Origin of the sequence: Pseudoalteromonas luteoviolacea NCIMB 1944 (assembly GCF_001625565.1) — a bacterium.
GTDB lineage: Bacteria > Pseudomonadota > Gammaproteobacteria > Enterobacterales > Alteromonadaceae > Pseudoalteromonas > Pseudoalteromonas luteoviolacea_F.
Genome location: NZ_AUXS01000056.1, coordinates 1 through 57,671, shown reverse-complemented (window position 1 = coordinate 57,671; position 57,671 = coordinate 1). Strand labels below are relative to the sequence as shown.

43 protein-coding genes, 1 tRNA gene and 1 riboswitch (1 of these 45 running past the window's edge) are annotated in these 57,671 nt (G+C 41.3%); of the genes, 12 read left to right on the top strand and 32 right to left on the bottom strand.

Annotated elements, in window-relative coordinates:
* Positions 1-2,030, bottom strand: the start of a protein-coding gene (locus N483_RS20510) for a beta strand repeat-containing protein (RefSeq protein WP_155250735.1). It extends 3,166 nt beyond the left edge of the window; 2,030 of the gene's 5,196 nt are visible here — the first part of the coding sequence; it begins with the start codon at positions 2,028-2,030; its stop codon lies off the left edge, out of view.
* Between the two features lie 185 nt (positions 2,031-2,215).
* Here N483_RS20510 and N483_RS20505 point away from each other — a divergent pair, with 185 nt between their 5' ends.
* From N483_RS20505 to N483_RS20490, 4 genes are all read left to right on the top strand, one after another.
* Positions 2,216-3,550: a dicarboxylate/amino acid:cation symporter gene (locus N483_RS20505; RefSeq protein WP_023398364.1), complete on the top strand. Its 1,335-nt coding sequence runs from the start codon at positions 2,216-2,218 to the stop codon at positions 3,548-3,550.
* Between the two features lie 155 nt (positions 3,551-3,705).
* Positions 3,706-4,581, top strand: coding sequence for an NAD(P)-dependent oxidoreductase (locus tag N483_RS20500; RefSeq protein WP_023398365.1), 876 nt, complete (start codon positions 3,706-3,708; stop codon positions 4,579-4,581).
* Positions 4,582-4,812: 231 nt separating this feature from the next.
* Positions 4,813-5,328 carry a glutathione peroxidase gene (locus tag N483_RS20495; RefSeq protein ID WP_023398366.1) on the top strand — a complete coding sequence of 172 codons (516 nt, stop codon included), beginning with the start codon at positions 4,813-4,815 and terminating at the stop codon, positions 5,326-5,328.
* Entirely contained in the window at positions 5,294-6,271 is a 978-nt protein-coding gene (locus N483_RS20490) for a 2-hydroxyacid dehydrogenase (protein ID WP_023398367.1), read from the top strand. Before N483_RS20495 ends, N483_RS20490 begins: the two co-directional genes overlap by 35 nt.
* A gap of 82 nt (positions 6,272-6,353) precedes the next feature.
* Here the strand turns inward: N483_RS20490 and N483_RS20485 are convergent, their stop codons facing one another.
* The 4 genes from N483_RS20485 to nhaD form a co-directional block, all read right to left on the bottom strand.
* Entirely contained in the window at positions 6,354-7,679 is a 1,326-nt protein-coding gene (locus N483_RS20485) for a sodium-dependent transporter (protein WP_023399444.1), read from the bottom strand.
* A 121-nt stretch (positions 7,680-7,800) separates the two neighbouring features.
* Positions 7,801-8,331: a DUF924 family protein gene (locus tag N483_RS20480; RefSeq protein ID WP_023399443.1), complete on the bottom strand. Its 531-nt coding sequence runs from the start codon at positions 8,329-8,331 to the stop codon at positions 7,801-7,803.
* A 161-nt stretch (positions 8,332-8,492) separates the two neighbouring features.
* Complete coding sequence (lysC, locus tag N483_RS20475) at positions 8,493-9,839, bottom strand: lysine-sensitive aspartokinase 3 (protein ID WP_023399442.1); 1,347 nt, start codon at positions 9,837-9,839, stop codon at positions 8,493-8,495.
* Positions 9,840-9,926: 87 nt separating this feature from the next.
* Positions 9,927-10,100, bottom strand: a riboswitch (Lysine riboswitch).
* Positions 10,101-10,219: 119 nt separating this feature from the next.
* Positions 10,220-11,467 carry a sodium:proton antiporter NhaD gene (gene nhaD / locus N483_RS20470; protein ID WP_023399441.1) on the bottom strand — a complete coding sequence of 416 codons (1,248 nt, stop codon included), beginning with the start codon at positions 11,465-11,467 and terminating at the stop codon, positions 10,220-10,222.
* A gap of 158 nt (positions 11,468-11,625) precedes the next feature.
* Here nhaD and N483_RS20465 point away from each other — a divergent pair, with 158 nt between their 5' ends.
* The 7 genes from N483_RS20465 (at position 11,626) to N483_RS20435 (ending at position 20,477) form a co-directional block, all read left to right on the top strand.
* Positions 11,626-12,894: a hypothetical protein gene (locus N483_RS20465; RefSeq protein ID WP_023399440.1), complete on the top strand. Its 1,269-nt coding sequence runs from the start codon at positions 11,626-11,628 to the stop codon at positions 12,892-12,894.
* A gap of 10 nt (positions 12,895-12,904) precedes the next feature.
* Positions 12,905-13,456: a condensin complex protein MksE gene (locus tag N483_RS20460; protein ID WP_023399439.1), complete on the top strand. Its 552-nt coding sequence runs from the start codon at positions 12,905-12,907 to the stop codon at positions 13,454-13,456.
* Positions 13,453-16,230 (top strand): hypothetical protein, encoded by a 2,778-nt coding sequence (locus tag N483_RS20455; RefSeq protein ID WP_023399438.1) that lies wholly within the window; start codon positions 13,453-13,455, stop codon positions 16,228-16,230. Before N483_RS20460 ends, N483_RS20455 begins: the two co-directional genes overlap by 4 nt.
* 107 nt (positions 16,231-16,337) lie before the next feature.
* Positions 16,338-16,892 (top strand): DUF4136 domain-containing protein, encoded by a 555-nt coding sequence (locus N483_RS20450; protein ID WP_023399437.1) that lies wholly within the window; start codon positions 16,338-16,340, stop codon positions 16,890-16,892.
* Positions 16,893-17,017: 125 nt separating this feature from the next.
* Positions 17,018-18,229: an aminotransferase class V-fold PLP-dependent enzyme gene (locus N483_RS20445; protein ID WP_023399436.1), complete on the top strand. Its 1,212-nt coding sequence runs from the start codon at positions 17,018-17,020 to the stop codon at positions 18,227-18,229.
* 1 nt (position 18,230) lies between these two features.
* Positions 18,231-18,638: a SufE family protein gene (locus tag N483_RS20440; RefSeq protein WP_023399435.1), complete on the top strand. Its 408-nt coding sequence runs from the start codon at positions 18,231-18,233 to the stop codon at positions 18,636-18,638.
* A 600-nt stretch (positions 18,639-19,238) separates the two neighbouring features.
* On the top strand, positions 19,239-20,477 hold the full coding sequence (locus tag N483_RS20435; protein WP_023399434.1) for a hypothetical protein: 1,239 nt from the start codon (positions 19,239-19,241) through the stop codon (positions 20,475-20,477).
* A gap of 89 nt (positions 20,478-20,566) precedes the next feature.
* Here N483_RS20435 and tcdA read toward each other — a convergent pair whose 3' ends face one another.
* The 7 genes from tcdA to N483_RS20400 form a co-directional block, all read right to left on the bottom strand.
* Positions 20,567-21,364 (bottom strand): tRNA cyclic N6-threonylcarbamoyladenosine(37) synthase TcdA, encoded by a 798-nt coding sequence (gene tcdA / locus N483_RS20430; RefSeq protein WP_023399433.1) that lies wholly within the window; start codon positions 21,362-21,364, stop codon positions 20,567-20,569.
* 1 nt (position 21,365) lies between these two features.
* Positions 21,366-22,031, bottom strand: a complete 666-nt coding sequence (locus N483_RS20425) for a TIGR01621 family pseudouridine synthase (RefSeq protein WP_023399432.1) — start codon at positions 22,029-22,031, stop codon at positions 21,366-21,368.
* On the bottom strand, positions 22,024-22,779 hold the full coding sequence (gene kdsB / locus N483_RS20420) for a 3-deoxy-manno-octulosonate cytidylyltransferase (protein ID WP_023399431.1): 756 nt from the start codon (positions 22,777-22,779) through the stop codon (positions 22,024-22,026). Before kdsB ends, N483_RS20425 begins: the two co-directional genes overlap by 8 nt.
* On the bottom strand, positions 22,767-22,964 hold the full coding sequence (locus N483_RS20415) for a Trm112 family protein (protein ID WP_023399430.1): 198 nt from the start codon (positions 22,962-22,964) through the stop codon (positions 22,767-22,769). The genes kdsB and N483_RS20415 overlap by 13 nt, the downstream gene beginning before the upstream one ends.
* The gene (gene lpxK, locus N483_RS20410; RefSeq protein WP_036976157.1) at positions 22,954-23,937 is read right to left on the bottom strand and encodes a tetraacyldisaccharide 4'-kinase; all 984 of its coding nucleotides are present in this window, start codon (positions 23,935-23,937) and stop codon (positions 22,954-22,956) included. Before lpxK ends, N483_RS20415 begins: the two co-directional genes overlap by 11 nt.
* Before the next feature lie 2 nt (positions 23,938-23,939).
* The gene (gene msbA / locus N483_RS20405) at positions 23,940-25,676 is read right to left on the bottom strand and encodes a lipid A export permease/ATP-binding protein MsbA (protein WP_023399428.1); all 1,737 of its coding nucleotides are present in this window, start codon (positions 25,674-25,676) and stop codon (positions 23,940-23,942) included.
* A 63-nt stretch (positions 25,677-25,739) separates the two neighbouring features.
* On the bottom strand, positions 25,740-27,962 hold the full coding sequence (locus N483_RS20400) for a DNA internalization-related competence protein ComEC/Rec2 (protein WP_331245866.1): 2,223 nt from the start codon (positions 27,960-27,962) through the stop codon (positions 25,740-25,742).
* Positions 27,963-27,986: 24 nt separating this feature from the next.
* Here N483_RS20400 and N483_RS20395 point away from each other — a divergent pair, with 24 nt between their 5' ends.
* Entirely contained in the window at positions 27,987-28,493 is a 507-nt protein-coding gene (locus tag N483_RS20395) for a DUF2062 domain-containing protein (RefSeq protein ID WP_023399426.1), read from the top strand.
* Between the two features lie 81 nt (positions 28,494-28,574).
* Here N483_RS20395 and N483_RS20390 read toward each other — a convergent pair whose 3' ends face one another.
* From N483_RS20390 to N483_RS20295, 20 genes are all read right to left on the bottom strand, one after another.
* The gene (locus N483_RS20390; protein WP_023399425.1) at positions 28,575-30,314 is read right to left on the bottom strand and encodes a DUF3466 family protein; all 1,740 of its coding nucleotides are present in this window, start codon (positions 30,312-30,314) and stop codon (positions 28,575-28,577) included.
* 8 nt (positions 30,315-30,322) lie between these two features.
* Positions 30,323-32,239 carry an ABC transporter ATP-binding protein gene (locus N483_RS20385; RefSeq protein WP_023399424.1) on the bottom strand — a complete coding sequence of 639 codons (1,917 nt, stop codon included), beginning with the start codon at positions 32,237-32,239 and terminating at the stop codon, positions 30,323-30,325.
* Positions 32,226-32,471 (bottom strand): glutaredoxin family protein, encoded by a 246-nt coding sequence (locus N483_RS20380; RefSeq protein ID WP_023399423.1) that lies wholly within the window; start codon positions 32,469-32,471, stop codon positions 32,226-32,228. Before N483_RS20380 ends, N483_RS20385 begins: the two co-directional genes overlap by 14 nt.
* Positions 32,464-34,575 carry a bifunctional 23S rRNA (guanine(2069)-N(7))-methyltransferase RlmK/23S rRNA (guanine(2445)-N(2))-methyltransferase RlmL gene (gene rlmKL / locus N483_RS20375; protein WP_023399422.1) on the bottom strand — a complete coding sequence of 704 codons (2,112 nt, stop codon included), beginning with the start codon at positions 34,573-34,575 and terminating at the stop codon, positions 32,464-32,466. The genes N483_RS20380 and rlmKL overlap by 8 nt, the downstream gene beginning before the upstream one ends.
* 64 nt (positions 34,576-34,639) lie before the next feature.
* Positions 34,640-35,170, bottom strand: a complete 531-nt coding sequence (locus N483_RS20370) for a cell division protein ZapC domain-containing protein (RefSeq protein WP_036976238.1) — start codon at positions 35,168-35,170, stop codon at positions 34,640-34,642.
* A gap of 122 nt (positions 35,171-35,292) precedes the next feature.
* Positions 35,293-36,303 carry a quinone-dependent dihydroorotate dehydrogenase gene (gene pyrD / locus N483_RS20365; protein ID WP_023399420.1) on the bottom strand — a complete coding sequence of 337 codons (1,011 nt, stop codon included), beginning with the start codon at positions 36,301-36,303 and terminating at the stop codon, positions 35,293-35,295.
* A gap of 81 nt (positions 36,304-36,384) precedes the next feature.
* Positions 36,385-41,217: an NAD-glutamate dehydrogenase gene (locus N483_RS20360; RefSeq protein WP_023399419.1), complete on the bottom strand. Its 4,833-nt coding sequence runs from the start codon at positions 41,215-41,217 to the stop codon at positions 36,385-36,387.
* Positions 41,218-41,419: 202 nt separating this feature from the next.
* The gene (locus N483_RS20355) at positions 41,420-43,750 is read right to left on the bottom strand and encodes an efflux RND transporter permease subunit (protein ID WP_023399418.1); all 2,331 of its coding nucleotides are present in this window, start codon (positions 43,748-43,750) and stop codon (positions 41,420-41,422) included.
* On the bottom strand, positions 43,750-44,745 hold the full coding sequence (locus tag N483_RS20350; RefSeq protein WP_036976235.1) for a YCF48-related protein: 996 nt from the start codon (positions 44,743-44,745) through the stop codon (positions 43,750-43,752). The genes N483_RS20355 and N483_RS20350 overlap by 1 nt, the downstream gene beginning before the upstream one ends.
* A gap of 120 nt (positions 44,746-44,865) precedes the next feature.
* Positions 44,866-46,233 carry a DUF1329 domain-containing protein gene (locus N483_RS20345; RefSeq protein ID WP_023399416.1) on the bottom strand — a complete coding sequence of 456 codons (1,368 nt, stop codon included), beginning with the start codon at positions 46,231-46,233 and terminating at the stop codon, positions 44,866-44,868.
* A gap of 11 nt (positions 46,234-46,244) precedes the next feature.
* On the bottom strand, positions 46,245-48,362 hold the full coding sequence (locus tag N483_RS20340) for a DUF1302 domain-containing protein (protein ID WP_023399415.1): 2,118 nt from the start codon (positions 48,360-48,362) through the stop codon (positions 46,245-46,247).
* Between the two features lie 237 nt (positions 48,363-48,599).
* A complete protein-coding gene (locus N483_RS20335) occupies positions 48,600-48,821 on the bottom strand; it encodes a DUF2835 family protein (RefSeq protein ID WP_023399414.1) in 222 nt (73 codons plus the stop codon).
* Between the two features lie 3 nt (positions 48,822-48,824).
* On the bottom strand, positions 48,825-51,410 hold the full coding sequence (gene pepN / locus N483_RS20330; RefSeq protein WP_023399413.1) for an aminopeptidase N: 2,586 nt from the start codon (positions 51,408-51,410) through the stop codon (positions 48,825-48,827).
* A gap of 244 nt (positions 51,411-51,654) precedes the next feature.
* Positions 51,655-53,103: a Na+/H+ antiporter NhaC gene (gene nhaC, locus N483_RS20325; protein WP_023399412.1), complete on the bottom strand. Its 1,449-nt coding sequence runs from the start codon at positions 53,101-53,103 to the stop codon at positions 51,655-51,657.
* A 294-nt stretch (positions 53,104-53,397) separates the two neighbouring features.
* Complete coding sequence (gene prc, locus N483_RS20320; RefSeq protein ID WP_023399411.1) at positions 53,398-55,437, bottom strand: carboxy terminal-processing peptidase; 2,040 nt, start codon at positions 55,435-55,437, stop codon at positions 53,398-53,400.
* A 10-nt stretch (positions 55,438-55,447) separates the two neighbouring features.
* Positions 55,448-56,098, bottom strand: a complete 651-nt coding sequence (gene proQ / locus N483_RS20315; protein ID WP_023399410.1) for an RNA chaperone ProQ — start codon at positions 56,096-56,098, stop codon at positions 55,448-55,450.
* Between the two features lie 12 nt (positions 56,099-56,110).
* Positions 56,111-56,389 carry a hypothetical protein gene (locus tag N483_RS20310; RefSeq protein WP_023399409.1) on the bottom strand — a complete coding sequence of 93 codons (279 nt, stop codon included), beginning with the start codon at positions 56,387-56,389 and terminating at the stop codon, positions 56,111-56,113.
* A gap of 1 nt (position 56,390) precedes the next feature.
* Positions 56,391-56,849, bottom strand: a complete 459-nt coding sequence (locus tag N483_RS20305) for a GAF domain-containing protein (protein ID WP_023399408.1) — start codon at positions 56,847-56,849, stop codon at positions 56,391-56,393.
* A gap of 136 nt (positions 56,850-56,985) precedes the next feature.
* Positions 56,986-57,348, bottom strand: a complete 363-nt coding sequence (locus tag N483_RS20300; protein ID WP_023399407.1) for a hypothetical protein — start codon at positions 57,346-57,348, stop codon at positions 56,986-56,988.
* 168 nt (positions 57,349-57,516) lie between these two features.
* Positions 57,517-57,607 (bottom strand) — tRNA-Ser (locus N483_RS20295).
* Positions 57,608-57,671: the final 64 nt, after the last annotated feature.

Here is a 57,671-nt window from a genome sequence, read left to right as displayed (position 1 = left end):
TGCTGCGTCACGGTTTCAGATGTCATGGGGTCTGTATAGGTCGCTGACAGTTGTCCAACGCCATCCTCATTGTTAGCAACCAGCTCTAGTGATGCTTTACCATTTGCCTGAGTTGCAGCCTGACCATCAGAAGGTACAGTTGCTGCCTTACCGCCTGTAGAGACATTGACAATCGCATTACTGACCAATATACCATTGTTGGAAAGCGTGACCTCTACCGAGCCTTTCGTCGTACCGCTCAGCGGATTGCTTTGGCTAATTGGATTGCCATTTTCTTTATCTGTAACAGTGAGCACCATTTGCAAGCCGCCATCACCAGCACTGATAAAGCTGAAAGATTTACTGATCACCTGATTGTCTTCAGTCGTATATGTTGCCGTAACGACCCCAGCTCCATCAACATTGTTTTCAGTTAAAATGACCGGCGCAACACCATCAGTGCCTGTTTCTACCACACTACTCGCCAGTAAACCTTTGTCATCAACCGAAAAGTTCACATTTTGTCCTGACACAGGCGAACCGTTTAATGTTAGTGTCGCCTTTACAGTCAACGGTGTAGCAAAAGACAATTGATTTGAAGACGCTCCAGCAGCCGTCTCACCAACAATTGCAAGCTCATACGTCTGCTGACCAAAAAACTCGTCTCCATTTGAGTGATAATTAACTGTGTTGGTTACAGTCTCTGTTTCAGTCGTATATGTCACCGTTAGCGTGTCAACGCCCGACTCCATGTTTGGAATAAGTGCCAATGTAGCTTGACCGCTACTATTTGTCTCAACACGACCATCTGATGGCAATGTAATGCCTTTTGTGCCCGCATTAACAGATACAATTGCGCCAGATAGTGGTTGACCGTTGTCTAATAAATTAATTGAGACCGAGCCGTTTTTCCCTGTATCTAATGGGTTTTGCTCAGAAATTGCGTTGCCCTGAGGATCTGTTATTTGCACCTGCATCTGCAAACCGCCGTCACCCTCACTTTCAAAGCTTATAGATGACGAAACATCTTCAATCTCAGTACCCGGAGTTTCATAAGTAACATTTAACTGCCCTACGCCGGATTCATTATTGTCAATCAGATTAAAGGTGACTACTCCCTGCTCATCTGTTTTCAGTACATTGGTCGCTGAACCAATCAGTGCCTTATTAACGGTAAACACAAGAGGTTCATTGGCAAGCGGTTTACCGTTTAGCGTTAAGGTTGCTCTCACAGCTATCGGCGAAGAAAACGACAAGTCATTTGTTTCATTGCCCTGTTGGTCTAAGCCGACAACAGATAAGGCGTAAACTTGTAGCCCAAAAAATTCGTATCCGTCTGAAACGAAGTTCGTGCTATTAGTTATATCGCCATAAGTAACGACGATTGACCCTGCACCAGTTTGCCTAGTTGCATTAATTTGAAAACTAGCCTGCCCGTTTGCATCAGTGACGATTTTACCGTTACTTGCGGTGCTGATCAGTTCATCAAATGTAAAGGTCAGAATTTGACCTGTTAAGGGCGTCCCATTGCTGGTTAATGTCGCCATAACGGTCGCTGGATTTTCACCACCTAATCTATTGTCGGTGTCAACTTCATTACCATTGACATCGGTAATGGTTAGCGCAATTTGCGTGCCACCATCGCCCATTGCCGCATATTCGATTGATTTGGTGAGTGTTTCACTATTTACATCGAAAGACGCGGTTATGGTACCTGCGCCTTGATTATTATTCGCAACTATCCCGACTGTAGCAATACCTTCGCTATTCGTAAGCGCAGACGTAGAGCCATTAAATTCGGAAAATTCATCGCCGACAAATTTGACCAGCCTATCAGCTTGAGCTTGACCATCTTTTGTAACTTTGGCTTGGACCTGAATAGGATTTGAAACGCTGAGTTCGGAAGAACCACTTTGAGAATTGAGACTTAATGCAATTGCATATTCATCTGTATCATTACCACCATCTCCGGAGGTGTCTTTTTCTATCGACCCCCCTCCGCCACAGGCTGTTAGAAGGAATATCATAAATATGGTGCTAAACCAACGCATTGAAAACATCCGCAGTTCTCCCTCGCACAATTTAAAATTAGAGTTATTTGCACAATGTTAACCCAAACCAAGATAAAAAATCACAATTTTTTCGTAGTCTTGGCATTTTTTTTTGTTCATTTTGAACCATCCTGTTAGGCTATAACGATTTTAACAACGAAAAGTTTTAGGGCGTGTCCAAAACAATGACTGATAATAATAAATTTAGCCTGACTACACGTATCATGATAGCCATGATCGCGGGTATTGGTGTCGGTATAATTTTCCAACAAATTCTTGCCGGTGAGCCTGAATTCTTAATCCCCCTTGGATTTGTCGACTTTCCATTAAGAGGTTTCTTTGTGGATGGTCTTTTCCACGTCGGTGGTCAAATCTTTATTGCCAGTTTAAAAATGCTGGTTGTTCCTCTGGTATTTATATCTTTGGTTTGTGGTACCTGTAGCCTAAGTGATCCTAAAAAGCTAGGTCGTCTAGGTGGTAAGTCTATATTGTTATATTTAACAACTACTGCAATTGCTATCACAGTCGCAATATCACTTGCTCTGCTCGTAAGTCCAGGTGCAGGGATTGATATGCCAACTACAAGCAGCTTTGATGCAAAAGAAGCGCCTACTCTCGCGCAAGTTATCATTGGTATGTTCCCAACTAACCCAATCGATGCCATGGCCAGTGGCAATATGCTCCAAGTTATCGTATTTGCTTTGCTATTCGGTATTGCTATGGCATTAAGTGGAGAGCCTGGCAAACGGATCGCGGCTGTTTTTGATGATTTAAATACGGTCATTTTGAAATTAGTTACTCTATTAATGAACTTAGCGCCATATGGTGTGTTCTGTTTAATGGCAAAGCTGTTTACCGATATTAAAATGGGTTTAATTGTTGAACTTGGAAAATACTTCTTAGTTGTAGTGGCAGCGTTGTTTTTCCACGCTTTAGTAAACTACACCATTTTACTCAAGGTGCTTACAGGTCTAAACCCTGTGACCTTCTTAACTAAAATGAAAGATGCTTGCATGTTTGCATTTAGTACCTCTAGCTCTAGCGCAACAATGCCTGTAACACTTGAAACAGCTACCAAAAAGTTAGGTGCAAACAATACCGTCGCCTCTTTTACGGTGCCTTTAGGTGCAACAATCAATATGGATGGTACAGCCATTATGCAAGGTGTTGCTACCGTCTTTATCGCTCAGGTATTTGCTGTTGACTTAACTCTTAGCGATTACCTAATGGTGATTTTAACTGCCACGCTGGCTTCTGTGGGCACAGCAGGTGTGCCTGGTGTTGGTTTGATCATGCTTGCAATGGTGTTAAACCAAGTTGGTCTTCCAGTCGAAGGTATCGCTATTATCATGGGTGTTGATAGGCTACTGGATATGACCCGTACAGCTGTTAACGTTACTGGTGACTGTATGGTTACATGTGTGGTCGCAAAATCGGAAGGTGAATTAAATCATGATGTTTTTAACGACCCAGACGCAGCGAAAGATCTTGAAGAAAACTTAACTACTTCTAAAGTTTAATTACTCAAAACAGAGTAGCTTGAATATCAGGCTACTCTGTTATAAACCTTTCAAAATAAATGCATGAAAACAGTTCATTATCATGCAAAATATTCAGCCAAAACTCCCCCACTTAAGTTACAATCGAGTCACTTGTCACAACTGGATTGTTAAATATGACATCAAATAACAAAAATGTAGCCTTTATTGGCCTCGGTGTAATGGGATTTCCGATGGCTGGCCACCTAGCAAATCAAGGGTATAACGTCACGGTATACAACCGTACTACGAGCAAAGCACAAACTTGGATGGAAACGTATTCCGGTCAACTTGCGACGACCCCAGCATTAGCAGCCACGAATGCGGATATCGTATTTATTTGCGTTGGTAATGACGACGACCTCAGAGAAGTAACCACTGGTACTGATGGCGTTCTTCAATCAATGCGTGCAAATACTACATTAGTTGATCACACAACCGCTTCCGCAGATGTAGCGAGAGAATTATTTAAAGCCTGCGAATCTAAGCAGATCGGCTTCATTGATGCGCCGGTATCAGGTGGAGAAGCAGGTGCAGTTAACGGCCAACTTACCATCATGTGTGGTGGTCAAGCAGACATCTACAATGCTGTTGAGCCAGTGATGGCTGCTTATGCACGCTTTTCTAAATTGCTCGGCGATGTCGGTTCAGGTCAAATAGCAAAAATGATGAATCAGATTTGTATCGCAGGTGTTGTGCAAGGTCTCGCAGAAGCATTACAGTTTGGTCAAAATGCCAACATAGACTGTGAAGCTGTCATTGAAGTGATCTCAAAAGGTGCTGCTGGTAGCTGGCAGATGGAAAACCGTCATAAGAGCATGTTAGATGATCATTATGAGCACGGCTTTGCTGTGGATTGGATGCGAAAAGATCTGTCTATTGCTCTTGATGAAGCCAAAAAGAATGGCTCTACCTTACCCGTAACCGCTTTGGTAGATCAGTTCTACGCCGATGTTCAAAAGATGGGCGGCAATCGTTGGGATACTTCCAGCTTATTAAAACGCCTTGTTTAAACTTTACTTTTTTGTGCCACACCGGTGGCACAGCTCTGCTTTAAATCTCTCTTCACTTATCATTTGTGTACATTTGGTTAAATTTAAACTCCCTTGACATAAAATTGACCAAAATGACTGCTATGCTTGAACAATGGAGGGGATTACACCTCATTGGCAGTCAGTGGATTACACAACAACTCCACATGAAAATTATAAATACAACTCGTTATATGCACGGAACTTTGCAGCATGGATAATATTTACAGATACAGTGTTAAGTTACTTACTGGTGAGACAGTTTCACTTAGGTCATATCAAAATAGACCCGTTATCATTGTCAACATCGCAAGTAAATGTAGTTTTACGCCACAGCTCACCGCCCTTGAAAAAATGTATCGTAAGTATAATAAACAAGGCCTGGAGATAATTGCATTCCCATGCAATCAATTTGGTAAAAATGAGCCGTTAGAAAATGAAATGCTTCGTGAGTTTTATCAATCACATTTTAGTTTGAGTTTTAAAGTTGCTGAAAAAACATTGGTTAATGGCCCTGATGCTCATCCTTTATTTAATTACCTAAAATCACATACGCGGGGCATTGCTCAAAATAGAGCAATAAAATGGAACTACACTAAATTTTTAATCGGTAATAATGGCGAGCTTTTGTCACGCTATGCACCGCGTACAAAGCCTGAATCTTTAAAGCAGATCATCGAGGGTCAGTTGCAAGATGAAAGTAGCACTTTTCAGTTCGCAAAAATATGAAAACGCATTCTTCTCTCAAGCAATTAAAAATTTCATTGATTTTGAGTTTGCGTATTTCGAACATAATCTAAACAGAGATACCGTTTATTTGGCGGCTGGCTATGATGCCGTATGCGTGTTTGTCAATGATGATCTCAACGCTTGTGTACTCGCTGAATTAGCAGAACTCGGTATTAAATACATCGCTCTGAGGTGTGCTGGCTACAATAATGTGGACATTGAGTCAGCGCATGCATTGGGCCTGCAAGTTGTGCGAGTTCCCTCATACAGCCCGGAGGCGGTTGCAGAGCACTGCATGGCCTTGATACTCACCCTAGCGAGAAAAACACATAAAGCATATAACCGTATCCGAGAAGAGAATTTTGACCTCAATGGGTTATTGGGATTTAATATCCACAACAAAACTGTTGGTTTAATTGGTTGTGGTAAAATTGGCCAAGCCTTGGTGTCTATCTTAAATGGCTTTGGTGCGCACACGCTTGTATATGATCCCAACATCGGCGAAGGCTCTTATACACAGGTGTCACTCGATATGCTTTTACAGCAGAGCGATATCATATCCCTACATTGTCCCCTAACCGATGCTACACATCACTTACTTGATGCTCAAGCATTTGAGAAAATGAAGCAAGGCGTTATGGTGATTAACACCAGTCGCGGTGCGATAATTGACACACCCGCATGCATTACTGCACTCAAATCAAAGAAAATCGGATATTTAGGGTTAGATGTATACGAGCAGGAATCGGAACTTTTTTTCAAAGACCGCCGTGAAGAGATCATCCAAGATGACACCTTTGTAAGGCTAAGTGGTTTTCCTAATGTACTAATCACAGGTCATCAAGGGTTCTTTACACAAGAAGCACTGACAGAAATAGCAAATACCACACTGAAAAACTTATATGCACTTAAACACAAGACGCATACTCCAAACCTCGTTTAGTACATATGGCCCCTTTTAAACCAAATGATAACAAAAAAGCGCAGCCAAATGGCTGCGCTTTTTTGTTATCTGCAATTTGGTGTTATTTATTGATAACGACATTAACGAATACGGCTGTCATTAGTATCGGACAAATAAATCGCAAATACTGAGCAAACCAATAGCGTAAACCTGTCGCGTCCAATAGCAGTGTATTACCTCGCTTCCACATCCAACCAACTGTGATAAAGTAAAAAAGTCCCATCAAAGGTAGTTGATATCGAGTGAACACTGAAATCACCAAACCAAACAGCCAATCAAAGTTCATAATGATTAAGCTTGAACAAACTAAAATCACTAAAGTGACAATCCATGTTGCTTTTCTTCTTCCCATACCATGATTTTCAACTAAGAATGAAACCGGTATTTCTGTAGAGGAAATAGTCGAAGTTAAAGAAGCAATAGACATAAGTACGAAGAACGTGAGACCGACCCAAATGCCTATTTGGCCCATACTTTTAAATAGCTCTGGTAAAATTGCAAAGATCAGACGCCCTTCCCCAGCTAATTTTCCATCTTGAAAAACTTCCACGCCGTTTTGCTGCGCCACGAAAATAGCCGGAATAATCAGCAAACCAGCTAAAAATGCAACACCGGTATCCAACATGGCGACACTAAAAGTCAACTTAGGTAAGTTTTCATTGGGCTTTAGATATGAGCCATAAATCATCATACAACCGACACCAAGAGACAACGAGAAAAATGCCTGGCCCATTGCTGCAATGATCAAATCCGGATCAGTAATCTTATCAAAATTAGGGACCAAGTAAGCTTTGAATCCTTCTGCCGCCCCTTCTAACGTTGCCATATAAGCAATCAAGCAGCACAACAAAAGTAGCAACATTGGCATTAATCGACGAGACCAAGTTTCGATACCTGATTTCACCCCTTTTAAAATAATTGCCGCAGTTAACAGCAGCATCAAAGGCGTAAACACAAAGTTTCTCGCCGTTGAGTCACCAGTTAAAAACTGACTCACAGCATCCATACCAAACAACGAAGTTAACGGTTCTAGAGAATGTGCCAGCATCCAACCGGCAACAATAGAATAGAAGCTGAGCATCACAATTGCGCCACTCAAACCAATATAGCCAGCGGCCGCTCCTACATTAGGTTGCTTTTCTTGCCAAGCTTGCTTGAGAGCTTTTACTGGATTTGCCTGTGCTTGATGACCGAGATAAAGCTCGGTATACAACGCAGGTAATGCCAGCAAAAAGATAACGATAAAATATGCGAGTAAAAATGCACCACCGCCATGATTGGCAGCTTGAGTTGGGAAGCCCCAAATATTTCCTAAACCAACAGCGGCACCCGCTGCTGCTAGGACAAAGCCAAGTCGGCTTTGAAAACCATCACGTACCTGAGCCATAATCGAACACAAATATAATTATTGTTTTGGCCAGCGATTATACCTTTTTGATTGAAAAATGCGAGCACAACAACCCTGATACGGGAACTCCCCTCGCCCATTAATGAATAAAACTCACCAATTAAAAACTAGAGCCAGGCTGCTGCAAAAACTCAAGCTCTTCATCCGTTGAGACTCGACCTAGAATCTCGTTTCTGTGAGGGTAACGTCCAAATCGATCAATTATTTTTTTATGTGCCAGCTCAAATTCGTAGCCCGGTAATTCGCGAAATAAAGCCTCTGCTTGGCGATGAATGACCGCGCTCTCACTATGCATAAACGGCATATATAAAAAACCTACTTCTGTATCGTTTAGGGCCTGATCAAACCCTTTATCAATGGCCTGTTGAGACAAGCTCAAAGCCAGAGCATCACTGGCAAAAGCCTGCGGTGTATCTCTGTACATATTTCTCGGGAATTGGTCTAAAACGATAATCTCACACAATGAGCCAACAGGGGTATCTCTCCACCTTTCCAACTCGCCGTTGTGTGCCATTTTATGTAGAACTGAAAATTGACTTTTGATTTTTTGGTCAAACGCTGATGACTTCTGCCACCAATCTTTTTCTGAGCATGTAACAAACCAAAACTCATAGATATCTTGATACTGCATGGGAGGCCCTTATGCAAATTATTGTTACTTTATTAAGAGTGCCACCTCGGGTTCTTTATTGCAACTTTATCATTAATATTTGTTATAAAGTTATTTCATCAACAACAGAAACGATAGTAGCCTAGAAAATATACCTAAGCTACTATCGTAAAACCAGAATTTTAGGCCGCTTCCAACAATTTTTGATGGATTGCTTGAACGACTTGATCTGAGCTGGCCTGTTCAACTAAGAAGCATAAATTGTGACGACTTGCACCATGGCAAATTAGACGTATATCGAATTCAGATAACACATCAACCAAACAATCATCTCCCCCTTTTAGCTGAATTTCAGAGCCTATCATAGCGACTAACGTCAAATTGTTCTCTACACTAACGTGACAAAATTCACCAAGCTCATCAAGACACGCTTGTTCAAGCTCTGGACGTGACGCATTAGGCGCATTATCTAAGGTCAAAGCAACACTTATTTCAGAAGTCGTAACAAGATCGACCGATATATTGTAGTTACTTAATATCGTAAAAATTTTCGCGAGAAAGCCGCTTGCTAACAACATTTCAGGGCTTTTTAATGTTAATAGGATTTGGTTCTTACGTTGTGTGACGGCACGGATCCCAGACTGAGCCTGAGTTTCTTTTTCAATCCAAGTACCACCTTGCTCAGGCGCTTTACTTGAGCCGACAAAAACAGAGATACCTTTTCTGCTGGCAGGTAAAATCGTCGCTGGATGCAGCACTTTCGCGCCAAACGTTGCCATTTCAGCCGCTTCGTCAAAGCTCAATCTCGGAATTGGTTTCGCTTTAGTACAGAGTCTAGGATCTGTACTGAAAATGCCAACTACATCAGTCCAAATTTGCACACTGTCAGCATCAATTGCCTCTGCGATTAACGCCGCACTGTAATCAGAACCACCGCGGCCCAAAGTGGTCGTTTGCCCATATTTATCACTGCCGATAAAACCCTGTGTTACTACCACATGATTATCTAACAGCGGAGCCAAATGTTCAGCGGCGGCTGCTGCCGAAGCTTCAATATCTGGTGTCGCTTTTGAAAAATTACTATCCGTTTTTAGAATGTTTCTAACGTCAAAGCGGACTGAATTGACGCCTAGCGTTCGTAGCACTTGAGTAAAGATGAATGAAGAAAAACGTTCACCAAAACTCAACACTTCGTCACATTGCTGTGCACTCAGTGCGGGTAACATTGCTATTTCTTTAAATTCTGAATAAGTTTCTTCGAAACCGATTTGTAAGTCTGAGTCTAGGGTGACATGTTCAAGAATGCGGTGCTGAATTTGCATAACCGCGTCTACCAGTGCCAAACGCTCTTGATGATTGGCTTTTTGTTGAACTAGCTCTACTAGGTGATTTGTAACACCTGCACTGGCACTTACAACCACGACTTTTACCTTAGGGTCGTCATTAATAATTTGTGCACAACGATACATAGCAGTGTAGTCAGCAACACTTGTACCACCGAACTTAGCAACAACAGACTGGGAATTCATTTTATCTCCTTGTGATAGCACATGTACTATCAAAAAAATAAGGAGAACTAACTTGGCAAGAGGAAATAGAAATATATTGAAAAAACCACTGCCAGAAGCTCTCCACCAATAAACGGTGACAGTTCCGAGGATTCAACCCCGTAAACCGAAAAGTCATTGATACGACCAATCACTTTCCTCGGCGAATACTTCCCTCGCTTGCTGTCGTCGGATGTCGTGTCCTCGAACAAGCTACCTAAGCATCGCACCTCTTCTGTCTATTTTGCGGGTATTAAGCTGAACACCGGCAAAATAAAACCTGCTACAAGAGCAGGCTTTTAAAAACTATCTTTTAGACGTCTAGGTGTCAAGTAATTTTGTACCTTAACACCAAAAAAGACTTAAATAAGTTGCCCCATATAATACGATCCAGCGTAACCTATGGTATAAGCAATCAGTAAATACAGCGCCATTTTTAAATAACTCATAAAGGTCAATGCTTTTACTTTACTCATCGCAATAATACCCGCAGCGGAACCAATAATTAGCATAGAGCCACCCACACCTGTTGCATAGGTAAATGTTAGCCATTGCTGTGGGGTCATTTCGATCTGCGCTTTTAATAACGCTGCGGTTAGTGGCACATTGTCTACTGCTGCACTCAGCAACCCAACCAAATAATTTGCATATTCAGGTGCCAAATATTGATAGAGTTCAGTAAACATACTTAACACGCCAACTTCCTTAAGCGCCCCCACCAACAGCAGTACACCTACAAAAAATAGCAGCGTGTCGTATTCTATTTCTCTAATGTAATCGATTATCTTTTTGTTGACGTCTTTTTTTCGCATTAAAAATTGCGCAACTAGAAACATAAATGACAAACCGAATAAAAACGTCAGCATAGGCGGTACTTGATACTGAACACTTAAAAACAACGTGGCAAGTACGGTGGACATAAAAATGACTGCAATCGTTATGTCAGTCTTTTCAATACGGCGTAATTCTTGGCGTGCAAAGTAAAGTTGCTCATTCATACCGATGGATAACATTGCTGCCAATGCAAATACGCTCACGATGGCCGGCAAAACTAACAGCAAGAGATCCGGTATTGTGACTTTACCCGCCAAAAATATCATCAAGGTTGTTACATCACCAGTGATCAGCGAAACACCACCAGAATTTACGCTAAAAATGATTAATGTGGCATACTTTACTAGCTTTTTCGCATCCAGTTTTAAGGACATGACAACAGCCAAAGATATTAGCGTCGCAGTAATGTTGTCAGAAATCGAAGAAAATATAAACGCAAAAGCACCGACGAGAAACATTAACTTTCTCTCGCTGATCTGCTCAGGCATGATGCGATGGACAATGTTTTGAATAAAACCTTTAGAGTTTAAATAAGCAACAAAAGTCATCGCAGCCATTAAAAAAAGCCATAACGTCGCAATTTCTAAGATGTTGTGATCGAGCTGATGTTGTATAGTTTCTGAGCTTTCGCCATGAATTGGAGAGATAAAAGCGATAATCCAACATAAAGTGCCAAAAAAAAGCGTCGTTTTGGCCTTGTTTACATGGATAATATCCTCTATAACGATAAGCACAAAAGCTAGCGCTATTAGGGTTAGGATTATGGAAGTGACCATACGCGTAAACAACCTGTAATCAAATGTAATTTTTGTAAAGGGTGATGTAAATCGGCGCGGAGTCTAACACTATGGGCAAGTGACCGCTATCAATAATTACAATTTATGACAAATTCGTGAACAAGTGATGTCACAAAAATGATACAAACTGGAAAGTTATGATCCCAGCGAAAAAAGTTCTTAATACATTAAATGAACACTGGAACGTTTTAGAGTTGCTATTTAAGCGATTTAAAATGTCGGATTTCAGTATAAAAGATGTACAAAACTTAATAAAATTAAAGAACCCTAACTGGTCAAGTGAACGGGTTTATAAAGAAACAAATAGACTGCTTAATCAAGAAATTATTATTCCTCTAGCTAAGTCTTCGCAGCTCGAAATCAACCGAGCGGTCGCTGATTTTGCAAGCTTTTTGCTCCAAGAGGAGCATTTAGGTCTTGCTGAAGAAATCACCGTATTAGTTAAAGATTTGCAACGGCTTGGGGCACGCTTGGTTCAGGCTGGTAATGAAGGTGACCATAGCGAGCTTCGACGCTTTAGTCGTATTATGGATGAACGGGTCAGAAAAATTGTAAAGCTTTATCAACACAATGAGAGTGCAATTCTCAATCTTGTAGAGCAAGCCAAATCTGATCACAGCAATTTATCATTGAAGCGACGTTATCAAGCTGTCATAGAAGCATTTGACGAATATATTGAACCAATGCTTGAAATGGTTGACATACACGGTCCATTTCAAGCTTGTTTTAGCGACATAGAAACGCAAATTAGTGAACAAATAAATCAAATCGAACAGCTTGGTCGAGGCGCTCAAGATAAACGTATGCTCGAGCAACTGAGAACGCGTATATTAGACATGCATTTAATAGGCAGAGAAAGTTTGGGTAAAAGTGCCGATATGCTAATGCCATTGCGTGAGGAATTAAGGCGGAACACCCTTATTACTCGCCAAGCAGCCAAAGTGCTCGGACTTATCCGTAAAAATGGGGTGGATCGTATGCTTAGCCCTGTTCAGCCAGACTTCGTGTCCGATATTCAGCGTTTTAACCTTGGTCAAAAGCGCCACATGGTCGCCTATATGGCAAGCCTTGCTGAGTTTGAACATGAAGAATATCAATTGCCTGATCATCAAGATGTACCTGCATACCAAAGCCCCAATATTCCTGATTATCAAGATGTCAAAAAGTCTTTTTCAACCAGTGGGCAAAAGCGCACTGCCCTGCTTGGGTTTTTAAGTGATAGCTATCCTAACCTAGAAGCTGACGAAATGCTGTTTTTGTATCAAAAACTAATTAGCGACCCTGAATTGATAGTCAGTCAATCCGATTCAAAAGAGTCAATGCAACTCGCTAATACCAAAATCAAATTGTATCCATTTAGCGCCACAGAAAATAATAATTCTGACGCTGAAAAAGCAAAACAATAAGTACGACACCATGACACAAATTAATCTAAACGATTTATCACAACTGCAAGCCATCAATAAAAAGCTTGCAGGTGGGTATCACATCAGTGAACAAGATACGACGCTTTGGCAAGAACTGGACCAACACATAGAGTCATACCAAGCGTTGTTTGCAGCGTTAGGCCATGATTTACAACATGATGCGAGAGGATTTTACTACCTTGCCAGTGACGAAAGCACTCCCAATATGGGCAAGATCAGTCGCGCTATCGCCTTGACGGTTTTTATTCTTATAGAGTACTACGCAAACCAAGGTAAAGATCCTCTGCGAGCATTGTTTGATGAACAAATTGATTTGGAACTGATGCAAACGCTTATTCAGCTCAACAAACATTTATTTGATCAATTGGAGATCTTTTCAGGATCTGATTTAAGAAAAGACGTTTTTTTACGTATGTTGAGATTGGGGCTGTGCAAAGAAACTGAACGCGGTTTTGTATTATTAGCGCCGGTTTATAGATATATCGACGCCCTAATGGAAGTTAACGAAGACAATTTTGAAGCGCTAGAGGAAGAAGTATGAGCGAATTATATGGATTAAGTAAGCTAGCGCTTTTAAATACCGCAGGCTATGCAAAGTGTGTTATTCCACTGGATAAAAGTGCATCAATTTGCGCCCCTAACAACACAGGTAAAAGCTCAGTTATCAATGCGCTTCAATTTCCTTTGGTCAACGATTTACGCTTAACTGAATGGGACGGCCACGACTTAGAAGAAACCCGAAAATTCTATTTTTCGAGCGATCAGTCTTACATTTTACTTGAAGCAAACCTACCCCATGGTGACGTAGTCATTGGTGTTGCAGGTCTTGGAAAAATCGCAGGTTACGCGCACCAATTTTTTTGCTACAACGGTAAACTTAACCTTGATGATTTTACTGAAGGTAAAAGCATCATTAAATACACTAAGTTATTCAATCATTTAGATTCTAAAGGTTACAAAGCCATTGAACTAAAAGCCGCAGAACTCAACGCACTATTGACCGGTGGCGCAACCCCATATGATGGTGACATCAATCTTAAAATGATCCCACTTAACAATGTTCAAGACGCCGCGATCTACAAAGAGATCTTTCGACGCATTTTGAACTTACATAAGTTAGGCGCTCATGATGTTAAACGTTTTATGTTACGAGTTTTTGAACGTCATATGTCAAACTCAAAAGTCGACTTTTACGAAGTCTGGCGACGTGCATTCGATAAAGTCAATCGTTCTAAACGTGAGCTTACCGCCTTAGAGTCAATGCAAGAACCCATTGCTGCACTGGAACAAATGATTGAAAGCGAAGCGACTATCAAGGGTAAGTTGGCAGCTTATGCGCCTAAAATTGATCAAGCTATTATCGCATTCGATGAATACCAAACGTCACAAATCGACGAACTGAATGAACAGCTCGAAAATATCGAGCAAGAAAAACGAGATTTTGAACAAAAACAACAACTTTATGTTCAGCAATCTCGCGATATCGAACGTAAACAAACACAAATTGAGCAATGGTTTACAGACTATCAAGCACTCAAATCTGAGTTTGAATTAACCAACCATGCGACACTAAAAACAAACCTCACTCTTTTGAAAAAAGAGTATGAGCAGTTGTCATTCTCGATCAACAGCGCACAAGGTCAGAGTTTACATACTTTAGATTACCGTATTGGTGAAACTCAAAAGCAGATAAAGAGCTTAAAGCTACAACTGAAAAACCTAGAGTTCAATTTATTTACTCGTATGAGAGAAGATCTATCACTCAAAGAAGTAGAAGAAATCTCTCGAATACTGAACCCTGATCTGCTGTCGTTTGCAACCACTTCTCAAGGTGAAGTAACCATTCACGATGAAGATGCGTTTGCTGATTTCTTAGCCTTGCTTTCAAACGCCGTTAAAGGTGGAGAGCTGCAATTACCTGGTGTGAGCGTTAAACTTAAGAAGCTAGCGCCAGTGCAAATGCAAAGTGGAGAGAACAAAGCACAATTACAAGCCCAGCTCGAAGCACTGCAACGTTCATTGACAGAGCTAAAGCAGCAAAGAGAAGTTGCAGCGAATGTTGCCGATAAACAACAAGAGCGCGATGCCTTGTATCAAGAACTGATGGCTACGGAAGATGCACTTAAACGCTTCGAGCAATTCCAAACCATGCAACAGTCGGCAGAGGCACAAATGGCTCTCAAAGACCAATTAGGTGCCGAACGCGAGCAAGTAGATGACTATTTACAAGATGTACAACGCAACGCAGGATCAATTTCAGATCGCCGTTCGATCATAAAAAGCAAGCAAGATCTTATTTTGAGACAAAGCGATCGTCTTAAGCAAGTGAAGTCCGAACGTATCGACCACACATTAGCAATTTATGAAGGAAAACAGACCCCCTATCCTATCGATGTAAAGATCGACTTTGATAACTTGTCGGAAATAGTCCATCAATTCAACAAAGATTGCCAAGAGCTGAGAAACTTAGATGTAAATGTGCGCAATACATATCTTCATATCTACAATGCAGGCATCACCAAGTTTGACAATGAAACCGATGAGTCAAACAAATATGCTAAATTGATCAGCGCATACCACAATATTGATAACGAACGGGATGCTGTTGAACGTCAAGCACGTGTCGCCCTGACCGAAGTTGCCGCGACAATAAAAGGCTTAAGAGAAGATTTAGATCGATTACGCCGTGAAATGAACAGCTTTAACCGCGGGATCAGCCAACATCGTATCTCGAACTTAAAAGCATTTAAGATCAATGTTATCCCTCGCAAAATGTTGGTCGACAGCATTGATACTATTATCAGCACTTCTGAAGTTTATGAGCAAGGTGACAGTTTCGACTTACTTAGTGAGGCAAAAGCGGATGAAAATGCAGTTAATGAAGCAAAAGACCATATCATTAAACTAGCCAGTGAAAAAGCAGGTTTAACGCTTACCGATTTATTCGATATTCGCTTTGAAGTCGTCAATAGAGCTGGTGAAACCGAGCACTTTGATAAAATTGACTCTGCGGGCTCCAATGGTACCCGAATTACCATCAAACTGTTATGTGGTATGCTGTTCATTCGCTACCTGCTATCTGATCAAGAACAAGCTTTATACCGTATACCAATATACATTGATGAGGCTGCAGATATTGACCCGCAGAACCAAAAAGCAATTATCGAAACTGCACTGAGCTTCGGGTTTGTGCCAATATTTGCTTCTGTTAAGCCGCAGATCAGCTGTGATTACTTGGTTCCCATCCGCAGTGTTAATCAGGGAAGCCAAAACTGGGTTGATGAAAAAGACTGGATTGAAGTGGAACATTCATAGTTTTAACTGGTCTTACTTACTGGATCTTAAAGTTTATTTGCTTTTTGCTTATAAACTTTGGTCCAGTTAGTATTACAAGGCCAAAAGCCTTAATTAAGGAGTAAAAAATGACTCGTAACCTGCTTGTAGCGCTAAGTTTGATTGTATTAAGTGCTTGTTCTAACACCCCTGATTGGGACTATGATAAATCAGTTGAATTTGCCAACTACAAAACTTTTTCATGGTCTCCAGACACTGCAAACTTTGACAAAGGTGCTCAAAACTATCAGATCAGTGAACTGATGGAAAAGCGCGTTCGAAATGCAATTATTACAGAAATGGCGCAACATGGTCTCACCTTGGTAGAAAATGCTCAGGCAGATGTCATGGTAAACTTTCATGCAGCGGTTGATACAAAACTTGACGTAGATACATTTAATACCAGCTACTCTGCGCGTTGGAATTATTGGGGTGTTGGCTGGCATACGCAAACACAGGCCCGTGAATATGAAGTAGGTACTTTGGTTATTGATGTTATCGACAGAGCTTCAAATCAACTTGTGTGGCGCGGCGCAAAAGAAGGACGCCTTCGTAAGAAGGAGTCGCCTGAAAAGCGCACAGAAACGGTTAATAATACCGTGAAAGATATTTTGTCCAACTTCCCTCCTAAAGTGGGACACTAATCCAGTAAAGGCAGCTAATAGCTGCCTTTTTTGATTTCATTAAACAGAAATAAATTGTTCGGGCTTGCAAGGTTAGTTGAATTAGGTAAAATTCGGCGGTTTATAGTTCTTAATGAGCAAATACCTTGATTGAGCAACTTCGGAAAGACTTCCCTTTATTACAAAACTTAGTTGATGAGCAGCCGCTTTGTTACTTTGATTCAGCCGCCACCACGCAAAAGCCGCAAGTTGTTATTGATGCTGTCAATCAATTCTATCATCAAGAAAATGCCAATGTGCATCGAGGTGCCCACACACTGAGTGCACAGGCAACAGCTAAATATGAAGCAGTACGTGACAAGCTTGCTCAATACTTAAATGTCCAACGCAATGAAGTTGTTTGGACCAAAGGTGCAACAGACTCTCTCAACCTTTTGGCCTATGGCCTGACCAATACGCTTGGTGAAGACGATGTTATTGTGCTTTCGCCGCTTGAACATCACGCAAATATTGTCCCTTGGCAACAAGCTGCAGAAAAAACCGGGGCTAAAATTGCGCTTTTACCTGTTTCACAGGAAGGGGTTTTAGATCAATCCGCCGCTATTGAGTTTATTCGCCATACAAAACCTAAAGTACTAAGCGTGTGCCATGCATCAAACGCACTTGGTAATATTCATGACGTAAAGCAACTGATTGAAGCGTCTAAACCCTACGGAACTATCACAGTCGTTGATGGCGCACAATCTTTTATGCATTTAAGACCAGATCTTAAAGCGCTAGATTGCGACTTTTTTGTGTTTTCAGCTCACAAAGCACTTGGACCAACAGGTGTTGGTGGATTGTATGGCCGTTATGAAATGCTCAACAATTTACCTGTTTATCAAACTGGCGGGGAAATGATTGATACCGTGAGTTTTACCGGAACAACTTTTAGGACTGCCCCAGAGAAGTTTGAGCCCGGCACGCCAAACATCAGTGGCGTAATTGGATTTGGTGCGGCACTTGACTATTTAACTTCAATTGATAAAAACGAGCTACTCACCTTCGAGCATTCACTATATCAATACTTGTTGACTCAATTGGGCCAAATTGACGGCATAAAAATATGGGGTGATACGCAAAACAATATCGGCGTGGTAAGCTTTACTTATAAAAGCGAGCACCACTTCGACATTGCGACACTTCTTAACTCTTATGGCATTGCTGTAAGAAGTGGGCACCATTGCACCCAGCCATTAATGGCACATTTAAGTATTACAGGTACCGTTCGCGTGAGCCTTGCTTTTTATAACAATCAGCAAGACATAGACGCCTTTATTACTGCGCTTATCGAAACCATTGAGATGTTGGAAGAATAAAATGGATATCAATCAAATCCAAAGCAAATTAAATAGTTTAAAAGGCTGGCAAGCTAAGTATCGTGAGATCATGTTATTAGGTAAACAGCTGCCAGTATTACCTGAGCCACTAAAAACCCCTGATGCACAAGTTAAAGGCTGTGAAAGTAACGTTTGGCTTCATTTGGATCTAGATGAATCACAGCAAAGATTGGTCATCATCGCAGATTCGGATACACGAATTGTAAAAGGATTGCTAGCTATCATCCTAGCGTGTTACAACAACGCTCTCCCTCAGGATGCTCAATCAATTGATGCCTATCAGCTGTTTGAAGAAATGGGGCTAATTAAACATTTAAGCCCATCAAGAGGTAACGGCGTCAAAGCCATTGTTGAACTTATAAATAAAAAGGTTGCTGCAATTCAGTAGGATGACCTATACCGCTCCAAACGGTAAATTCCCATTCATCTTTTCCTTCATAAGCGCTGAGTTCTCTACGAAATGAGATTTCAGCGCTTATCGTAACTAAGGAGCGAGGTTTAATCAGCTAGGTTAACAAAAAACTAATGGCCACTTCGCATATAAAGCCAGTCCCCTAACCCTCTTAGTCATATTCTGAAAGCGATGACAGCGGGTTTTGCTATCTTTCTTACCCTGAATGAATCAAAATTATTAACTCAAAACTACTTTGGTATTTCGTCAATAAATTAATCTTCATGTTATCAATTTGATAGGATGCTTTTTATTCGATTAAGGTGCTTACATAAAGTCTAGAGAAAAATTTAATTACTAGGCTGCCAAGAAAAACTAAAAAAGTGTAATAAATTAATCACCCTTTTTGCACGGATAGCGACATATGCCTGCAATAGCATCACATGGTTTAAGCGATTAACTTTTTATTTAGAGCTGCGCCAATAAATGCACTTAACTTCGAAACTTTACCTGTAACAATAACTCTAATCCCCGATTTTCTCGCCTGGTTAATTACCATACTCAAAGGCTGAATGAAAAAAGTTTTTGGAGAGGAATATGGATAATCTGAGTAATAAAAACCCTTTAAATGGTGGTTATGGAAGTACGGTATCTCAGCAAGAGCCGGCGCTAATGATCTATTCGATAGGATTTGAATTTCAATCTTCGGACTTGTTTCCAGTGACACTATCATATGCCACTAATCAGGCTTTAAATGATATTCAACTTCCGAATGACTCAAACATAGAAGAGGAAGAGATAGACAATGACCCCGTTGACGGTGAAGGGTTTGTATGTTCATATGCCACTTGTGACGATATTCCTGAGGGAACCTTTGTAGATTTTTCTGTTCGTGATCACAATAGAATCAGCCTGACACTCGATGCAGTTGGCCCCAGTGACGAGCATACTTTTCTAAGAGAAATTGATCCATTTTATATTCCTGAAGATAAACGAGGAATGCCTGGATTTATATTCCTAGATAGCGATTTCCCGCTTGATACTGAGTTTCACCTACTAAATACGAATACTGAGGATATTTTAAGTTTTAACCAGTCCCCTTTTTCAATAGTACTTCCGAGTAAATTGCTGCAAAGTTATTATGAACACATTTGTGATCAAGTCTTGATCCCAGCTATTCGAAATATGAATTCTATTCGATGGCACGCACCTTATATGCAAAACGCAACTAAATATAACGTATTTCGATTTCCTTCCGATATAGAGAAAAACGATCAAACTTATTTTGGCTTTATTCAACACGCATTTTTGAACAGTGAAGCTGAAAGAATGTCTTTCGTGCCTCAAGTAACTATAGAGTGTAACCTCCGTGATGCTTTCCTTATTGTCAATGACCTATTGACGAATACCAGTATCGCAAAGGAGTATGATAAAGACTTTGCTGTCTACGAAAAAATATCAGAGTCTATCAAGTATGTTGAAAGGATGTTTGGGCCAGCCTACCAACAATACACGGGGATTGAGGCATTTAGCTTTGTCTTTTTACTTCATCAATATTGGTCTGTGATTGTTAATACTGGCAGCTCTAAACAATATCTAGGCATTGCGCTTCGTCACCTATTTTTAGACGTATTCTCATCTCTTTCTGGCGAAGAACAACAATTTATTAAACAAAATAAAGAGGTGATGCTTATGCTAGATCAGGTTAGCCAAACAGAGCCTAAAGATGGTATTTGCCGTTTTCCTTATAATAAGAATAAGAAGGTGCTAATAGAGTACCGCCTTTTCAACTACTTAGTTTCTGTAAATGGAATGCTAATTATTCCCAAAATATGAGCGCAATTTACTAGCCCAATACAGCTAATTTATGACTGTATTGGGCATATATTTAAAAGCTATCACACACAAAATATACTTAAAAGTACTTATTTGCTGCTTCGAGCACGCCTATCTAAGTATTTTCTGATCGACCGCGCAGCTGCAAAAAAACCAAAGCTGCCAGTAACCATAGTTGCGGATCCAAAGCCTGTAGCACAGTCCATATTCTTGCTGCCATCCGCTTGCTGCTTTGCTTTACAAACAGCACCATCTTCGGTCGGGTAAACAAGCTGCTCCGTTGAATAAACACAATCAACGGCAAACTTTCGTTTTGGATTTGATGTAAAGTTGTATTGCTTACGCAGTAGGTATCTCACCTTGGCGAGCAAAGGGTCATGGGTCGTCTTAGCGACATCACCAAAACAAATTTGGCTCGGGTCCGTTTGACCCCCTGCACCACCGGTTGTCATTACCGGTATTTTATTTCGCTTGCAATGTGCGATCAGGGCTGCTTTTTCTTTCACCGCATCAATACAGTCAATAACGTAATCAAAACCTTGAATATACTCTTTGATATTTTCAAGTGTGATAAAGTCATCGATAACGGTGATCTGACAATCTGGATTAATACTTTGCAAACGCGTTTTCATTGCTTCCGCTTTTATATCACCCACTGTTTCAGTAACGGCATGCAATTGACGATTGATATTCGTGACACATATATCATCCAGGTCAATTAAGGTGATATGTCCGATACCTGTCCTTGCCAGAGCTTCAGCGGCCCAGCTACCAACCCCACCAATCCCTATGACACAAAAGTGAGCTTCACTTAGCCATGCCAATTGCTGATCACCGTATAACCTGCCTATGCCACCAAAACGAAGTGACGTATCTTGTTCTGTCATATTACCACTCTAACTGCTCAGGCTGACGCCACGATAAAAAAATGTCATGCTCGATTAATTGCATGAATTGCGACCCTTCTTCTGGTACTGCGCTAAAACTTTGAAGTGTTCCATTCCAGTAAAATGACAGTGAAAAAGCATGAAGGTATACTCTATCTGACTGCTTACCACCATAGCTTTCATCACCCAATATTGGTGCTGATAAACTTTTTAATGCCACTCTAAGCTGATGTGTCTTACCACTGTATGGCTTAAGCAAACAGGCTCTTAAACCGGATTGAATACTCGCCGTATAAAACCGAGTGACCGCAGGGTTATCTTGGCTTTTTAGCAACTTATAAGTACCACGGCGCGACTTAGCCATATCACCTTTTATCCAACCTTGCTTTTTTTTCGGTTTATCTGAAATCAGCGCAAGGTAAAATTTACTTACCTCTCGATCCGTAAAAAGCGCTGTAAGCTTCGCGGCCGCTTGGCTTGATTTCGCCAAGACAATCAACCCAGAGGTCACCTTATCCAACCTATGTACCGGAAATAAACTGAAGCCCACCTGTTGTTCCAACAGTGCAACAAACCCTGCCTGCTCTTCACTGTGAAAGCTCAAGTTACAGGGTTTATAGGCAACAATGTAATCTTCGTGCTGCGCAATGACATTGAAGTTAGTCATTCAAAAACTCGACCACTCTCTCTAGGTCTTCTGGGGTATCCACACCTGCATGAACTGGTTTCATCGCCTTTGTAACCTTGATTGGGTAGCCATGAAACAATACCCTTAGTTGCTCGAGCGACTCTTGCACTTCAAGTGGTGAAACACTCAGTGCTAAATAAGTTTTAATAAAACCAGCGCGATAGGCATAAATTCCAACATGACGATTAAAATGCGACACTGGAATGCGCGCTTTATCCAAAGACATCATGCTGTCTCGCTGAAATGGAATGGGTGAGCGTGAAAAGTACAGTGCATTTTGATTAACATCACTGACTACTTTCACTGCATTGGGATTTAGAACTTCTTCTACGTCGTTAATATCTACACTCAAAGTGGCCATTGGCGCTGACGACTGGAATAACAAATCAGCAACTTGAGAGATGTTTTCAGGCTCTAATAGCGGCTCATCGCCTTGCACATTGACCATCAGTGTGTCGTCGTCTAAATTGAGTAACTCAACCACTTCAGCAAGGCGTTCTGTGCCTGATTGATGATCTTCACGCGTCATTAATACATTGTCAGTAAAGCGCTTTACTTCGTCATAAACCAATTGATGATCGGTAGCCACATAAACGGCTTTTGCACCCGATTTGACCGCCTGTTCATACACTCTTTGAATCATGGTTTTGCCACAAATATCAACCAGCGGTTTGCCCGGCAATCGCGTTGACGCATACCTTGCCGGTATGACAACTATGAATTCCACTTTTCTACCTCTTCAAGGGATAGCTCCCTTGCTTCATTTTCTAATAAAACAGGGATATCGTCTCTTACAGGGTAAGCAAGCTTTGCGGCTGTGCTTATAAGTTCTTTGTTTTCTTTATCGTAGGCTAATTTGCCTTTGCATACTGGGCAGGCAATAATTTCGAGTAATTTTGTATCAAACGCCATGGGTGATGATCCCCTTTTTATCTAATAAATTGTGGAGCTTAGTAATAAGCCCTTCTGACGGAACAGCATCTACACGTAAAAAATACCAGTTGTCTTTCGCAAACGACTGACATTTAACCGCGTCTTTTTCTGTCATGAATAAATTGTTTTTGCTAACTGTGTCAAAGTCCTGCTCAGTAAACATATGGTGATCAGCGAAATGCCGGCTTTGAATAATGTTTACTCCATTGGCTTTTAACGATTTTTCGAACCGAGCAGGGTTGCCTATCGCACTCACTGCAATGCCTTTAGGTGTAAAGCCACTCACCGGGAGTCCGGTTTTTACACTGAAAATACCCGTGGTATTGAGCGAATAGCCATCTTCTTTAATTGAACCATTAAATACAGTTAAGTCCACCGTCTTCAAGCGCTTAGGTAACTCTCTTAGAGGGCCTGCGGGCAATAAAAAGCCATTTCCAAAGCGACGTTCATTGTCGACAATACACACCTCGATATCTCGGTCCAGTTGGTAGTGTTGCAAACCATCATCGCTTACAATTATATCAGGTTCATTATTTTCAATGAGATATTCAATACTCGCTTGTCGATCTGCGCCAATGACCACATCGCAGCCAAGTCGCTTATAAATCAATAGTGGCTCATCGCCAGCTTGCAGTGCGGTACTCTCATTTGAAACTTGGTAAGGCGTATGAGGAGGTTTCGCGCCATAGCCTCTACTTATCACTGCTACTTTTAATCCCAATGATTGCAAATAAGGCACCAACCAAAGCACAAATGGCGTTTTTCCATTGCCACCAATGCCAATATTTCCAACAATCATTACTGGCACAGAGGCTTTGTACGAAGATTTAATCCCAAGGCGGAATAACACACGTCTACATCCGCTTATTAACCAAAATAGCGCACTCAGTGGCAACAACAAAATGTTAATTAGGCCAACTGGCTTGTACCAGCTCTTCTCTATTTTATTCACAATTATTCACCGTATTGCATTTTGCAAAGTGCTGAATATGCCCCATCCTTTGCTAATAAGTCTTGATGCTTTCCTTGTTCAAGCACACGCCCCTGCTCAAGTACATAGATTTGGTCTGCCTTTTCAATGGTAGATAAACGGTGTGCAATCACTATCGAAGTTTTATTCACCATAAGTTTATCCAACTCCTCTTGGATCAAACGCTCTGACTCGGTGTCTAAGGCCGAAGTTGCTTCATCAAGAATTAGAATTGGTGCATCTTTAACTATTGCTCTTGCAATGGCGATTCGCTGCCTTTGGCCGCCAGAAAGCATCACCCCATTTTCACCCACTTCGGTGTTGAGCCCATCTGGTAGATCTTTAACAAACTCCCAAACATGTGCTTTTTTGGCAACTTCCACTAACTCTTCGTCTGACATTTTTTCGTCTAGCCCATACATTATGTTGTTGGCTATCGTATCGTTAAACAACGTAACGTGCTGCGATACCAAAGCAAACTGCTTTCTTAAGCACGCCAAAGAATAATCGCTTAATTCAACGCCATCTAGCTTAATTGAACCGCTATCTAAATCGTAAAATCTGGGTAATAGACTTGAAAGAGTTGATTTGCCAGACCCACTTCGACCGACCAATGCTATGCTTTGGCCTGCTGGAATATCAATTGATAAGTTTTCAATAACTGGCTCATCTTTGGTTGGGTACGTGAAAGACACGTTATTAACAGATATATCTCCTGCAACGGCATCAACACTGTGCGTGCCTAGGTCTTTTTCTTTTTCCTGATCTAGTACTTCAAATATGCTATTGGCTGCCGCGATACCACGCTGAAAGTCACTATTAACATTCGCCAATTGCTTTAAAGGCCTTAACATCATCACCATAGCAGTAATTAGCGAAGCTACGACGCCTGGTGTTAGTGTATCGTGTACATCAGGCATAGCGATAATAGCAAGAACAACAGCCATTGCACTGGCTGCGATCAGCTGAATCACCGAAACGCTTAACGCTCTAGTCGCATCCATCTTCACGCGCTGCTGACGATTGTGGTTGTTAACCGTGGCAAAATGCGAAATTTCTTTTTCCTGTCCACCAAAACCATGAATTTCTTTGTGACCTGATAACATTTGTTCAGAGCTACGGGTGACCGCCCCCATCGCATCTTGTATTCTTTTCGAAATTTTTCTGAAACGTTTAGAGACGATACTGACCACGATGGCAACAAATGGCACGATCACTAAAAATAGCAATGACAACTTCCAGCTGATGGCGAACATTCCCCAAAGCAAGAAAACAACGAATGCGCCCTCTCTGATCGCAACCTGAAGTGCTCGAGTTACGGCCTGCTGGACCTGCTCTGTATCAAAAGTGATTTTCGAAACAAGCTCTCCGTTAGAGTGTTTGTCGTGAAATGAAACAGGCATAAATAGCATATGTTCATATAACTGTTGGCGCAGTTTCCTAACCACTTGAGATCCTACGTAACTCAAACAGTAAGATGACATGTAATTGAACACTCCCCGCCCAACAACGAGTAAAATAACAACAAAGGGCGCCATCGCCAGTACGTCTTGGTTTCCCTCAGTTAAACCTTCGTCCATAAATGGCTTCATAAGCTGGATAAACAGTGCATCCATTGCCGCATACCCAAGCATGCCAATGATGGCGAACATGGCGGCAGCTTTAAATTCGTAGGTGTAAGTCAAAAGCCTTTTATATATTTGCTTTCCAGACGATTGCATAGTGTTACTCTAAAACTTCAAAACCTCCTTATTGTATCCGCCAATACACAAAAACTGAATGCATTATCTTAAAAACCATAGATTTTTCGCGTTTCTTGCGGTGTAAACTTCAAAGTGGTCAGAAAACACTCTGATCTGAATTTGCCCATCTAACGCAGTATCGTATATTTTGTATTCTGCATCGAGATATCGCTTTAGTATTTGCTGGTGAGGTAATTGCCAAGCGGTGTTGTGGCTTCGAGAGAAAATCACTGTCTTTTTGTCACCAACTGCGCGGACAAAAGGTATGCTTGAAGAAGTGCGGCTACCATGATGTGGTGCCAGTAAAAAATCCGCGTGTAATTGCTTACCATATTGAGCCGTTAGTTTATTTTCCGTCACCGACTCGATATCACCTGGTAAAAGTAACTTGTGCTTCCCATCATCGACAATCACAACACAAGAGCTGTTGTTATCGTCATTCTGGCGTTCACTCGGCCAAATCGAACGAATGGTTAGCTGACCAAACGTTATTTCCTTCAAACCGCAAGGTTGCCTGTAAGGAGTGCCATGAAAAGCGTGCAAAGTTTCTCCAAACGAGAGCTTTATTAAATCTGGTAACCCGCCTGCATGGTCCCCGTCATCATGGCTCACAATAGTATGCACTAGCTGAATGTCTCTGGCACGTAGATAAGGTAAAATAACCTGTTCAAACATAGAATATGTACCAAAATAGTTAGCACCCAAGTCATATAAAAACCCTTTACCTTGATGCTGTACCAAGATGGCACTCCCGTGGCCAACGTCAAAAATATTGATTTGCCATGGTGGCGAAGTATCAACGGCCTTGTGGACCATTAACACAACCATGGGTATTACCGCGTAGGCACGAATAAGCGCATGGCCGAGCATAAACAAAATTAACATCATCAATACAGTTTGAGTGACAGATATATAACCCACTTCAAGCCAATTGTAATCAAGGTTAGTTAACCACTGATACCCGAGGTAAGTTAGGTGGTCTATTTGATCCATCAATTGAACGTTGTAGCCAACTGAAACTATTCCCTGGGCCAATAAGGCAGGAAAAATCGCGCAAGACAATAACGGGATCGCAATTAGGTTCACTATTACCCCGGATAAACTAACTCCTTGAAACGCAAAAACCATCAAAGGACTCAAAACAAGGAATAGAAGTAATTGTATCTTGAAAAACCATACGCACTTATTAACCCAACTTATTTTAAAACCATCGGAAGAAGATGGAGTTGTGAGCAACCACAAGATGCTCGCAACTGCGGCAAAAGAAAAATAAAGCCCTAAATTAAGTAGTGTAAATGGTGAGATGAGTAATATAACCGTTAGTGCATATGTCAAAGTTCGGGTATAGCTGACTCTCGCTCCCAGTGCGTAACATAGAACACCTAAAAATGTCATGAACCACGCACGCTGTGCTGATACTTGCATACCACTTAGTACAACATAGCCACCAGCCAATACCAGCGCACACACTAACCCCAAAATATGTACATTCACGCTTTGCGATATTAGGTTTTTAAAAGGGTAAATTACTGTTTTTATTAAAAGGAAACTTAGAGAAAAGAAAATCGCAATATGCAAACCAGAAATAGCCAATAAGTGACTCAAGCCCAACATGCGAAAGCGCTCTTTTTCTATTTGAGGAATTAGTGTTTTATCTCCAGTCATCAGTACGTAGTAAAACCAGCCAAATTTATACGCGCCGAATGTACTCAACACAAAATGTCTATACTTATCTTGCAGGGTATTAGTGTCCCCTATTCTATACGTTACTTTTAGCTTGCCCTTAAAATAGACATGATTGCGAAAGGCATATAACTCCTTATCGAAGCCATATATATTTTTTCTCGAACGAAAAGTTTTTAGTTTGGCAATTCCGGAGACCATGTCGCCTTCATGCAAGGTGATATTGCCAGAATCCGTTGATAAATTAGCATACGCATGTTGCCAGGCTTTTACCTGAAACTTGTCAATAGATTTGATGTCTACCTGTATGTAAGGGCGTTTTCCTGCTTTTATAATTTGGGTCACTTGAGCGGTGATTTTTACTGGTTTATCAACAACTAGGTTTTTCCAAGAAAGCTGATAAAACAGTTGGTAATGTAAAGCTGTAACAAAAATACCTAAAATAAAACCTGCCAAAACGTTTGAAAAAAGCTTAAAATAGCTACTAACAAAAACGAGCAAGGCTAAACTGCCGGGTAACTGCCAATTATCCATGTAAAACACGGATATAAGACACCCACAGATTATGCCGCAGCAAATCAATATTGAAGTAGATGGTTGCTCTATATGGCGAAGAAAACGATCCAACGCTTTTTACCCGATCACAATAAGATCAAAGAACAAAAATCGTTAAGAATTTTTGGAAGTTTATTGCATGATGCAAACCTTTGGCATCTTAATCGACGCTCAGCAAGGGGTGCATTTTCCGTTGGACTATTTTTTGCGTTCATCCCTGTCCCTTTTCAAATGGTTTTAGCGGCTGCACTCGCAATTCCATTTCGAGTAAACTTGCCTTTATCAATTGCGCTTGTTTGGATTACAAACCCGCTGACAATGCCACCAATATTTTACTGTTCTTATCTTGTCGGGGTTTTTGCCCTTGGTCAAGAGATGCAGCCTTTCCATTTTGAGCCAACATGGGCATGGTTAACAGAAAGTATTACCACCATCGGCCCTGCATTTATCGTAGGATCGTTGATCTGTGCATGTATCGCAGCCATTATCGGCTTTTTTGGTATAGATTATCTTTGGAGACGCTCTGTAAATAAAGCGTGGGAAGCAAGAAATCAATAAATTTTGAGCAGGAGTTTATGGGAGCCCCCATCAAAAACTAGCGTTCATAAAAAAAGGGCCTGAGGCCCTTTTTTTATTTGTTTACTTTCTGCGTCTGCGCAACATTAATAGCGGCAGAGCCAATAAACTAAATACACCAAAAGATGCTGAGCTTCTCTCGTAAGTTTCAGCTTCTTCAGGAGCACATTGCTCAGGTTGGCCACTGCTATCTGGAGTTAGTAACACAGGCACTGCTATTGACTCATATTCATCTGCACCTGAGCTATCTTTCATCACTTGTCCAAGACTATCCCTGCGCTTTGCCGTTTTTGTAGCGACACCGTATATTCGATTGTCGTCCGTTATCTTAACAGCTTCTACAACACTGTAAGGAAAAGCATCACTTTTACACGGTAACAAGTCGTTTATGTTTTGTAGCTCCGAGTTGGCAGTATTATAAAGAAACGCCTCTCTTCTTGGGTTGTCACCTAAATTCTCGGCTTCTGCCTGACCAACGATATAACCGGCATCATTGATGTCTTCAGGGAATAAGGCTGAGCCGTCATAAAATGACTTTATTTCTGTATACTTTTTGTCGTTAACATTGAAGTAATAGCCTTTAACTTGCTCTTGTCGACCAAGTGTAAACTCATTGAAACGGTAACCGATTGCAATACCTTGATTATTAATTGCAACGCCACGGCTTGACTCATAACCTTCAACATGGTCAATCATTTGCGTAAAAGTACCATCTTTATAAAAACCAGCTCTTTGCCTAACTATAAAGTTGTCGTCTTTACGTGTTTGTGAATGGCCAACAACAACGCCTGCATTATTAACAGCTAAAGCTGTTCCAATATGAGCACGCTCTTCATCATCTTCGCGAACAAGACCAGCACCTAAGCTTTTAGATTCACCCGAAATAATGTTGAAATTAGCGTCAAGCTTCCACTGGTATGCTTCGCGGTTGTAATACTCAGATAAATTCTGCAATCGCCAAACACACACATTCACAGGCTCGCTTTCATTTTTACAAATATCGTTAAAGCGATCTTGACCATCTTTAGCAACACTAACGGCACTTTGACCTATTACTAGATAGGTTCCGTCATCTAATTTTTGTACGTCGGCAGCCATACTCTGCCCGCCGTAATCCGCTTCAAAGCTTGGCGATGGTAATTCAATCACTTCTCCTGCTGGCGTTATAAACACCGCTCTAGAGGAAAACTCGCGCTCAAAAAAGACCGTTGTTTCATTTTCGTCTTTTTTAGTAAATTCGTTCTTTTTCGTGTATGGCGCTGTACCCCAACCTACCATGGCGCCATCTGATGCAACCGCAGTGATAAAAGAGACGACTGAACGAGATAACTCTCCTCCTGTATAATCTCTTTGCTCATCAAAAATGACCTTTTCGTCGGCGCTCGAAGTCGCATATATCAAGCTGGTGCTAGAGTTTAATTTTTGAAATTCTGCATTACCACTACGCTGACTTAAATAGCCACGCATAAATGCATGTGCGTCTGGATCGGTTGCTGTAGCATTATTATTTTGGATATCATCAAGCGTAAATTTGATAGGATCATCGATTCTATCTCTCGCGTCTTTCAACTGATCATATTCTCTTATCAATGAATCATCGCTAAAGTCGATATAGCTAACATCAATTTTTAAGTTAAAGAGTTCAGTTGCTCGCCCTGCAACAACACCTGAGTCATTAGCATCAGAGACAAAGGTATTCTTTGATCCAATATGTGATGGCAACTCTGTTAATTGGTACGTTGCAGCAAATAGCTGCCCTGAAAAGCACAAACCAATACTGGCGGCTAAAAGTGAATATCTCATTTCAATCCTTACTGCTGATTCTGTAAAGCTTCTAATTCTTCCCAACGTTCATACGCGGTTTCGAGCTTGGACTCCAATTCCGCAAGTTGGTTCAATGCTTGTTGTGTTACATCAGACTCTTGTTTAAAGAACTCAGGGGAGTTAACTAATTCTTGCTGACTTTCAAGCGCGGATTCAAGCTCCTCTACTTTACTCGGCAAGCCTTCTAATTCAAGTTTTAATTTGTAACTGAGCTTACTAGATTTGTTTTTACTTGTATCTCGCTTTGCCGGGCTCGCCGTTGCTTTTTCTTTATCTAACTTCTCTAGCTCTTTTTGTTGCGCCTGTTTATTATCACGATAAGACTCAAAGTCACTATATCCACCGACTATCTCAGTAACAACGCCATCCCCTTCAAACGCCCACACGCTATTACAGGTATTATCAATAAACTCCCTATCGTGACTGACAATTAAAATTGTACCTTGATACTGAGTGATAATTTCCTCTAACAGTTCAAGTGTCTCAATATCGAGATCGTTGGTCGGTTCATCCAAAACCAATACATTTGAAGGCTTTAAGAATAGTTTTGCTAGAAGTAATCGGTTTTTCTCACCACCTGACAGTGCTTTTACTGGTGTTCTCGCTCTTGCTGGTGGAAATAAAAAGTCTTGTAAATAGCCTAAAACATGTCGACTTCTACCACCAATTGCAACTTCTTGCTTACCTTCAGCGACATTGTCTTGCACTGTCATTTCTTCATCAAGCTTTTCACGGTATTGGTCAAAATAAGCAACTTCTAAGTTCACACCTTGCTTAATTTTACCGCTGTCGGCTGACAACTTGCCAAATAAAAGCTTAAGTAAAGTCGTTTTACCAATACCATTTGGACCAATTAGTCCAACACGGTCACCACGCATAACCAAGGTCGAAAAGTCTTTAACAATTGGCTTATCTTTAAATGCGTGATTTACAAAGTTGGCCTCAAACACTAGCTTACCTGAACGCTCTGCCGACTCAATATTGAAATCAGCTTTACCGACCTGCTCAACACGTTGTTTACGCTCTACGCGCAAAGCCTTCAATGCACGTACTCTGCCTTCATTACGTGTTCTTCTCGCTTTGATCCCTTGTCTGATCCAAGCCTCTTCTTCAGCAAGTTTTTTATCAAACAGCGCATTTTGCGTTTCTTCTACTTTTAAGTCATGGGCTTTTTGATCTAGATACTTAGCGTAGTTTCCTGGATAAGACACTAGCTTACCTCTGTCTAAGTCTAAAATTCTTGTCGCCACAGCTCTGATAAAAGCACGATCGTGGGAAATAAAGACTATGCCACCTTTAAAATCTTTTAAAAACGATTCAAGCCATTCCACACTTGCCATATCTAAGTGGTTGGTTGGCTCATCTAGTAGCAATAAATCAGGATCGCTTACCAACGCCTTTGCCAAAGCAACTTTTCTCAACCAACCACCAGAGAGCTTTTCCAAACGCATTTGCGCTGTCAGTTGTAACTGGCTCAATACCAAGTTGATACGACTTTCAAAACGCCATGCATCCGCAGCTTCAATCTCTGCAGACAATCGTTCAAGTTTATTTAGCAGGTTCGTTGATTGATCAGTTTGAAGCGCCTCACTGACGTGGTTGTATTCAATTAAAAGACTCGCAACGTCAGGTAAGCCTTGTGCCACGTAGTCAAATACACTCCCCTCGGCGCCTTTTGGCGGGTCCTGTTCAAGTCGCGATACTTTTAATCCGGTCAAACGGTTTATTTCACCATCATCAAGTAATACTTGACCATCAAGGACCTTCAATAAAGTTGATTTACCAGCACCGTTTCTGCCAACAATACACACTCGCTCTCCTGCTTCGATTAGCGCATCAGCATTGTCTAATAACGGATGAGAACCAAAAGCAAGTTGTGCTTTAGCAATTCTAATTAAATCCATCTTCTTGTATAAACTCTTCAATTTGTTGTTGAGTAAATGGCCAGTTCAGCAATTTACCTGTTTTTATATTCTTTATTACTGGGATTGAAGTTTGAAATTGTGTCATCAATTTCTCGTCTTCCAAAATATCTTGATGATGAATGTCGTTAGCAGCAAGCACATTAATTGCTAAAGCATATGCTTGCTCACAAAGATGACATCCATCAGTATGATATAAAACCACCTTAGCCATGGGTGATAAGCCAGCTATTGTGAATTTGCTTGTTGCGCTTAAAGTCAGGAGATAGTGTCTCCTTTGAGATATTTTCCGCTTTCAGCCCCAAGCCCATTAATGCAACTTCATCCATTTTAAATCCACGCTTGTTGTTAGAGAACAACAAAACGCCATCTGGGCTCAAAATATTCTTAACCCAAGTTAGCAATTGAATGTGGTCTCTTTGCACATCAAAAACATTCTTCATTCGCTTTGAGTTTGAGAACGTAGGAGGATCTAAGAAGATCAGATCATACTGACCTTTCGCATGCTCAAGCCAGTTCAGACAGTCAGCTTGTTCGAATCTAAAGCGCGGATTTTTAAGGTTATTAAGCGCAAAGTTCTCTTCAGCCCACTTGAGATATGTCTTTGACATATCAACTGTCGTCACCGACTTAGCACCACCAAGTGCTGCGTGAACAGACGCAGTACCTGTATAGGCAAATAGGTTTAACACTCGCTTGTCTTGTGCGTTTTGTTGAATAAAGCGACGCGCTAAACGATGGTCCAAAAATAGGCCTGTGTCTAAATAATCGTATAAATTGACTTTAAATTTGGCACCAAATTCTTCAATGACTTGATAACGATTTTGCTTCTCATAAGAAGTGTACTGCTCATCACCTCGTTGCTTTTTACGCACCTTTACGGCCAAATTACTTGGAGAAATATCTAATGTCTCAGCAGTCAAAGAGATGACATCTTGTAATCGCTTATCGGCAACTTCCGCGTTGATTTCTTTCGGCGCTGCGTATTCAAAAATTACTGCATTGTCGTCATACACATCAACAGCTACGTTGTACTCTGGAATATCAGCATCATATAGACGATAAGCTTGAACAGCTTCTTTTTTCAACCAACTTTTCAAGCCTTGCTTGTTCTTTTTCAAGCGATTTGCAAATGCGCGAGACTGTTCATAATGTAACTCTGAAGCTTGTTGGTTTTGCGCAACTTGTTTTTCGTTCAACTCATATAAATATAAGGTAACGTCTATTGGACCATTCTTAAATTTATAGCGTTTCTTAGATGCCAACTTCAGAAGTCTAAATAGTTCATCGTCCGTACCAAGCAGCGCGGCATTCCAATCTTGGTAATACTTTTTAAAACTTGCACCCATGTTACGGTAAAGGCTAATTAGCTCGGCCATTGAGCCCAAACGCTCACCGTAAGGTAAGTTACTTAGCACTGTACCTGGACGTTTCGCAACAGACTGTAACTTACCTGCATCTGCCACTTTAAACTGGATAAACTCGCCCACACCAGCGCGATTAGCATTAGATTTTGCGGTTTCTACTACCTTTGAATCTATGTCGTGACCAATTAACCAAAGCTTGGAGTCTACTTTTTGCTGTTTTAGCTCTTTTTGCAACTCTTTGAATTTTGCCTCTCTGAAACTTGGCAAACGTTTAAATGCAAAAGCTTTATTCAGATTGGTAGGTGCTTTTAGCGCCATGCTCGCAGCTTCGATGAGTAACGTACCTGACCCACAACAAGGGTCAAAAAGCGGCTTAGACGTATCATTCAACCAGCCACTACGAGTCACAAGTGCAGCCGCAAGATGCTCACGGATTGGCGCCTTGCCTTGTTTTAAACGGTAGCCACGATCCGATAACCTTGGCCCTGAGTAGTCCAAATACAATGCAATTTTTTGTTTGTTGAGCTTGGCAATGATTCGAACATTGGCATCTTGTTTATCTACAGACGGGCGCTGCTCATAAAGGTCTTGAAAATAATCAACCACGGCATCTTTGATAACTAACCCTGAAAACTGAGTGTTTTTTAATTCTTTATTTGTACCGTTGAATTCGACAGCAAAAGTTTGTGAAGGACCAAACCACTCTTGCCACCCCTGAAAGCGAGCAAATTTATAAAGGTCATCTTTATTATTAATGTCTTCATGCTCGTCAATCAACAACATAACGCGCGTTGCGTATCGCGTCATCATACAAAACTTTTGAGCAGTGAGGTTGTCGGCGTCAAAGCGAACCGAACCAATGCTTTGCTTTGTAACTTTAATTTCGAAAGATTGAAGTTCTTCGACTAGTAAATTTTCGATGCCAATCGATGTAAGCGCAATAAACTGCAATGTGATAACCCTGTAATTTCAATTGACGCGAGTATAACACAGCTATGTAAAGACGGGGATTGGATTAAGCTCTTATGCTTACTTTATTACTAACCAATACTGGGTGAATGCGATCATTCAAAACTTTTATTGCTTGGAACTGTTCTAAGCTAATATTTTCATCAAGTTGGAAGTCTGCAGTCAAGTTAATGCACAAACTGGCTTCACGTTCATGATCAACAATAAGGCACTCGCCAGCCATCACTTTAGACTTAAGGCTTACAACTGCGTTGCAAAGTACCTCTGTCCCTGCATATGGCCGAAAAAACCAGCTTTTTGCTTGCACAGGTAATAAGTGAAACTTTGCAGCTGTTGCGTTCAGAGCAATCTGGCAGCACTGTGCTTCAGACCAAACTGAATAACTACACAAGTAGTCAAAGACATTTTGATAAAATTGCGCTTCTTCAACGCTAAAGGTAGGACTGGAATCAGAATCAGCCGTAAGTTGGCGAAGACGATATGGAGTGCAAAGCTGTAGCTCATCACCCAAATCAACAAGCAAACGGTTCTGCACGCGACATTGAAGCCAACGCCACTCTTTTGATGCTTGCAAAATCGCCCTCCGCATTACTATTAAATTAATTCAACCAGTAACGCGAAGTATATCGCGATTTTTGCAAGTGTGAAAATATTTATAATAACAATTTGTTTAGGATCTTTTCGTTATATGACTGATCCTTATAAAGAGTTTACGATCCTTTTGATCAATTGTGGCCCTTCGTATATAAAACCAGTATAAACCTGAACTAAATCTGCGCCTGCATTTAGCTTTTCTTTTGCCGCGTCCGCACTATCGATGCCACCGACACCAATAATAGGTAATTTACCTTCAGTCAAACGCTTTAATTCAGTCACGACATGGGTTGATTTTTCACGTACAGGACGACCAGATAGACCCCCTGCTTCATTGGCATACTCAAGCCCCTGTACTGCATCTCTCGCCAGCGTAGTATTGGTCGCTATAACGCCATCAATTCTATTATTTACAAGAGATTCAGCAATTTGCGTAAGCTGTACCGCATCTACATCAGGCGCAATCTTAACTAACATAGGCACAGATTTTTTGTGCTTTTCAATTAAATCAACTTGCTCATTCTTCAAACTTTGTAACAGGTCGTCTAACGCTTCACCATACTGTAAATCACGCAGTCCGGGAGTGTTTGGAGAAGAGATATTTACCGTGATATAAGAAGCGTGTTCAAACACTTTTCTCATACAGTGGATGTAATCATCCTTACCTTGCTCGTTAGGTGTATCTTTGTTCTTACCAATATTGATCCCAAGGATCCCGGTATAATTTGATGCTTTTACATTGGCGACTAAATTGTCGACACCTTTGTTGTTGAATCCCATTCTGTTAATCACAGCATGGGCTTCTGGAAGACGAAATATACGTGGCTTGTCGTTACCCGCTTGCGGTCTTGGTGTTACAGTACCAACTTCGATAAATCCGAAACCCATTTGACCAAATGCGTCAATACACTCTGCGTTTTTGTCTAAACCTGCAGCTAACCCTACCGGGTTGTCAAATTCTAAGCCTAAAAAGTTAACTGGCTTTTTAGGTAGAGACTGAGACCAAGCGAGACTTAATGGGGTATTTTTGAAACGGCGCAAGTTGCCTAGAGCAAAGTCGTGGGCCCATTCCGCATCTTTATTAAACATATAACGACGTGCTAAATCGTAAAACATCGTGACTCCTTAAGTTCCTGGTAACAGTTTGAGGCAAAAAAATACCCCAGCAAATGCCGGGGTATTTTAACGTGTTAATTTTTATTTGGAAGTGTCACAGTTGTGACTGAGTAACATTAATTCTCTTAGTGCTACTGAGAACTTCGCAAAGTCATGGTTCTGAGAGGTCTTGAACTCAGCTAACATTTGCTGCCAGCGATGTAATAACGAAGCTTGGTTATCCATCCACTGATCAATCAATGAGTCAACTTCGCCATCACCTTCAAAGCTATTCAATACAACTTCAGACAATGCACGCTGCTGCCAGTCAAGCTCTTCACGATATGAAGCACGTGCTAGTGCCTGCCAGTGGTTAGCCACTGGTTGCGCAGTGATTTGGTCTAGGAACCAGTGTAGACCCATGTTTGCACCTAACTTGAAGTACGTGTTAGATACCACTGAGATATCACGCTTCGCGTTGTTTGCAACTTCTGCAAGATCCATCACTGAGAACAAGCTAGATAGCGATACGATACGATCTGCTAGCGCTTGTGGAACACCTTCTGAGGTTAACTCAGCAGCTTTCTCTGCTAAACGTGCACTTTCTTCGTCAACCATGTAAGTTGTTAAGTTAGCACTTAAGTCAGCAAATGTCGGCGCGAAGAATTCAATTGTTTCCTCGATGCTCAGTGCTTTATTACGGTGGCGTAAGAACCAACGCGTAACACGGCGAACTGTACGACGTAACTGATACAACATTTCTGTTTGTACAGCTGATGGGATCTTGTTATCAAGCGCTGAAATTTCGGCCCAGGTTTCTGACATCTGGAATGTTGCACATGCAATTGAATAACAAAGTGCAATTTCAGCTTCTGTAGCGCCAGTCTCTTCATGCATACGGATCATGAAGTTCAAGCCCATATCGTTTACGATATTGTTCGCAAGCTTAGTCGCGATGATCTCTTTTCTCAGTGGGTGCTCATCCATCGCCGCGTTGAAACGGTCACGTAGAGGCACAGGGAAAGAGTTCACTAATAGCTGACGGTAGTAAGGGTTTTCAGTGATTTCATCTACCACTAAAGTTTCTTTTAATACCATCTTAGAGTAAGAAACTAGTACAGAAAGCTCAGGGCGAGTCAGGTCTAAACCTGCTGCTGCACGCTCTGCTAGCTCTTCATCACTTGGTAAGAATTCGATGTTTCTATCAAGCTTGCCGTCTTTTTCAAGAGCATGAATAAAGCGGATCTTTTCTTTAAGCGTCGCAGGACCTTTCGACTTAGTTACTGATAACGTATGTGTTTGACGGTAACAATCAGCCAATACCAACTCTGAAACTTCGTCGGTCATTGCATATAGCAATTCGTCACGCTGTTTCTTAGTTAAGTCGCCTTCTGCAACTAAACCATTAAGTAGGATCTTAATGTTTACTTCGTTATCTGAACACGCAACACCACCAACGTTATCGATGAAGTCAGTATTGATTCGGCCACCCTTAGCTGCAAACTCGATACGACCAAGTTGTGTTGCACCTAGGTTACCACCCTCACCGAAGATCTTAGCGCCAAGCTCTGAACCATTAATACGTAAAGCATCATTCGCTCTGTCACCTACATCTGCATCACTTTCGCCCGCAGCTTTGATGTAAGTACCGATACCACCATTCCATAATAGGTCAACTGGCATCATGAGAAGTGCTTTAATCAACTCATTTGGTGTCATGCTTGCTTTCTTCGTGCCAAGCATTTTCTTAATTTCTGGTGTTAACGTGATTGACTTAGCAGCACGTGAGAAAATACCACCACCTTGAGAAATTAAGCTAGCATCATAGTCTTCCCACGAAGAGCGCGGTAATTCAAACATACGTGCACGCTCTTTATATGAGCTCGCAGCATCAGGGTTTGGATCGATGAAGATATGCATGTGGTTGAACGCAGCTACTAAGCGGGTGTGCTCTGACAACAACATACCGTTACCAAATACGTCACCAGCCATGTCGCCGATTGCAACCGCTGTGAAATCTGTTGTTTGACAGTCAATATCCATTTCACGGAAGTGACGTTTAACAGACTCCCACGCACCCTTCGCTGTGATACCCATCTTCTTGTGGTCATAACCGATAGAACCACCTGATGCGAACGCATCACCTAGCCAGAAGTTATACTCTTCTGCAATACCATTTGCGATGTCAGAGAAAGTCGCAGTACCTTTATCCGCTGCAACTACTAAATACGGGTCATCTTCATCGTGACGAACAACGTCAACAGGAGGAACAATATCACCGTGAACGATGTTGTCAGTAATATCTAACAGACCACGGATGAAAATCTTATAGCACGCTTGACCTTCACGGAAGAAACCTTCGCGGTCATTTGGAAGCTGTTTACAAACAAAGCCACCTTTAGAACCGACAGGCACAATAACCGTATTCTTAACTTGCTGGGCTTTCACAAGACCCAGTACTTCGGTACGGAAGTCTTCACGGCGATCTGACCAACGTAAACCACCACGAGCAACCTTACCACCACGTAAGTGAACACCTTCAATACGCGGAGAGTATACGAAGATTTCAAATGCAGGCAATGGCAATGGCATTTCTGGAATTGCGCTTGGCTGGATTTTAAATGATACGTAAGACTTGTTTGAGCCATCAGCTTCTTTTTGGTAGAAGTTCGTTCTTAGAGTTGCATCAATCATTGCAACATATAAACGAATGATACGGTCATCATCAAGGTTCGCTACACTTTCTAGCTCGTGATAGATTTTTTCTACCAGCTTATCAAGTGATTTTTGAGCAACTTTCTTTTGAGGGCAGAATTTCTTCTCAAACAACTCAACCAATTGGTTTGCAATGTGAGGATAATGCTCAAACGTATTTTCAATGTAAGACTGCGAGAAAGTTACACCGATTTGACGCATGTACTTAGCGTATGCACGTAAAATAGATGCTTCACGGCCTGTAGAACCCGCTTTTAGTACTAAGCGGTTAAAGCCATCGTTTTCTAGTCGATTGTTCCACACATTGATAAGCGCTGCACGAAAACGAGCAGATACTTTATCAAAGTCAGCCAGACCTTTGCTGTCGAGCAGCATTGAGAAGTCCATGATCCAATTGATTTGACCATCACTTGTCTTAACGGCATATGGTGTTTCACCGATTACACGTAAACCAAAGTTTTCTAGCATTGGCATTACGTCAGATAGGTGAATTGGTTCATCTTTATGGAATAAGCTCAGACGAACAATTTGCGAATTTGCTTCTTCTTGAGGTCTGTAGAACAACATTTCTAGTTTGTTCTCATCGCTCAATCTCTCAAGTTTTGAGATATCAACGACAGCAGCACTTGGCAATACTTCGTCTTTATATGCACGAGGGAAAGCAGTTGCATATTTACGGTTTAACTCGTTACCGCGAGCTTCACCTTCACCCGCAAGTAAAGCCGTTTGTAGTTTATCTTCCCAAGTACGGGCAGCTTCTACTAAATTATTTTCGATTTCTTTCACGTTGTACTTAATGTTGTTGTCAGCTACACGAACAATGTAATGCGTTCTTGCCAGTGTAGACTCAGAGAAAAATGTAGTGAACTCAACTTTTTCGTTAGACCCAAAGGCATTGCCTAACAACTTTTGAGTTTCGCGACGAAGCGCGGTGTTGTATCGCTCACGCGGCACATAGACCATACAAGAGAAGAAACGACCATAGACATCTCTTCGAACGAATAGACGACACATGTCACGCTCTTGGGTTTGCAAAACGCCCGTAGCCACATCCAATAACTCAGATTCACGAGCTTGCACTAACTCGTCACGTGGGTACGTTTCTAAGATATTTAGAACAGCTTTGTATGCGTGCGTCCCTTTTGCAAAATCACATTGCTCCATAATGCGAGCAATTTTGCTCTTAAGCACTGGAACATCTGATGCACTATTATTGTAAAAGCTTGATGAGAACAGACCAATAAAACGGTCTTCACCAATAACATTCCCCTCGTCGTCAAACCGCTTAATACCAACATAATCAATATGGGCTGGGCGATGAACACGAGACTGAGAGTTCGTTTTAGTTAGGATCAATAAGTTTTTACTACGTGCTTCAAGGCGAGCAACTTCTGGCAATCCTGATAGCAAGCGGCTGCTTTCAGTAGAGTTTTTCATCAGGCCTAAACTTGAGCCTGCAACCGGCTTAAGTTCATAGTCACCTTGAACTGGAACAAGGTCATATTGACGGTAACCCATGAATGTGAAGTTATCACGAGCTAGCCAATCTAAGAATTCAACTGCTTCATTGAGCTCTTGCTCAGAAGAACTATGCTTGCGGTTAGGAATGTCTGCACCAACAGCAACTAGTTTATCTCGGATTAGCAACCAATCTTCAACCGCTACAGTAACATCTTTCAGCACTGATTCTAGCTCTTGCGTAAAATCCGCAATTACTGCTTCGTCTGTTTGACGATCGATTTCAATAAAGAAAACAGTTTTAGTAGATGAAGATTCTTGTTCGGTTTTTAATCCTGAAACAGCGGAGATTTTATCTTCTTGGTCACGGTTGATTTTGAGAGGGCAGTGTAAAAGCAAATGCGATGCAATATTCTTACGGCTAAGTGCCATACGCACTGAATCAACCAAAAACGGCTTATCATCTGAGATGATTTCTACAATCGTGTGAGACGATTGCCAGCCATCTTTTGCAACTTCAGGGTTGAATACACGGATAACTGCGTTGTCTGAGGTATTCTTTTCGAGAGAATTCCAAAGACTCAAAGCAGCACCGTACAGGTCGCTGTCGTTACGATGTGCCAAATCCTCTTTAGACATGTTGCTGTACAAGGCTTTGGCGAATGTTTCAACGAGCGACACGTTATCGGCATGAACTTTTTTCTGGATCAACTTGCAAACGTTATCAAGGATAACCGATGCTGGACCTTCACTTTGTGTCATTATGTGTTCCTTAATCTATACCACCTTTGAACGGTAGATTATTTGTACAGCCAATTATTAGCGTGGAGTCCAGAGGATTTTAACCTTTCTGGCGCTAATAAAAAGCTTTTTTGACAAAAACATTTGAGGCTTTTCAGCCAGTTGGTCATATATTCACAAATTGTAGATATAAATGGCCAATTAAGGCCATTTAAGAGCACAATTATTCACACTTTTTTTTCTGGTCAGGCCAGATAAAAGTACCTATCGCAGGTAACAACAACACAGCACCAAGCATATTCACTAAGAACATAAACGTCAGTAGGATCCCCATATCAACTTGAAACTTTAATGCAGAGAAAATCCAAGTACTCACGCCGATCGCAAGTGTTATACCCGTAAACAAAACAGCGCTACCTCGTTCAGCCAACGCATTGCGATAAGCAGCTGATAAAGGCATACCTTGTTTTAGCTGATTCATCATTGAAGATAAGATATAGATACCATAATCGACACCAATTCCTACGCCCAGTGCAATGACCGGCAGCGTGGATACAGTAAGTCCAATTTCCAATTTAACCATCAGCGCTTGTGCTAGTGTTGAAACAATATACAAAGGCAATACAACCGCAACTGTTGCGCGTATACTTCTGAAACTGATCAGGCACAAAATAATCACCGCACCATAAACATAGATCATCATTGGTAATTGTGCAGCCGCGACTGACTCGTTTGTTGCTGCCATCACACCGATAGGGCCGGAAGCCAGCTTAAAACTAACTCGGTCTGTCCCCTCTTCGTTTGCAAACAATTTAATTTGAGACACGACGTGGTCAATGGTTTCCGCTTTGTGATCATCCATGAAGATGATAATTGGCATTACGGAGCAATCGCCATTGAGTAGACCAGTACTTGTTTCTACTCTGGAAGTTGCCTGTACTAAAGACGCACCATTTCTAGGCAAGGTTTGCCATTTCAAATTGCCTTCGTTGTAACCTGCATTAACAGCTTGCGCAACCGAGCTCAAAGAAACTGCAGATTGTACGCCAGCAAGGTTTTCTACTCGCCACTGGAATCGACTTACTCGTTCCATCGTATCGTGTTCAGTACAGGCCGCCGGATATGCCTCTACCAACACTTTTAAAATGTCTGATGAGATCTCATACCTATCTGATATCAAGAAGGTGTCTAAGTTGTAACGCGCATCTTCATGAAGTGCTGGCGCTCCCGCATGCAAATCGCCAATGCGCATGTCTTTCGACTGCCAATAACCAAAAGCAAATAAACCTGCTGAGATAAGAAGAATAACGCTTGCGTACCGTTTATCTGTCGCTAAAACCAAACTCTCTCGTAGTTTAGTAAATACACTATTAGTCTCATTCTTCCCGTCATCGACTCGGTTCATTTTAGAAGATTTGAAATAAGAGGCTAAAACAGGCAACAGAATTAAGTTGGTGAAGATAATTACAGCAACACCTAAACTCGCTGTAATTGCAAGCTCTCGTATAATGCCGATATCAATCGCCAGCAATGTCATGAATCCAATGGTGTCTGATAATAAGGCGATACCACCAGGGATCAATAGTGCTTTGAAACTCGCCTCTGCCGCGACTTTGCTACTTACACCTTCAGATACCTTTTTACCTATGGCATTGATCATTTGTACGCCGTGACTCACACCGATGGCAAAAACTAAAAATGGCACCAATATCGACATTGGGTCAAGGCCAAAACCAAGTACCGACAACAGGCCAAGCTGCCAAACAACAGCGATTAATGAACATGCAATTGGCAATAATGTGAGTTTAAAGCTCTTACAAAACAACCAAACCATTATAAAAGTAAAAAGAATGGCTATTGCAAAAAAGAACACCACATCTTTGGCACCATCAGCGATATCCCCTGCCATTTTAGCGAAACCGATGATGTGAATTGATACTTTTTCTGTACTAAGTGGATCTCTGATCTCTGACTCAAGTTTTTTTGCAAACGCTAAAGTATCTAGCTTCTCTTGAGTCTGTGGATCGGTCTCCATCAGCTGAGCCGATACCATGGCACAAGAATAGTCGCTCGCGACCATACGGCCAACCACTTTGGCTTTCTCAATATTTTGCTTAACTACCGCTAACCCTGCTTCGTCTGCCGTAAAGTTTGCTGGAATAATCGGTCCACCCGCAAAACCATCTTCTACAACTTCAACAAATCGGGCGCTCGGCGCAAATATCGAGTTTACTAGCGGGCGATTAACGCCCGGTATAAAGTAAAGCTGATCATGTACAGCTTTTAGCTGTGAGAAAAATTCTGGATTGAATATATCGCCATCCGCATCACACACAGAAATTAAAATACTATTGGCTCCGCCAAACTGTTTTTCGTGCTTCAAATACACCTTCATATAGTCATGATTTAAAGGAATATTTTTATTGAATGAGGCATCCAATTGGATTTGGGTAGACTTAAAGCCTAAAAATAAGGTGGTGAGCGCAAACAGCGCAATAACCATAAAACGATGTCTAAATACGACGTACACTAGTTGATTTAATATAGACTGCATTAGCGATCAACCTCGATATTTTGAATGCCTTCTTCTGTTGCAAGCACAAGTTTGCCGTTGTGTATCACACCAGAAAGAATAGATTTCCCGTTTTTCAATTGTCTCGTTTGAACTTTGTTGCCTGTCACCGTGAAGATAAAACCACTATTGGCCAACATTATTTGATTGTTCTTATATTCAACGATGCTATTTATCGTCGCCGCTTTGTCTACCTTAGTTGGTGTAAACGAAATATCATCACTTGCTGATTGAAAGGTGTTACCACGAAGGCCTGCGACTATCAGCTCACTGTGTTGGTTTTTATTAACTGCAAACAAAGAGCCTGAATAGAACTCCTCCTGCCTTTCCCACGTTACCCCTAGATCATGACTTACAGCAAACAACCCCATCTCACCAACGAGGTATATGTTTTGCCCATCAATTAGCATGCGGTTGAAATGTGGCAGTATGAATTGCGTTTCATCTTCATATGCTTGCGGGTCGTCTTGTTTCAGTTCTGCCAAATAGTCGACATCATCGGGATGAACAAACTCACTTAAAAAGCGTTTATTCCAGCTTTTTCCGCCGTCTTGAGTTTGATACATCATGCCATAAGCACCAATAGCAAAGCCTTGCTTGTCATTAACAAACTCAATATCTAAACAAGGTTTTTCTAGATCTGGAAGGTATTGTTGAATTTGCCAAGATACGCCACCGTCTGTGGTGTGTAAAATCGACGCATCATGGCCACACGCCCAACCTCTTTCTGCTGTTGTAAAATCTACAGCGGTCAATAAAGATTGAATTGGTACGTGTGCTTGTTGCCAACTGGAACCGTCATCACTGAACACAATGGTGCCATGCTTTCCTACCGCGACTAATCTATCGCCACTATAGGTTATATCGGTTAGCAAGGTTTTCTCTGGGTGTGCAACTCTCAACGCTTCTTCGGCGCTGCCAAAAGCTTCACTTTGCATAACGAGCACTGCAATCGACGTTGCAATTAACTTCTTAATCATTATGAATACTCAAATAAAAAATGTCGTGAATGACTGGGGGGATAAAGTTGGGCTACGGCGAGCCCAACTTTAATAGAGCGTAGAAAGACCAATTACTTGATCCCAGAAGACGTAATATTAACGTCTTCCCTCTCGACGAAGTGCGCTTTGAGTAAACTCATTGTCTTGGAAAGACTGCGTAAAATCATACATTTTTTCTTCGTTGTCCAAACCTATGGCTAGATAACGACGAGAGTTTAAGTCGTGGTAAACGTCAAGTGTACTCCAATGAGTTGGTACATCGTAGTAATTGATACCGTGTGCCATCGCTACGCGATACATTTGGTCACGATTATCGTATAGATCAGCGACATGAATTTGCCAGCTATCTTCATCAATAAAGAACACACGCTTTTTATAAATGTGACGAGTGCCTTCTTTAAGGTTTGCCTCGACAACCCATACACGGTGCTTTTCGTAACGAACATGCTCAGGGTTAATATGACCGGCTTTCAAAATGTCATCATACTTAAGAGAGTCGCTATGCAATTTATAGCTGTTGTACGGAATGTACATCTCTTTTTTCCCTTTTAATGTCCAGTTATAACGGTTTGGTGAACCGTTGAACATATCAAAGTCATCTGTAGTACGTAGGCTGTCAGAAGCTGTTCCAGGTGCATCATATGCAACATTCGGTGCTCGACGTACACGACGTTGGCCCGTGTTATAGGTCCAAGCTTGACGTGGCGTTAAGATTTGGTCCATCGTTTCATGAACTAGCAGTGCCGTACCTGCTAGTCGAGCCGGCTCTGTCACTTTCTGTTTAAACTTAAACAGTACGTTAGACTTTTGCAGCTCTTCTGGCGTTGCACTTGGATCTGAGTATTTTACTAGTAGCTTCTCATCAAAACCAATAATGTTGTATGAACCCGAAGCCGTTGGCATTGCCTGACCACCATTACGAGCAATTGACAAACCACGGTATCTTAACAGGTGGTTCCAAATAGCTTCTAATCCATTTTCAGGAATAGGAAAAGGAATACCAATTGCGGTATTTTTAATACCATTACCGCCTTCAATTAACTCTGCTGTAGATGCGTACTTCTTGGTAGCATCGTAAACAAACTGTGGATATGCTGCACTGCGTCGCGTCTGATACACATTCATTTTGAATGTATCAGGGTATGTTTCAAACAAGGCGATTTGTCCAGGGCTCAAATTGTCCTTGTATTTATCAAGATTACTCTTATCGATAGTAAACAAAACTTTGTCGCCAGCATATGGGTCCGGATGGTGCATACCTGGCTTAAAGTTAGCTGGTGGCTTAGTAATTCCGCCAGTCCACGCTGGGATCGTGCCGTCTGCGTTACCGGCGACTTCTGCGCCAATTGGAGACAAATCTTTGCCTAAACGAGCGACCTCTTCTGGCGTCATTTTCGCTAATGCAATTGGAGCAGCCATTATTGTCATTATTGATGCTGCTAATAGTGTAGGTTTTCTAAACATATCGAAAGCCCTTAAATTGAATACTTAATATTGAATGATACAAAGTCACGGTCTGAGAACGTATTTGTTGCGCCACCGCCCCAGAAAGTGTTGTACCCTAAATCAAATGACCACGCATTTTGATAACTAAAGTTAAGGTTTAGACCCATTGACTTTCTATCCTCAACAAACAGGAACATAGGGTCAGGTGTCGTACCATTTACGTCATGTGAAAATACGACTCTTGGTGAAAAGTTTACGCCAGAGAAAAGGTTGTTATACTCACCCTTTGCAATCAGGCGGTAACCCCAAGAAGAAGCTGTTGGGAATGGGTTTACTTCAGGACCGTTAGATACAGCTTGGTGAATTAAATCGTAGTTACGACCTTCAACCCCTTCGATTGTACCACTTCGGCCTGTACCCGCTACATTTAAACGCAGCTCGTCGTAAGCTGGCATGTCTTTAATTGTAACCGCACCAACTTCACCAACCACTGCCCAGCTATCTGCGCCTAATGATGGGCCAAATAGGTGTGTTGCTGTAAACTGAAGCTGCATGGTATCTTTCAGTACGTAGCCTTGTGCAACTTGACCCGGTTCAACATAAGCGGTTGCGTTACCTTGACTCAGTTGAGAAAAACCTCTGAAGTCATCTCTAATACCCGCCGCTGCTAGCTGCTCTACCATACCAGCATAAAGAAGTTCTACATCGTCAATTTGTAGTGGCTCATCTTGACGGTAAGCAAATTCACCAGAAAACGCAGTTTCACCAATCGCCGTATTAAAGCTCAGACCATAAAGTTTGATATCTTCAGGATAAACAATTACAGCCTGGGTAAAGGCATTCAGGTTGGTGATGTTGTCCTCAGTGATCTTATTACTTTGAATATATTCAAGGTCCTGTATGATTGCGCCAGTGGTAAAGTCAGAGGCTTTACCTGAAATCAGAGGTCTACGGCTGTGATAATTAATATGATAAAGCGCGATCTCTGTATCATTTAACTCAGGCACGAACATACCTAAGCGAATACCAAATTGGCCACTATCGTCCGCGTCTGTCTTACCTGCATTACCTTTGCCTTTCAGGGCAACACGTGTTGGGTATGCGAGATACATAGATGACAGCATTTGTCGCGCTTCTGCGCTGTTTAACACACTCTGGTCAGTAACATCCAAACCTTGTGCTGCTAAAGCTCCAACCCAATTTGCCTGAAGAGAGTTTAATGCTTCAGTTAAATGGTGTAAGTCAATATCCGGGTTTGACGTAAAACCAAGTTGCACGTTTTGGCCGTAACCATTTGCAGAGGCAAAATCATTTGTTGAGAAATAACTACCAGTTGCCGGCAGGCGCGTTTCATGCCATTCATACTGATAAAAAGCTTCTAGCGTGATGTTCTCAGTAATACCCACCGAGGCCCAAAGCATGCCTACAGGGATAAACGCCTCTTTTAACTCAGAACCGGGTGCCTTAAGTCGATCTATATCAACTGGGTTAACGTTGATACCATGTGAAATTAATGTACTTTCACCCCAGTTAATAACCTGTTGACCAAGTCGAATTGATAGTGGGTTATTACCGTCGTTTAAATCAAAATCCGCCCAAACGAACGCATCAAGTAATCGCGCATCCGAACATACTTGCTCTTTCGTGTCGTCATCAGCACAAGGATCTACTTGCTGACCTGACACAGGGTTACGATATGCGAAATCGCCATCTTCCATCGCGAAGTCATAAAAATACATGAAGCGAGAGAAGAAACCGTAGTTATCTTTAGTAATAGCAAACTCATGAGTGCCTTTGAGCAATTGCGAGAAAGTATCGCCAGAGTCAAAGTTTAAATTACCCGCATCACCATTGTTGGAGTATGCACCTGGCTGACTCCAAACTTGAGAAGAAGAGTATAAAGTGTTACCTGTAGAGGCATTATAACCCGTCCAATCAAACCTTGGATGGTTACTCTTACCAATATGCCCAAAGTCTCTGTCTTCTACCCTGATGCTCTGACCATATGAAAACGTCGAATCGAACGTTATTTCAAAATCACCGACCTGGAAATTCGCGGCGTGCGCATGCATGCCAACACTTCCAAAAATGGCTGCTCCAAGCCCAAGCATAATCTTGTTCTTAGTAAAGCGCGCTTTTTTTATCATTATTTCTCCCCCTTATGGCGGGTAAATCTAATCAAGTTATTGTTTTTTGTTGTCGTAACGATAGAAGCGAAAATCGAAAATTACAAATTTTACGCGTTCGTTCGGTGCATTTTTAACTTTTTAGCCCGTCTTTTAACCTTGGTAAGACGTCTTACCAGAGTAGTTATAACACGTAATTTAAGTTTAAAACAAACCGAATTAACAAAAATACTTTATCTCAGAAAGTCTTTTTGCCGATCAAGTCACCTTTTCAAGCGCTATAAATCGATTACTATCGTCAAGCTGCAATCTAAATCGACCACTAACACCAATGCTCGATACAAACCGTCTAATATGTGTTGCAGGGAAGCGAATTCGCTTCCCGCCATCTTCCACAACCTGTATGTATTCAATGTCACCTTCGTAATAGGCTAAACATTGTTCGTAAGTGAGTCTTAAAAAAAAGTAATATTCTTGCATCAATCAGTTTAAGGCTCTATCTATTTTCTCAAATAAATCATCACTTAAGTCAGAAATTGCAGCTAAACGCTCCAATTGTGCACGCATTTTTTCCTGTCGGTTTTGGTCAAACCTCTTATATGACAATAGCGGGGTGATTATTCGTGATGCATTTTGTGGATTGAGTTCGTTTAATTCCGCAATTAAATCAGCCAGGAGCTCATACCCTCTGCCATCTTCTCTGTGAAACTGCCTTGGGTTTGATCTGGCAAAAGAACCAACTAGAGAACGAACTCTATTTGGATTTGATTTATCAAAACAAGGATGGGAATACAGCGACAGCACAACATCTATACAGGCATCAGACTGATTGGTTGCTTGTAATGCAAACCATTTATCCATTACAAGTAGGTCGTGACTCCACTGAGCATCAAACTCTTCCATTAATTTTGTTGACAGAGTGTGCTGCGCATTTAAGGCGCTTTTTAACGCACCTAATTTAGTTGTCATGTTTATAGAATTAGCCTGTTCAACCAGATGGCTCGTCACATCAAATTGAGTCAATGCCAAGTAGTAAAGGCATTTATTCTTAAGTGCACGTATCGCCACATCTTCAGAACTTAAACCACCGCTATCTTGTGTGCTTGTATAAAATGCGACAAGATGCTTTTCGAGTAGTTGAGCAACCTGTTGCTCAAGAAGCTCTATTGCGTTGCAAAGCGCATCTACAGGCACAACGTCGTACCCTCCAGATAAAGTGTCAAAGTTAGGTACGGAGATGTATTCAGCAAGAATAGCAAGATCTGCTGGCTTGTTTTCAAACATACTAACTAATACTGAAGCAAGCTCTTCAGTCATGGGCCCTGTTGACTCTGTATTCTCAACATACGAACGTATTTGATGAGTAAACAGAATTTGCATTGCTTCCCATCTCGCATAGTAACTAGATGCATATTTAGCGATGTGGCTAAGCTGTGACAATGTGTAATCATACTTTAGTAAACACGGTGCAGAAAAGTCCTCCAATAGCACAGGGGTAGGTTCTGCTCCAATATTCTCAAAATTGAAAGCTTGACTGGTTTTCGTCAACTCAAGAACACGGCCCTGTTTTAAATCAGCCGTATTTAACACAATTGCCTGTCCTTGCTCATCCAATAACTCTATTGCCACAGGAATATGTAAAGGCGCTGTGACCGGGTCATTTTTAGCATGCGTTTGTGTTAGCTCAATTTCATAAGTTTTCGACTCAGGATCGAATTTTGTAGCCACATTTAAAGTGGGAGTACCAAATTGCTGATACCAAAGCTTAAACTGATTTAAATCTGTATTCGTCGCGTCAGCCATTGCATTGACAAAGTCATCGCAAGTAACAGCTTGACCATCGTGCCGCTCAAAATACAGACTCATGCCTTGCTGAAAGCCCTGCTCTCCCAATAACGTATGCATCATACGGATCACTTCAGCACCTTTGTTGTAAACTGTCACAGTGTAAAAGTTATTCATTTCAATGACTTTCTCTGGACGTATTGGGTGTGCCATGGGCCCTGCATCTTCGGCAAATTGATGCGTTCTCATTGCATTGACAGCATCAATTCGGTTAAGTGCTCTAGATCCTAGGTCACTGCTAAATTCCTGATCTCTAAAAACTGTTAAACCCTCTTTTAGGCTCAACTGGAACCAATCTCGACATGTGACCCGGTTACCTGTCCAATTGTGGAAGTACTCGTGCCCAACGATTGACTCGATGACGTGATAGTCTCTATCCGTCGCTGTTTCCTGGTTCGCTAAGACACAAGCGCTGTTGAATACATTCAGGCCCTTGTTCTCCATTGCTCCCATATTGAAGAAATCAACCGCAACAATCATATAGATATCAAGGTCATACTCTAAGTTAAAACGCTCTTCATCCCACTTCATTGACTTTTGTAGTGACGCCATTGCATGTGGTGCTTTAGATAGGTTACCTTTATCCACAAACAGCTGTAACTTGACTTCCTTTCCACTTTTAGTGACAAATTTGTCCTCAAGCTTGTCAAAGTCTCCCGCGACTAAAGCAAATAAGTATGATGGCTTCTTAAATGGGTCTTCCCAAGTCACAAAGTGTTTGTCGTCCTCTAAAGTCCCCGAATCAACTTGATTTCCATTGGATAGCAAAAATGGAAAATCTTTGCTGCCAATTACAGTAACGCGATAGGTCGCAAGTACATCTGGCCTGTCAAAGAAGTATGTTATCTTTCTAAACCCTTCTGCTTCACATTGCGTACAGTATGCACCATCAGAGAGGTATAACCCCTCTAAAGAAGTATTTAGTTCAGGTGCAATTTCTGTTTCTATTTCAAGATCAAATGAAGCGGGGACCGAGTTTATTTTTATACCGTCAACCAACTGGGTATATTGAGTATGAGACTGGCCATTCACTTTTAAAGAAATAAGCTTTAAATCAATACCATCTAACTCAACATAAGACTGCTCGCTATTTGCCGATAAACTGTACTTGGCTATGACTCTTGTTTGCTGTGGTGATAAATGAAAAGTCAGATCAAGGTGTTCAACTTGGTGACTAGGTGGTTGGTAATCTGCTAAAAGTTTAGCTTGCGGTTTCTGCGTCATTTAAATTCCTTCATCGCATTAGTTGGCCAAAATAATATAAACAACGCTCTGCGGCCAATATCTGCTTGTCTATTAAATGCCAATATCTAATTGCGTAAGTTCAGCGCCCGTTTAGAGCACTCATTATCTATTGGACAGGATTTTATAATATTAAATTAGTGAAATGTAGCCTGTAAATAAGTTTAGACGAGTAATATCACTGTTAAAACAATAAAAGGCCCCACTTGTGTGAGGCCGCTTGTCTTTATTCTTGCTCTCTTGGTTTAAGTTTTAAAACTTTAACCCCGAGGTAACCATAAACAATTGCTAACAATGGATTTATCAGATTGAAAAATGCATACACTGCGTAATCAAGTGGATTGATGAGCAGGACGCTTTGCATGTACGCACCGCAGGTATTCCATGGGATAAGTGGACTGGTAATCGTTCCGCCGTCTTCAAGCGTTCTTGACAAGTTGACGCTTTGTAATCCACGTCGTTTATATTCCTCTTTGAACATTCTGCCAGGTACCACAATCGCGATGTACTGATCGGCAGCAACTAAGTTAGTACCAAAACATGTTGCGATCGTAGATGCGATAAGTGAACCTGTACTTTTTGCAATACGAAGGATACTGCGCACAAACACTTCTAAAAGGCCTGTTTTTTCCATGATGGCACCAAACATAAGTGCGGTCATTATTAACCAAGTCGTCGTCAGCATGCTAGACATACCACCGCCACTTAAAAGGTCATCCATTTTCACATCGCCAGTTTGGACACTAAAACCATCAAAGAAAGTGGCCCAAATCAGCTTAAATTGCCCTACTAACTCGCCTTGACTTGCATCAATCTGACTCGCAATCAAATCACCTTGAAATAAGAGAGCCCAAACAGCACCAACCACAGCACCAATTGAAATAGCAGGAAACGCTGGCATTTTTTTAACCGCTAGAGCCAATAGAATGACCAAAGGAACTAACATAAAAATGTTAATGTTAAAGTTACTTTGCAAAATAGCACTAATAGCGTCTATCTTATTTGCGTCACTCGCGACATCAGCATTAAAGCCCATAATGATAAAAATGATGAGCGCAATAACAAAGCTTGGAACGGTTGTCCATAGCATGTGCTGAATATGATCAAATAGGTCACTGCCAGCGACAGCTGGTGCTAGATTCGTGGTTTCAGACAGTGGGCTTAGTTTGTCACCAAAATATGCACCGGAAATGACAGCACCTGCGGTAACAACGGGGTCTAACCCAAGCCCATTGGCCACTCCAAGAAGTGCAACACCAATTGTTGCAGCTGTCGTCCAAGAACTACCTATACTCATTGCGACTATGCCACAAATTAAGCAACTGGCTGCATAAAACCAAGAGGGATTAATAATTTGTAGTCCGTAGTAGATAAGCGTAGGAACCGTACCTGATAGCAGCCAAGTACCGATTAAAGCGCCTACCATGAGTAAGATCAATATGGCGCCTAGAGAAATAGTGATACCCTTAATCATTGCTTCTTCAAGCGTTTTCCAGGTAAAACCGTTTTTTAGTCCAATAAGTGCAGCTGTAAAGGTCGCAAATAAAAGTGCGATTTGATTTGGGCCGGATGATGAATTATCACCATACAAATAAACAGCAGCCCCTAATAAACTGACTAAAACGATAATTGGTATAAAAGCATCCCAAGCGGATGCCGATTTTGGTTGTTTCAAATTTATGTACCCCTCGCACTCATTGCGGTGCGTATTATTATTTGACCGAGTAGCTATTACTCTATTTTACCAATCCGGTTTAATAATTTTTAATAAACGACAATTCATCTTTCAATAAAAGCATGTTGCTTATACGAAGGTTTAAATTTCTCGCTGATTGATTGTGCCAATTATCAATACGGATTGATAAACATGGTCTCATGTTGTCTTGTTGCGGCTGACGATAATAACAAATTTGCAAGCAGGAGTAACGAAAAAAGGCGCTCTCGCGCCTTTTTCATTTGAAGTATCTTATTAACTCGACTTAATATCGTTTTTCACAAGTCTGCCGTAATTGATCATATCTTGTGTGATAAGTGCGGCTTCTTCTAGATACGGATCCAAGTCTGATATCACATCTGGAACATCATCCAGCTTTTCAATCGCTTCCATCCCTAAACGCTTTAATCTCTCGTTTGTACGAACCAGCGCTCTTTGATCTCTTTCTTCACGCTCTTTTTTGCGCTCAGACTCTACAAGCGAAATTGAAACTTCAGTTTCCTGCTCTTTATAACGTTTAATATCGTCAAACACATACGAAAACTCAGGTTCTTTCGCAATACGCTTATTGTGCTTTTCATTTAGATGACCAATAACAGACGTTAGGTCGTCAATCGTTTTATATTTAGCTCTTGCAATGCTATCCCAAGGAAGAGCATTGTCTTCTTGGCTTTCGCCCCATTCTTCAGGTTCGATAAATGAAGGGAGTAAAATATCAGGTATCACACCTTTGTTTTGCGTGCTTCCACCGTTAATACGGTAGAACTTCGCAATGGTATAGGTAATGCTACCAAGTGGGTTTTCAAACAGATCGTAAGTTTTTCTAAGACCCCTGTGCTGCTGCACTGTACCTTTACCAAATGTTTGTTCACCTATCACAACAGCACGGCCATAATCTTGCATTGCCGCAGCAAATATCTCTGACGCAGATGCGCTGTATCTATCAACCAGCACAGTCATAGGCCCTTCGTAATAGGTTTTTCCATCTTGGTCTTTTTGCACATCAATACGGTTGTTCGCTGTATGAATCTGAACAATTGGTCCTTTATCAATAAATAGCCCGGAAAGCTTCTTCGCCTCGTATAAAGATCCGCCGCCATTTTGTCTCAGGTCTATCACAATGCCATCGACTTTTTGCGCTTTAAGAGATTTGATTTCTTTTAAGACATCTTCGGACAAGTTATTGTAGAAACTTGGGATCTCAATAACGCCAATTTTACTTGTTAGATCTGAGTACTGAGCTTCAAATACAGACGACTTTGCAGCGCGATCTTCAAGTCGTATTTTATCACGGGTTATTTCAACAATTTTAGGTGTACCATGAGAGTCACTACCCTTAAGATACTGTAATCTCACTTTGGTACCTTTTGGTCCCTTAATAAGATCAACAACGTCATCTAATCGCCACCCAATGACATCAACAAATTCTTCACCATCTTGAGCAACACCGATAATTTTATCGTCTGCTTTAATTTTTTCAGATTTGTCCGCAGGTCCGCCAGGTACTAGGCTGCGGATAATTGTGTAGTCTTCATCGTAACCTAAAACAGCCCCGATCCCTTCGAGCTCAAGGTCCATGTCCATCTTAAACTGTTCCGCTCTGCGCGGCGACAGATATGATGTATGCGCCTCAACACTGCGAGCGAAAGAATTCATGACGATCTGATAGGCATCTTCATTATTTGTTTGTACTAATCGCTTCTGAGCATTTTTGTAGCGTTTAGCTAGAATTTCTTTGATCCCTTCCCAGTCTTTACCAGTGAGCTTTAAACGCAAAGCATCTGATTTAACTCTTTGACGCCAAAACTCATTCAATTCCGCTTGGTCTTTGGCAAACTTTGCCTCTTCGCGGTCATAGTAAAATGCATCTGGGGTATCAAACTTCATCTCTTTGTCTAACAAAGAAATGGCGTACTCAAAACGTTCAAAACGTCTTTTCATGCTCACGTTGAACATTTCAAAAGCAAAGTCTAACTTACCACTCATCAGTGCTTCATCAAACTTTGCTTTATGTTGTTTAAAAGCATCTACGTCAGACTGAAGAAAAATAGACTTATTGTAGTCCAGTGTTTCTACATATCGGTCAAATATCTCTTCAGACAGTGTTTCGTTGAGCTTAAAACGTTTGTAGTGGTCACGAGTAAATTTACTTGTCACTCTCTTCGTAGCTGTTGCGTGCTGTAATTCTGGCTTAAGCACTGGTATATCTTTTTCTGTTACAACGCTATTTGCTGCCAAACATGTGTTTGAAACAAACAGTGCAACTGCCCCAATGAGTGGTAAATTTTTACTCATACACTACTCCTTATAGAATAAATAGGCTTTCGGCCTTGGTCTTAACCTGCATACCAGTAACAAGCTCAACGTGTACTTCGTCTTTATTAACTTCAGTAATCGTTGCGTTTACTAGTGCTTGGCCAAGTTTAACTTTAACTTTATTATTAACCTTGACCTCATTTGCTGGAAGAGGTTCAACTTTTCCTGAACTTCTGCGCTGCTGTTGCTGTGCAGGTTTCTTATTAACTCTAGGCTTTTTATTAGCATGGCGTGGCTGGCCTTGCCCTTTTGATTTGTAAGATTTTGTGTCACCGTCGTTACGAGGCCTTTGCGGTTTCTTACGCTTAGCCATCTTTGCACGGCTTTCTTCAAGTGCTTTTTGCGCATGTTCAACGTGTTCTTGCTCTACTTTTTCAGCCTGGCCGCCTTCTAAGTCAACACGAAATTCATTTTTAGTAACGGCTTCTAAATAGCGCCAGCTAGATGTGTACTTTCTTAGTGCTTGCCTAACTTGCGTTTTACTAACTTTATCAGAGCCTTCGATCTTCTCAGCAATATCTTTGAAGATCCCAACTTTGAGTGGTTTAATACCATCCTTTTGTTTAAAACACTGAGGAAATTCTGAGTATAAAAACTCCAATACCTCGTTAATATCTTTTAGCTTGTTTGTGGTTTCCATGTCTAAACCTATTTAAATATTCTCATCTAATGATGAATTAATATAGTGTGTAACCCAGTCTAAGAGTTCATCTAAGTCGGTTTCAATTAATGCCATATCACCGCGAAGATGTTCCCAAATACCATTTATAATTTGATCAATTTGCTCACTTCCAAGATCTTCGGGTAATCTCTCCCAAGCAAAGTGAATGAGTTCATTAAGCGTCTCTGCAACTTGTTCTTCATCACCTTCCCAGTCGCCAACATCAAAGTTGGAAAACAAGTAGTCTTGTACATTAAGCATATCTTTCATTTTAAAGTGTTTCCTCGAAGCTTTTAACTAACGCTTCTAATCCCAGTCTATCTTGTTCGTCAAATCTTGCCAAACTAGGACTATCGATGTCCAATACCGCAAAAACTTTACCTTGCTTATAAACTGGTATCACTATTTCTGAGTTGGACGCAGCATCACATGCAATGTGACCTTCAAAAGCATGTACATCTTCAATTAACTGTGTTTTTGCTTCTGATACTGCTGTACCGCAGACGCCTTTACCAACAGGAATTCGAATACATGCGGGGTTGCCTTGGAATGGGCCTAAAACAAGTTCATTGTCGCCATCCATCAAATAAAAACCGGACCAGTTTATATCTTCCATATTCGTGAAGAGCAAGGCACTCAAGTTAGCCATATTTGCGATATGGTTTCGCTCCCCATCAATGAGTCCCTTTGCCTGTTGATTTAACAACTCATAAAATTTTTGCTTTTGCATTGTTGGTACTGAACATTCTTACATATAAACAGTAAAGGTACTCTTTCACGCACACAAATGAAACCTTTTACGAGGAAAAAGTACCAATTTGTCGTCAATACAACATCAACTGTTCATTTTGCAAACAGCACAATTATCATTGCTTTCTTAAGCTGTATAAAAATAACGCAGATGCCAACGCACACATCACTGCATTAGCAATCAATATGGGCCCTCCCGATACGGAAAGTAACAAGGTCAATGCAGTACCTCCCAACATTGCAGCCGTAGTCAGAGCAGAATAAGTTAATTTGTTCCGCTTATATAAGAACAAGTAAACAGGTAAAACGCACAGCGCCATGGCTAAGCCCACAATGTGAGCATTGGATATGGCCGTGGTCAACAACTGAACGAATAATTGTCCCTGCCCTGTCGTAATATAGAAATATACACCCAGTAAACTACCGACAATAAGTGGAGAAAGCATTGAAATACCGATCGCAGTGGCCACTTTTTTCATCACAAACACCTTACTAAACTATGTTAGAGACTAAGTCTTTGACTTTCGTAGCACTGTATCAATGATACATTAGTCTTAATTTCAAAATCTAACGCATTTTCACATAAGTAGAAATGAGAGGAAGTAATGAATAAAAAAGCCCAAGCTAATGTTAGCTTGGGCTTGATATGGCGGAGAGATAGGGATTTGAACCCTAGATACGCTATTAACGTATGCCGGTTTTCAAGACCGGTGCTTTCAACCACTCAGCCATCTCTCCATGTTTGTAAAGCATCATGTTGTCATTAAACAAATGCTTATTGTAGTGGCGGAGAGATAGGGAT

Coding starts and splice junctions, on each gene's coding strand:
- N483_RS20390 (WP_023399425.1), bottom strand. CDS start 30,314: ATGAGATATTCACTTTTAGCCGCCAGTATTGGTTTGTGCTTTTCAGGG.
- N483_RS20435 (WP_023399434.1), top strand. CDS start 19,239: ATGGATAATCTGAGTAATAAAAACCCTTTAAATGGTGGTTATGGAAGT.
- N483_RS20450 (WP_023399437.1), top strand. CDS start 16,338: ATGACTCGTAACCTGCTTGTAGCGCTAAGTTTGATTGTATTAAGTGCT.
- pyrD (WP_023399420.1), bottom strand. CDS start 36,303: ATGTTTTACGATTTAGCACGTCGTTATATGTTTAATAAAGATGCGGAA.
- N483_RS20495 (WP_023398366.1), top strand. CDS start 4,813: ATGGATAATATTTACAGATACAGTGTTAAGTTACTTACTGGTGAGACA.
- N483_RS20460 (WP_023399439.1), top strand. CDS start 12,905: ATGACACAAATTAATCTAAACGATTTATCACAACTGCAAGCCATCAAT.
- N483_RS20300 (WP_023399407.1), bottom strand. CDS start 57,348: ATGAAAAAAGTGGCCACTGCGATCGGTATTTCAATGCTTTCTCCACTT.
- N483_RS20340 (WP_023399415.1), bottom strand. CDS start 48,362: ATGATAAAAAAAGCGCGCTTTACTAAGAACAAGATTATGCTTGGGCTT.
- prc (WP_023399411.1), bottom strand. CDS start 55,437: ATGAGTAAAAATTTACCACTCATTGGGGCAGTTGCACTGTTTGTTTCA.
- N483_RS20310 (WP_023399409.1), bottom strand. CDS start 56,389: ATGAAAGATATGCTTAATGTACAAGACTACTTGTTTTCCAACTTTGAT.
- N483_RS20490 (WP_023398367.1), top strand. CDS start 5,294: ATGAAAGTAGCACTTTTCAGTTCGCAAAAATATGAAAACGCATTCTTC.
- tcdA (WP_023399433.1), bottom strand. CDS start 21,364: ATGACAGAACAAGATACGTCACTTCGTTTTGGTGGCATAGGCAGGTTA.
- N483_RS20455 (WP_023399438.1), top strand. CDS start 13,453: ATGAGCGAATTATATGGATTAAGTAAGCTAGCGCTTTTAAATACCGCA.
- N483_RS20395 (WP_023399426.1), top strand. CDS start 27,987: ATGGCGAAGAAAACGATCCAACGCTTTTTACCCGATCACAATAAGATC.
- N483_RS20385 (WP_023399424.1), bottom strand. CDS start 32,239: ATGGATTTAATTAGAATTGCTAAAGCACAACTTGCTTTTGGTTCTCAT.
- pepN (WP_023399413.1), bottom strand. CDS start 51,410: ATGACGCAGAAACCGCAAGCTAAACTTTTAGCAGATTACCAACCACCT.
- N483_RS20345 (WP_023399416.1), bottom strand. CDS start 46,233: ATGTTTAGAAAACCTACACTATTAGCAGCATCAATAATGACAATAATG.
- N483_RS20380 (WP_023399423.1), bottom strand. CDS start 32,471: ATGGCTAAGGTGGTTTTATATCATACTGATGGATGTCATCTTTGTGAG.
- N483_RS20415 (WP_023399430.1), bottom strand. CDS start 22,964: ATGGCGTTTGATACAAAATTACTCGAAATTATTGCCTGCCCAGTATGC.
- N483_RS20355 (WP_023399418.1), bottom strand. CDS start 43,750: ATGCAGTCTATATTAAATCAACTAGTGTACGTCGTATTTAGACATCGT.
- N483_RS20360 (WP_023399419.1), bottom strand. CDS start 41,217: ATGACACAAAGTGAAGGTCCAGCATCGGTTATCCTTGATAACGTTTGC.
- N483_RS20305 (WP_023399408.1), bottom strand. CDS start 56,849: ATGCAAAAGCAAAAATTTTATGAGTTGTTAAATCAACAGGCAAAGGGA.
- proQ (WP_023399410.1), bottom strand. CDS start 56,098: ATGGAAACCACAAACAAGCTAAAAGATATTAACGAGGTATTGGAGTTT.
- msbA (WP_023399428.1), bottom strand. CDS start 25,676: ATGCAATCGTCTGGAAAGCAAATATATAAAAGGCTTTTGACTTACACC.
- N483_RS20505 (WP_023398364.1), top strand. CDS start 2,216: ATGACTGATAATAATAAATTTAGCCTGACTACACGTATCATGATAGCC.
- N483_RS20465 (WP_023399440.1), top strand. CDS start 11,626: ATGATCCCAGCGAAAAAAGTTCTTAATACATTAAATGAACACTGGAAC.
- N483_RS20485 (WP_023399444.1), bottom strand. CDS start 7,679: ATGGCTCAGGTACGTGATGGTTTTCAAAGCCGACTTGGCTTTGTCCTA.
- N483_RS20480 (WP_023399443.1), bottom strand. CDS start 8,331: ATGCAGTATCAAGATATCTATGAGTTTTGGTTTGTTACATGCTCAGAA.
- nhaD (WP_023399441.1), bottom strand. CDS start 11,467: ATGGTCACTTCCATAATCCTAACCCTAATAGCGCTAGCTTTTGTGCTT.
- N483_RS20440 (WP_023399435.1), top strand. CDS start 18,231: ATGGATATCAATCAAATCCAAAGCAAATTAAATAGTTTAAAAGGCTGG.
- N483_RS20335 (WP_023399414.1), bottom strand. CDS start 48,821: ATGCAAGAATATTACTTTTTTTTAAGACTCACTTACGAACAATGTTTA.
- N483_RS20500 (WP_023398365.1), top strand. CDS start 3,706: ATGACATCAAATAACAAAAATGTAGCCTTTATTGGCCTCGGTGTAATG.
- lysC (WP_023399442.1), bottom strand. CDS start 9,839: ATGAATTCCCAGTCTGTTGTTGCTAAGTTCGGTGGTACAAGTGTTGCT.
- N483_RS20425 (WP_023399432.1), bottom strand. CDS start 22,031: ATGACTAACTTCAATGTCATTGCGCAGCACGAAGATTACATTGTTGCC.